The following is a 48,611-nucleotide window of genomic DNA, read 5'->3' as shown; positions in this document are numbered from 1 at the left end:
GGTTGCCCGGGGGGGGGCTGGCCACCCCGCCCTACGGAGCATTTTTGCCAATATCCACAGTCGTTAGGTTTGCGTTTACTCAAATTCTTACAGGAATATTATGCTCCTGCAAATGTTCCTTCACTTCGCCCACGGTCAATTCCCGATAATGGAACAGGCTGGCCGCCAGTGCGGCATCGCAGCCGGTTTTCTCGAACACCTCGGAGAAATGCTCGAGCGAGCCGCAGCCGCCGGACGCGATGACCGGAATGCCGACCACCTCCACGACCGCCTTGGTGAGCGGCAGGTCAAAGCCGGACTTGGTGCCGTCCTTGTCCATCGAGGTCAGCAGGATCTCACCCGCGCCGCGCTCGTAGACCTCTTTCGCCCACGCGACCGCGTCCTTGCCGGTCGGGGTGCGGCCGCCTGCAACGTAGACCTCAAAGCCGGACGGCATTTCGGCGTTCGCACGCGCGTCGATCGCAACCACAACGCACTGGCTGCCGTACTTCTCCGCAGCGGCGTTCACCAGATCGGGATTCTTGACCGCCGAGGAGTTGATGGAAATTTTATCTGCACCGGCGCGTAAAATCTCGCGGAAATCGTCCACGGTGCGGATGCCGCCGCCGACCGTGACCGGCACGAATACCTCGCGGCAGGTGCGGCGGACAACGTCGGCAATGGTGTCGCGGTTGTCGCTCGTGGCGGTGATATCGAGGAACACGATCTCGTCCGCGCCCTCCTGCGAGTAGAACTTCGCCAGCTCGACCGGGTCGCCCGCGTCGCGCAGTCCGACAAAGTTCACGCCCTTTACCACGCGCCCGTCCTTTACGTCCAGACAGGGGATGATGCGTTTTGCTAACAAGTTTTTCACTCCGTTCAAATCGAAGGTTCAATCGTAACCGTAGAGCGGTTACTTGGCCTGTTCGATGGCCTTTGCCAAATCAAGGGTGCCGGTATACACCGCCTTGCCTGCGATAGCACCGTCGATGCCGAGCTTTTTCAGGCCGGTGATATCCTCGAGGGTGGACACGCCGCCGGACGCGATGATCTCGCAGGAGACCGAGGCGCGCAGCGCCGCCAGCTGGTCAAAGTTCGGGCCGGCGAGCATGCCGTCCTTGTCAATGTCGGTGAAGATGATGTGGCGTACACCGATGGACTCCATGCGCTCCGCGAACGCGATGTAGTTCTCACCGCTGTCGCCCAGCCAGCCGTCCGTGCGGACGGTCTCGCTCTTGGCATCGATGCCGACAACGATCTTGTCGCTGTACTTTTTTACAGCCTCGGCTACGAATTCCGGGTCGCGGACAGCCGCCGAGCCGATGATCACGCGCGAAACGCCCAGTGCAAGCACGGTCTCCACATCCTGCATGGAGCGAATGCCGCCGCCAAGCTCCACGGTCGCGCCGGTCTCGCGGATGACCTGCTCCACCACGCCGTAGTTCGCGTGCGAGCCGTCCTTCGCGGCGTCAAGGTCAACCATGTGTACAAGGTCTGCACCGGCATCGAGAAACCGCTGTGCGGTCTCGACCGGGTTTTCTGCTACTTTATGTGCAGTGCCGTAGTCGCCTTTCTGCAGGCGCACGCACTGACCGTCTTTCAAATCAATTGCGGGGATAACTCTCATTTTCCCACCTCCGTCAGTTTTGCAAAGTTGCGAAGCATCGCAAGTCCCACTTCACCGCTCTTTTCCGGGTGAAACTGGCAGCCGAACAGGTTCCCTCGCGCCACCATGGCAGGCACGCGCGCGCCATAATCCGTCACGGCGGCAAGGTCGTTTTCGTCCGCCGGATGCGCCATGAAACTGTGCACGAAATACACATAGCTGCCGTTTTCCAGACCCTCGGTCATGGCATTCGGACGCAGAATGTCCAGCGCATTCCAGCCGATCTGCGGCAGCTTGAGACTCGTCTCAATGCGCTCAATGCGTCCCGGCAGCAGACCCAGACCCCTGCACGGACGCACCTCGTCCGATTCCTCGAACAGCATCTGCATACCGAGGCAGATGCCGAGGAACGGCTTTTCCTTTGCAGCCTTCAGCACCGCCTCCGTCAAACCGGAGTGCTCCAAAGCCGCCATCGCATCCGGAAACGCGCCGACACCGGGCAGGATAACGCCCGCCGCGTTCTCGATCACGTCCGCCGAAGCCGCGATTTTATTTTCATAACCCAGGTAATCGAGCGTGTTGTGTACGCTCATCAGATTGCCTGCGCCATAATCTACGATTGCAATATAACTCATGTTGTACCTCTCGGAATCTGTTCCGCAGGGCGGGATGACCTCATCCTGCCGTAACGGTTGGCACCATGTTTATGAAATTTAGAGAACACCCTTCGCACTCAAAACGCCGCCGCCGGTAACCGCAACGGCCTGCTTGAGCGCGCGTGCAAGCGCCTTGAACAGCGCCTCCGTGATATGGTGCGCGTTCTCGCCGTACTCGCACTTGAGGTGCAGCGTCAGTCCGGCGTGTACCGCCAGCGCACGCATGAACTCGACCGTCAGGCAGGTGTCGTACTGGCCGCACATCGGCTGCGGCATGGGGGCATCGAACACGAGATACGGGCGTCCGGAAATATCCAGCGCGCAGAAACCGAGCGCCTCGTCCATCGGCACGAACGCCTGACCGAAGCGTGCGATTCCGGCCTTATCACCGACACATTCTGCCAGTGCCTGACCGAGCGCAATGCCGCAGTCCTCGACCGAATGGTGCCCGTCCACCTCGAGGTCGCCCTTGCAGGTGAGCGTGAGGCCGAAGCCGGAATGCACGGCAAAGCTGTTTAGCATATGGTCGAAAAAGCCGATGCCGGTGTCAATCTTGCGGTCGCCGCCCTCGAGCGTCAGCTTGAGCGAAATGTCGGTTTCCTTGGTCTTTCGTTTGATTTCAGCGGTTCTCATCGTTGTTTTCCTCCGCAAAGCGCACCGCGATGGAGTTTGCGTGCGCGTCCAAGTGCTCGCTCTGCGCGAGCGCGATAATATCCTGTGCGTAGCTTTCGAGCGCGTCCCGCGTGTACTCGATCACGCTGGTTTTCTTCAAAAACGTGTCCGTAGACAGCGGCGAGAAGAAACGCGCCGTGCCCGAGGTCGGCAGAACGTGACACGGGCCTGCCATGTAGTCACCGAGCGGCTCCGGCGCATACTGACCGAGGAAGATCGCGCCTGCGTTGTGCAGGTGCGGCAGCAGCTCACGCGGAGCGGCGGTTACGACCTCCAGATGCTCGGGTGCGACCACATCAGCCATCCTGCAGGCGTCCTTCAAGTCGTCAAACACGATGGCGCAGCCGTAGTTCGCCACGCTCTCCTTGATGATGTCCCAGCGCGGGAGCTGCTTTGCCTGCCGCTCCATCTCGCACGAAATCGCCTGCGCCTGCGCCATAGAATCGGTCAGCAGGACGGCGGAAGCCAGCTTGTCGTGCTCGGCCTGACTGAGCAGGTCGGCGGCAACGTAAGTCGGGTTGGCGGTGTGATCGGCAATGACCAGCACCTCGGACGGACCGGCGATCATGTCGATATCGACCGTGCCGAACGCCAGCTTCTTGGCTGCTGCAACAAAGGCGTTGCCCGGGCCGACGATCTTGTCCACCTGCGGGATAAAGCCCGCGCCGTAGGTCAGCGCGGCAATCGCCTGCGTGCCGCCGATGGCGATGACCGTATCCACACCGGCGATTTTCGCCGCCGCAAGCACTTCGTTGGACATATTTTCGGTCGGCGGCGTTACCATGATAAGCTCGCCGACACCCGCCACCTTGGCCGGAATGGCGTTCATCAGCACACTCGACGGATACGCTGCCGTGCCGCCCGGCACATAAATGCCGACGCGCGAAAGTCCGCGCACGGTCTGACCGAGCGTTTCGCCCCCCGAGCGGTTCCACTCCCACGTCTTGACGAGCATCTGCTCGTGGTAGTCGCGGATGTTCGCCGCCGCCTTTTCCAGCGCCGCGATCAGCTTCGGGTCGCAGGCGTTGTACGCATCGTCCAGCACCTTCGGCTCGACAATGTACGGCGCCTTGCCGTCAAACCGCTCGGCGTACTCCACGACCGCATCCCAGCCGCGCTGCTGTACGTCCGCCATCACACCGCGGACAATCTGCTCAATATCGCCGCGCGCACCAGCCGCACGGGCCTTCATTTCGCGGATGACCTGCTGCTCTGCCTGTCCGTCCGCGAGGACTGTTTTCATAAACATTGTGGTATTCCCCTTTTGTGTCAACCGTTTTCGTCCACCGGCATTGTTATAAATATTCCGCAGGGCACCCCGCCCTATGGATATGATTTATGTTATATAGGTATTGGCTTACTTCTCCAAGCCACTTTCCAGTTCTGCAATAACCTTCTGAATCGCCGCCTTCTTCATCTTCGCACTGGCGAGGTTGACGATAACTCTTGCCGAGATGGGCGCTACATTCTCAACGACCTCGAGGCCGTTCTCCTTGAGCGTCGTGCCGGTCTCCACGATATCAACAATGCCGTCTGCCAGCTCGAGCAGCGGCGCCAGCTCGACCGAGCCTTCGATCTTGATGGTCTCAACGTCCATATTCTTCTTATTGAAAAAGGCCTTGGTGACCGCCGGATACTTGGTAGCGATAACCGGGGTCTTATAGCCGCCGTACACGTCCTTGCCCTTCTTGGTAGCGAGGGCAAAGCGGCACTTGCCGAAGCCGAGGTCTACCATTTCGTAGAAGCTGCCGCCCTTTTCCATGATGGTATCCTTGCCGACCACGCCCATGTCGCACACGCCGTGCTCAACGTAGGTGATTACGTCCGCGGCCTTGGAAAGCACGATCTCCACGCCGCTGTCCGGCAGGGTGAAGATGAGCTTGCGCGTTCCGGCCTCTAGCTCGGAGATATCGTAGCCTGCGGCCTTGAGCAGCGCGAGCGTTTTCTTCTCCAGACGGCCCTTGGTCAGTGCGATACGCACGGTATCCCGGCGGGTTGCGACCTCGGGACGGCTTGCGCCTGCAAGGCTGTCGGCAACGCTCTCCACGTCAATGCCGAAGCCGCCCGCGGGCATATCCTTGCCGAACTTGGCGCACAGCGCGTTGTAACGGCCGCCCGAGAGGATGGCCGCGCCCGCACCGCCGATGTAGCCGCGGAACATGATGCCGGTGTAGTAATCCATCTCGTGGACAAGGCCGAGGTCGATCATGATGCGGTCGCCGTAGCCTGCCTCATCCAGTGCCTGATACAGTCGGCGCAGATAAGCGGTCGCGCCGAGTACGCGCACGTTGCCGGTGAGCGACTCGACCTCGTCGAGCACCTCGATGCCGCCGAACAGATTCGGCATAGCGCTGAGCGCCTTTGCGGCAGGCTTGCCCTTGAACGGCTCGAGCGCATCACCGAGCGCGGCAAACGACTTGTTTTCGATCAGGCGGCGGATGCCCTCGGCGGACTGTGCATCCGCGCCAAGCTCATCCATCAGCGCCTTGTAGATCTCAGCGTGACCAAGCTCTACGCGGAAGTTGTCCGCGCCGGTCTTGCTGAGTGCGGCAAACGCAGCCGTGAGAATGTCCTTGTCGGCCTCCAGACCGTCCGCGCCGATAAATTCCGCGCCGACCTGCAGAAACTCGCCCTTGTGGCCGTGGTCGCCGGACACCGAACGGAACACCTTCTGGCTGTAATACAGGCGGACCGGCAGCGCCGCGTCATCCAGTCGGGTGGCTGCGATACGCGCGATCGGCGTGGTGTTATCCGGACGCGCCACGCAAATGCGGCCGGACTTGTCGATGATCTTCAGCATCTGATCCTGATCCAGCTCGGGGTTTGCCTGTGCAAATACATCAAAATACTCAACCGCCGGGGTGATGATCTCGCTGTAGCCGCGCTCCTCCAGCGCGTCGCGCACAGCGTTTTCCGTCTGCCGCAGCGCACGGCACGAGGAAAATAACAGGTCTCGGGTACCCTCCGGGGTGGAAATACGAAAACGGTTCATGGCTCCGCTGCTCCTTTATCGCTTTATCATGATGAAATCATACCATAGTTCCCTATATACTGTCAAGACCCTTTTTAGAGAGCGGAGCCTACACTGTGGGCAGCCTTTTCCGCTTCGAACTCCCGTTTTCGAGTGAAAAAGAAAGAGTGAAGAGCGGAGATGAAGCAGAGGCGGCTTTTTTCTCTCCGCCCTCCCGCTTCCTCCCATCTCTTCACTCTCAACTCCTCACTCTACTCTCTTTTTATAGTTCTCCACGATCGGCACCAGCTTTTCCAGAAAGCTCTCCTCGCCGAGGGTATTGAGCTTGAAGAACACGGCCTGACTGCCGCCCGAAGTGATGGCGGAGAGAAACAGGTCGCGGTCGTTGCCGACCAGAGTGACATTCATGCTGACGCGGTTGCCGCCCATGTAGCTGTAACGCTCGAACACGCGCACCGCGCAGCGGACCGTGCCGTTTGTCCAATCCGAGCCGTCCTCGTAGGACGCAGACATGCTGCCGTTCAGCACGCCGTCCGTTACAAGCTCCAGCAGCTCGTCAAAATTTCCCGTCAGATGCTTCTCGTACTTTGCCACAATCGTCACACCTTTCTAAAATAGCGTCATCTGCGTTGTTTTCGGCATGGAGCCAAGCGCGCCGATCTGCTCGAGCAGTTCGACGACCGCCTTGGACGCCTTCGGGCACCGGACGATCAGCTCTTCTGCCGAGAGGAACTTACCGTTTTTTCTCTCCTCCACGATGCTGAGCGCGGCCTGCTCACCGATGCCCGGCATGGACGTAAACGGCGGAATCAAACCGGTTTCCGTCACGAGAAAGCGCGTTGCGTCCGATTTATAAACATCCATCGGCTCGAACGTAAATCCGCGCCTGTAAAACTCGTGGCAGACCTCAAGGGTCGTCATCATATCCTTTTCCGCCGCTGAAATCGTCTTATCGCGCTCCTTGCCGCGCAGCTCGGTCATCTTGTCCAGGCAAACCTTATCGCCCTTGATCATACAGGACGCATCAAAGCCTTTCGCGCGGATGGAAAAGTACGCCGAATAGAACGCGAGCGGACGGTGCACCTTGAACCACGCGATACGGAACGCCATCATGACATACGCGACCGCGTGCGCCTTCGGGAACATATACTTGATCTTCTTGCACGAGTCGATGTACCACTCGGGCACATGCTGCTCGTTCATGGCGGCTTCCATTTCCTCGGTCAGTCCCTTGCCCTTTCGGACGGACTCCATCGTCTTGAACGACAGCTTGGGCTTGACGCCCTGCAGGATCAGGTAGTTCATGATATCGTCTCGGCAGCAGATACAGCCGGACAGCGGAATGCCCTTGCGGACCAGCTCTGCGGCATTGCCGAGCCAAACATCCGTACCGTGCGACAGACCGGAAATGGATACCAGCTCCGCGAACGTGGACGGGTGCGTCTCCTTGACCATGCCGCGCACGAACTTGGTGCCGAACTCGGGCACCGCCACACAGCCGAGGTCACCGAGGATCGGGTCGGTATCCGGGTTTTCGCCCGTGTACTTAAGCGCCTTGCACGAGTGGAACAGACTCATAGTCTCCGGGTCGTCGAGCGGAATCTCCTGCGCGTTTACGCCGGTGAGGTTCTCCAGATGCTTGATAATGGTCGGGTCATCGTGTCCCAGCTCGTCCAGCTTGAGCAGGTTCGCGTCAATGGAGTGATACTCGAAATGGGTGGTGATGATGTCGGAATCCGGATCGTCTGCCGGATGCTGAATCGGACAGACGTCGTAAATCTCAATCTCCTTGGGCACAACGACAACGCCGCCCGGGTGCTGACCCGAGGTACGGCGCACACCGGTGCAGCCCGCCGCCAGGCGGTTTTCCTCCGCGCGGGAGCACTCAACGCCGCGCTCCTCCATGTACTTTTTGACGTAGCCGAACGCGGTTTTTTCAGCAACCGTGCCGATGGTGCCCGCTCGGAACACATGGTCATGACCGAAGATCTCGCCGGTGTACCAGTGGATACGCGACTGATACTCGCCCGCAAAGTTCAGGTCGATATCCGGCACCTTGTCGCCCTCGAAACCGAGGAAGGTCTCGAACGGAATGTTGAAGCCCTGTTTGGTGAGCGGCTTGCCGCATTTCGGGCAGATCTTATCGGGCAGATCGACACCGCACGAGTATTCCTCGTGCCACTCGAGATATTTGTCGTCCGGGCACAGATAGTGCGGGGCGAGCGAATTTACCTCGGTGATATCCGACATGAACGCCGCGAGCGACGAGCCGACCGAACCACGCGAGCCGACCAGATAGCCGTCCGCAAGCGACTTGGTCACCAGCTTCTGCGCGATGATGTACATAACCGCATAGCCGTTGCCGATGATGGAGCCAAGCTCACGGTCAAGCCGCGCCTGCACCGGCTCGGGCAGCGGATCGCCGTAGATACGCTTAGCCTTTTCGTAGCACATGTTGCGCAGATCGTCCTCACAGCCGTCGATGTGCGGCGGGTAGTTTTCCCTCGGCACCGGACGAATCACGTCACACATGTCGGCAATCATGTTGGTGTTCTTCACGACCACCTCATACGCCCGGTCCTCCCCGAGATAGGAAAATTCCTTCAGCATTTCATCCGTGCTCTTAAAGTACAGCGGCGCCTGATTATCCGCATCGGAGAAGCCCTGACCCGCCATCAGAATACGGCGGAACGCCTCATCCTCGGGTTCGAGGAAGTGTACGTCACCGGTGGCGCAGCACGGTTTTCCCAATTCATCCGCCAGGCGGAGAATATCGCGGTTCCAGTCGCGCAGCTGCTCCTCGTCCTTCGCCATGCCCTTTGCGATCATGAAGTTGTTGTTGCCGATCGGCTGAATCTCCAGATAGTCGTAGAACGACGCCAGCCGCTTGATCTCCTCCCACGGCTCGCCCTTGGTCAATGCGCGGAATACCTCGCCCGCCTCACATGCCGAGCCGAAAATCAATCCCTCACGGTGGCGGATGAGTTCGCTGCGCGGCATAATGGGGCGCTTGTTGTAATATTCCAGAAAGCTCTTGGAAATCAGCTGATACAGGTTGCGCAGTCCCGCCTGGTTCTTCACCAGAATGATAAAGTGATAGCGCGGCAGGTTTTTCAGCTTGTTCTTGCGGTCGGTCGTCGCCGCCAGCACCGGATTGATATCCGCAGTCGTAACCGCGTGCATCTCCTCCCTGAGCCTTTTCAGCAGCTTGACGTAAATGCGGCCGAGCACGGCGGCATCCTCGCTCGCGCGGTGGTGCTCAAACGGGCCGACCTGCAGCTCCTTCGCCAGAATGTTCAGCTTGAACTTGTGCATGTGCGGCAGCATCAGGCGGCTCATCTCGAGGGTATCAATGCTTGTAAACTCCCGCTCGATACCCAGTCTCTGGCAGGCCGTCCGCAGGAAGCCCATATCGAAGCCTGCGTTGTGCGCCACAAGCGGGTACTGTCCCTCGCCTGCCCATGCGAGGAATTCCGGCACGGCTTTGTCGAGGTCGGGCGCGTCCGCTACCGTCTCGTCCGAAATGCCGGTCAGCTCGGTGATTTCCGCCGGAATCGGCTTGTGCGGGTTGACATAGGTCTGGAAGGAATCGCGAATCTCGCCCTCCACAACGCGCACAGCGGCAATCTCGGTAATTTCCTCGCTCGCCGGATTGAGTCCGGTGGTCTCAAGGTCGAACACGATGAACGTGCCGTCGAGCGGCTCGGCGCTCTTGCCGCGCACGACCGAAATACTGTTCTCGTCGTTGATGTAGTACGCCTCGATGCCGTAGATGATCTTCATGTCACCGATGATATCCTTCTGCTTGCCCTCCTGCGCGTGCAGCGCTTCGGGGAACGCCTGCGCCACACCGTGGTCGGTAATCGCCATCGCGCGGTGTCCCCACTTGGCGGCGCGGCACAGCAGAGACGCGGTGCTGCTCATGCCGTCCATCGCGCTCATGTTGGTGTGCAGATGCAGCTCCACGCGCTTCATGCCCTCGTAGGTGTCCTTTCGCTCCGGCTTTTTCGCCTTGACGATGCCGGTCGGCTCGAGCACCATCTCCTTGGCAAAGGTGTCGTACACCATCTTGCCCTGCACGGTGCAGTACAGACCCTTCTTGATTTTAGATGCCGTATCGCCCGACTTGTCCGCCGCAAGGAACTTGGAAACGCGCACGGAATTGGTGCGGTCGGTTATGTCAAACGCAATCTTGACGTAATCCTTGCCGGTTTTCTTGCTGTGGATGTCCTTGCTGTCGGTGAAGAACACCTCGCCCTGAATGGTGACCATGTCATAGGCGGCAATCGCCTCGTTGACCGAAATAATGGGGTCCTGAATCAGCTTGCCGAAGATGAGATCGTCCTCGCGCACCTTCTCGGCGCGCGGGCGCTGATAGCCGGTATGCTGCTGCGGCGCCGGACGCGGCTTTTTCGGCTTGGGCGTTTCCGCTGCGGCTGCCGCTGCTTGCTCCACAGCCTTGTGCAGAATTTCCTCGCGGCTCTCCTCCTGCTCGGGTGCGGGTGCAAAATCCTGTGCGTCCGCGCGGACTGCGTGCACCGGACAGCTTCTCCCCAACTCCCGCTGAATACGCGCCTCCAGATGCCGCAGTGCGTTTGCGAAATGCTTTTCGCTCACCTCGTCCATCGGGATTTGGAGCGCACCGTCCGCAAACTCCCACTTGGTGTGGTCGAGCAGACCCTTGGCTGACGGCATGCGGTACGCCATGTCGTCATACAGCGACTTGATGTACGCGTTCGACAGCTCACCCGGCATGTTGTAGCGCGGCTCGATCATCACGCGGTCAAGACCGTAGGTGTCCGCGATCTGCTTTTCCGCCTTGGCAATCACCTTGCGACTGACAACCTCGTGCAGACCGAGTTCCACGACCATCACCGTGTTATTATCCCCAAATGCCAGAGAACGCACCTCGCCTGCGGCAAGGTGCTTCTCCTCATTTACACATTTACAGTTTTGAAAAATATCAATCAGCTTTCCAGCCACGATTATTCTCCTTCATAATGTGCGATTTCGTCCATCAGTGCATCCACAAGCTGCTCCTGCGGCACCTTTTTGATGATCTCGCCGCGGCGGAAGATCAGGCCCACGCCGTCGCCGCCCGCAATGCCGAGATCGGCTTCACGCGCCTCGCCGGGACCGTTTACCACGCAGCCCATAACGGCTACCTTCATCTTCTTGCCATGAATGCTCTGGCAGCGCTGCTCAACCTCTTTGGCAATGTCGATGAGGTTGATGCGCGTGCGGCCGCAGGTCGGGCAGGAAACCACGTTGATGCCCTCTTCCGCTCTGCCGACAGCCTTGAGAATCGCCTTTGCCGCGTAGACCTCCTTGACCGGATCGTCCGTCAGGCTCACGCGGATGGTGTCGCCCACGCCGAGCGCCAGCAGGCCGCCGATGCCCGCCGCCGACTTGATCGTGCCCATGTACTCGGTGCCCGCCTCGGTAACGCCGAGATGGAGCGGATAGTCGGTCTTTTCGCTCGCCAGCAGGTACGCCTGCATGGTGTTCGGCACCGAGGACGACTTGATGGAAATGCAGATGTCGTCAAAATCGCAGTCGTTCAGCAGACCGACATGGTACAGCGCACTTTCCACCATGGCCTCGGGTGTCGGCCCGCCGAATTTCTCGAGGATGTGCTTCTCCACCGAGCCGGAGTTTACGCCGATGCGGATTGGCAGATGGCGTTCCTTTGCCGCCTTCACAACCGCCTGTACGCGGTCCGCGCCGCCGATGTTGCCCGGATTCAAGCGAATCTTGTCCACGCCGGACTCGATCGCCGCCAGCGCAAGACGGTAGTCAAAGTGGATGTCCGCCACCACCGGCAGCGGCGAGTTCGCGCAGATTTCGCGCAGCGCCTCCGCCGCCTGCATATCCGGCACGGCACAGCGAACAATGTCGCAGCCCGCGTCCGCCAGTGCGCGAATCTGCGCCAGAGTAGCCTGCGCGTCGCGCGTATCCGTGTTGGTCATGGACTGCACCGCAATGGGAGCGCCGCCGCCAACCAATACGTCCCTTATCTTGATTTGCTTTGTTATTTTCATAGCTCTAACCTCTCACAAATGGAAAATGGAGAATGAAGAATTGTGGTATCGCGCTTTGCACGATGATTGCATAACGGCGCTATGCACCGCACATTCATTTTCCATTTTCCATTCTCAATTCTCAATTACTGCGCATAAAAATGCGCAGTACGTCCTGCCCGGTCACATACACCATCAGCATAAGCAGCAGCATGAGTCCTGCCGCGTGCACATAGCCCTCATACCTGGGCGGCACGGGCTTGCGGCGGATGCCCTCGATGATGAGGAACACGAGCCGACCGCCGTCCAGTGCAGGCAGCGGCAGCAGGTTCATCACGCCGAGATTGATCGAGATAAATGCCACAAGCTGGAAGAACGAAATCATGCTGTACTTGGCGGTATCCGCCATGACCTCGGCCACACCGACCGGACCGGAAAGCTGATCCACGCCGACCTGTCCGCTGACGAGCATGCCCACGCTCGACCAGACGAGCCGCGCGTAGTTGACGGCGGTGCGCACGCTCATATTGAGGTGCATGCCAAGGCTGTCGGGCAGCTCCGCAAAGGTGATGCCGATGCGCTTGTTTCCGTTCGCGTCCGTGACCGCCGCTTCGAGCTTGACCGTTGGCAGCGTCACCTTTTCGCCGTTGCGGCGCACGGTAATTTCATGCGTGGTCGAACCGGTGCGCGCAAGCGCGGTATCGAAATCCGTCCGCACGAGGATGTGGTAGCCGTCGATTTTCAGAATTTCGTCGCCTGCCTCCAGACCGCCGTCTGCGGCGGCGGTGCTCGCCGGATTGACCTCGCTGATGGTGGAGACGATATAGCCGCCGTTCGGTCCGTTCGGACGCATGACCGCCAGCACGATAAGGAATCCCACGAGGAAATTCATCAGCGCGCCCGCGCACACGATGAGCATGCGGCGCGGCAGCTTCGCCTTGCCGAAGGCGTGCTCATTTTCACTTTCACCGTCCTCGCCCTCCATAACGCACGCGCCGCCGAACGGCAGCAGCTTGAGACAGTACAGCGTGCCGTGGTACTCGTGCTTGAGGAGGGTCGGACCCATGCCGATCCAGAATTCGTTGACCTGCACACCGCCGCGCTTGGCGGTGATGAAATGTCCGAACTCATGCACGATGACCAGCACACCGAAGGCGAGGATTGCCAGAATGATTTGCAGCAAAGCGTAGCTCCTTTCGGTCAGCCGAGCACGATCTCGCGCGCGGCTTTGTCCGCCGCCAGAACGTCGTCCAGCGTGATGTCCTTCTTGTACGGAATGGTATCGAGTGCGTATGCAACGCGCTCTGCGATGTCGGTAAAACCGATCTTACCATTCAAAAACAGACCGACTGCGGCCTCATTTGCACCGTTGAGCACAGCGCCGCGGTCGCCCTTGAGGGAGGCGGCGTGCTTGGCGAGGTTCAGCGCCGGAAACGCCTCATAGTCGGGTGCGTAGAACGTCAGCTTTGCGACCTCCGCGAGCGACATGCGCGGTACCTTGCACGGCACACGCTGCGGCCACGTCAGCGCCAGCTGGATCGGCAGACGCATATCCGGCAGACCAAGCTGCGCGATTACCGCTCCGTCCGCAAACTCCACCGCCGAGTGCACGATGCTCTCGCGGTGGACAACAATTTCAATGTCCTCCGGCGGCAGATCATACAGCCACATGGCTTCGATCAGCTCCAGACCCTTGTTCATCATGGTCGCAGAGTCAATCGTGATTTTTGCACCCATGCTCCAGTTCGGGTGTGCAAGCGCCTGCTCGCGCGTCATGCCGCGCATTTCCTCGAACTTTTTGCCGAAGAACGGACCGCCGGAGGCTGTCAGCAGGATTTTGTCGATCGGGTTGCCGTTTGCCGCCTGCACGCACTGAAAGATCGCCGAATGCTCGGAATCCACCGGCAGGATGCGCACGCCGTACTGCTTTGCAGCGCTCATCACCAGACCGCCCGCACACACGAGCGTCTCCTTGTTCGCCAACGCGATATCCTTGCCCGCCTTGATGGCCGCCATCGTCGGCAGCAGGCCGACCATGCCGACAACCGCCGTCACCACGATGTCCGCGCCGCTCTCGGCGGCACAGGCGATCAGACCGTCCATACCGGTCAGAACCTCAATATCCGTGTCCGCCAGCTTAATTTTCAGCTCCTTGGCTGCGTTTTCGTCCATCGCGCAGACCATTTTCGGATGCAGGGCACGCGCCTGCTCCTCCAATAAGTTTATGCGCCGGTTGGTCGTCAATGCGACGACTTCGGCGTCGATCGAAGGCAGAATATCGACCGTTTGCGTGCCGATCGAACCCGTTGAACCTAAAATCGCAATCTTCTTCATTATTTTTCTCCTGTTAAACGATTTGGGATAATGGATAATGGAAAATGGAAAATTGAAAATTATGGTGCCGTGCAAAGCGCGGAATCTAATCATCGCGCAAAGCGCGATACCACAATTCTCCATTCTCCATTCTCAATTTTCAATTACCAAATGACTCTAAAGAGCAATTCCGCGAACGGCGCTACGAACAGCACACTGTCGAAACGGTCCAGCACACCGCCATGTCCCGGAAAAATATGTCCGTAATCCTTAATGCCGGTCTGGCGCTTGATGACCGAGAACGACAGGTCGCCGATCTCTCCGAGCACCGCGCCGACTGCGCCGAGCACGACCGCCGACCAGAGCGGCATTTCAAGGCCGAGCGTCTGGTTCATAATCAAAGCCGCGATCAGCACGAGGACAGCACCGCCGACCACGCCGCCGACTGCGCCCTCTACCGTCTTTTTCGGGCTGACGACCGGCGCCAGCTTATGCTTGCCGAACAGCATGCCCGAGAACAGAGCGCAGGTGTCCGCGCCCCAGGCAGCAAGCAGCGGCAGCAGCACGATGAACGCGCCGTGATGGTAGTTCATCTGGAAAATACGCAACAGGCTGAGCAGCAGGTACGGCACGACAAGTCCGCCGAAAAACGCCCACGAGACCTGCGAAGCCTTCATGACGTCGTGATATTTCAGTTCGATGGCGAACGAGCCGAACAGGAGCACCAGCACCAGACCCTGCATCACGCTCTCGAGCCGCAGCGGCAGGATGCTGAAATGACCGACAGCCAGTCCCAGCGAGACGGCCATTGCGAGCAGCAGTTCCAAGTGGTTGCGCACCAGTTTTGTCGAGCCGAGCACCTCATAGGTGGCGAACACGCACAGCGCCGCCACGACAAGCTCCAGCACGATCGGCGGGAACACATACAGCGCCAGCAGCACAAAAATAAAGCCGAATACGCCAAACAATACTCTTGCTTTCATAGTTTTATCACCCTAATTGGATATTAAACGCCGCCAAAACGACGGTTTCTGTTGTTAAAATTGTCGATTGCCGCATCCAGATCGGTGGTTTTGAAATCCGGCCACAGCACATCGGTGAAGTAGTACTCCGAATAGGCGGACTGCCACAGCAGGAAGTTGGACGTGCGGATCTCGCCCGAAGGACGGATGATGAGGTCGGGATCGGGCATGTGCGCGGTGTACAGGTGCGCGGAAATGGTGTCCTCGGTGATATCCTCGGGTGCCAGTTCGCCGGCTTTCACCTGCTCCGCGATAGCACGGACGGCGTTTTTGATCTCGTCCCTGCCGCCGTAGTTGATGCACAGCGAAGCCGTTGCCGCGTCCGGACCAAGCCGATCGGCAATCGCATCCACCTCCGCGATCTGCGCGCGAATATCCTCCGGCAGAACGGTCAGATCGCCTAACACGCGCACGGCAACGCCGCGCTCGAACATGGTTTCCGCCGCCTCCTTCAGATAGGAGCGGAACAGGTTCATCAGCGCGTCCACCTCGTCCTGCGGACGCTTCCAGTTTTCGGTAGAGAATGCATAGACCGTGAAATACTGTACGCCAATGTCCTTGCAGTAGGTGGCGATGGTGCGGAACGTCTCCGCGCCGACCTTGTGACCGGCCTTGCGCGGCAGACCGCGTTTCTTGGCCCAGCGGCCGTTGCCGTCCATGATGACCGCAATATGACGCGGCACCGGACGGTTTTCAGGCGCGTTATCCTTCTTTTTTCGTGTGAACAGACCCAACCTGCTTCCTCCCTGTTTGTCCCTCTTGCGGCAGGTTTTCCTGCCAATTTCATGCAAAAGGGCGACGAATCCGCCGCCCCCAATAAACTCTTGCACACGCTGCTTGCAGCGCATAAAATCCCGATTTGCTTGCAAATCGTACCCACATGGCAGGATTTCATTCAGAAATCCGAGCCATTGGCTCGCCCGCAGGCGACCGCCGCTCTGCGGCGGCATCCAATCGCGGCACTCTGTGCCGCACAAAAAGGCCCAGTTTTGCCGGGTCTTTTTGTCCCCCGACCCAGCGCCCGTGGGGCGCGTCATTCGGGTATCGAAGTGCGGTTTCCCCGGAACCGCACTTCGTATATAGGGGGCTTGTGAAGCCCCCTATAAGCGCAGCGGAAGTTATACTTCCGCAAGCTCCTTAGACTTCTTAGCGACCATTGCATCAACTTCCTTGACGTACTTGTCAGTCAGCTTCTGCATCTTGTCCTCGCCGTCGTGCAGCTCGTCCTCGGTGATCTCGCTCTTCTTCTGCGCTGCCTTGAACTTGTCCAGTGCATCACGGCGGATGTTGCGGAGTGCAACCTTGGCCTCCTCACCGGTCTTGGAAACGCCCTTGATGAGCTCCTTGCGGCGCTCCTCGGTCAGCGGCGGGAAGTTCAGACGAATCTGCTTGCCGTCGTTCTGCGGGTTGATGCCGAGGTCGGAGACCCGGATCGCCTTCTCAATGGCCTTGAGCACCGAGCCGTCCCACGGCTGGATGGCCAGCGTGCGCGGGTCGGGCGTAGAGATTGCCGCAACCTGATTCAGCGGGGTCGGTGCACCGTAATACTCAACGGTGATCTTATCGAGAACCGCCGGGTTTGCGCGGCCTGCGCGGACTGCTGCCAGCTCCTTGGAGAGCACGTCCAGCGTTTTCTGCATTTTTGCCTCGTGGGACTTGATCTGTTCCTTCATTATTTTACCTCCTCAACGATCGTGCCGATCTTTTCGCCGTTAACAGCGCGGTGAATATTTTCGGGGTCGGAAAGCGCGAATACCAGAATCGGGATATGGTTATCCATGGACAGCGAGGTCGCGGTAGAATCCATAACGCCGAGGCCCTGATTGAGCACGTCCATGTAGCTCAGGTGGTCGTACTTCTTGGCATCCGGGTTGACAGCCGGATCGGAATCGTACACGCCGTCTACGTTCTTTGCCAGCAGGATAACGTCCGCGCCGATCTCCGCCGCACGCAGAACCGCTGCGGTGTCGGTCGAGAAGAACGGGCAGCCGGTGCCGCAGCCGAAGATAACGACACGGCCCTTTTCCAGATGACGGGTCGCGCGGGAACGGATGTACGGCTCAGCGATCTTGTTCATCTCGATAGCGGTCTGTACGCGAACGTCCACGCCGCGCTGCTCCAGAGCATCCTGCAGCGCCAGTGCGTTGATGGTGGTTGCCAGCATGCCCATGTGGTCCGCGCGGGTGCGCTCCATCTTGCCGCCGCCGTCCTTTACGCCGCGCCAGAAGTTGCCGCCGCCGACAACAATGCCGATCTCGCAGCCCTCTTCGTTGCATTTTTTGATCACATCGCATACCGGACCGATGACATCAAAGTTCAGGCCGAAATGCTTATCGCCCGCAAGGGCTTCGCCGCTGATCTTGATCAGTACGCGCTTATATTTCTGTGCTTCCATGCTCCACACTCCTTATTCTATTCCTGTTTACTATTCTACCCTATTTTCGGAGAATTTGCAACGATTTATATAGTGGCAAATGAATAAAGGGCGAAGCGGTTTGCGCCCTCCGGACGGTTGCAGGCTCCCCTGAAAGGGAAGCTGGCGCAGCTTGCTGCGACTGAGGGGTTTCGGCACCGGTTTTTCGGGGCATCCGAACCGCGCAGGCGGTTCACCGCTTCCGGGCGAAGCGTTTTGCCGTAGACTGCGGCGGAGATTGCCGCTACGCGCGGCATAACAGTGCCGCGCAACTCGTTTTCCGGCACAAACCGGCTGCAATCGCAGGATTTGGATAATCTGCACAGGTAAAAATGTTGCGCGTCACGGGTATGCCGCGCCTGCGTAGATTAAACCGTATGTGTAGCAGAAAGGTATCTGACATTGCGTATAGGTAAAGAAATGGGCAGACACATTGGTCTGCCCTACGGAACGGTAACCCGACTGCCGTTCCCCTTTTTCATGCTTACGCAGTCTACCATCTGCACCCAAGCCCTTGCGGGAAAAGGGGTGATTCACAAGAGGGTGGAAAACCGCAGGTTGTCTACCCTCTTGTGCGCCCGCCGCGCGCAGCGGCAACATTCCCGCACGCCGCAGCGTGCGAAATCCTCTGCCGTGGGTACGGCAAACCCCTCCACCGCCGTTCGGCGGTTCCCCTCTCCTTTCAGGGGAGGCTTCCGGTCGGTGCAAACGGTTCTTAACGACATATATCCTTTGGGGAACGCAAAAAACCGAGGGCAAATGCCCTCGGTTTCGTGTTTTATTGCGCGATATGCGAAGAATTACTTCTTCAGAACAACCTCGCCGCCCAGACCGGTGTGTGCAGTGATGTACTCACGGCCCATCTTAGCGTACTCGAACGGATTAGCCTTAGCCGGATCCTGCTCTGCCTCTACCATGATCCAGCCGGTGTAGCCAGCCTTGTCAAGCAGATCGAATACAGCGTCGAACTCTACGCAGCCGTCCGGATCGCCCGGTACGGTGAAAGCGCCTGCGCGAACTGCATCCAGGAAAGACCAGTGCTCAGCGCGAGCCTTCTCAACCAGCGGCATACGCATGTTCTTCAGATGAACGTGACCAACACGGTCAGCGAACTTCTCGAGCATCTTTACCGGATCCTCGCCAGCGAAGGTGAAGTGACCGGTATCGAAGCACAGGAATACATACTTCGGGTCGGTGTTCTCCATCAGGCGGGTAGTCTCCTCAACGGTCTGGCATACGGTGCCCATGTGATGATGGAAGCAGGTGCGGATGCCGTACTTCTCCATGGACAGCTTGCCCAGCTTGTTCAGGCCGGTGATGAAGCGATCCCACTCCTCGTCGGTCAGAACGCGCTTCTTGTCGTCCAGAATCGGGGTGTCCAGCTGGCCCTGGATAGAACCGGACTGCTCAGATACGTTGATTGCGGTAGCGCCAACGTAGGACAGGTAATCCAGCTCCTTGATGAACTCAGCCTCTACCTCTTCGTACGGCTTGTCAACCAGGAAAGAGGAGAACCACTTGGAAGCGATGGTCAGGTTGCGGGCGTCCAGCATGTGCTTGAGGACGGTCTTGTCCTCCGGGTACTTGTGGCCTACTTCGCAGCCGTCAAAACCAGCGAGCTTCATCTCAGAGATGCACTGCTGGAAGGTGTTCTCGTCGCCGAGATCCCACATATCATCATTGGACCAGCCGATCGGGCAGATACCCAGTCTTACTTTCTTCGGATCTAACATAGTTATTCCCTCCATAATCTTCTCTCTGCGTCTGCGCAGAACAAACGCATTTTTGTTATTCTTATTGTACCCTTATGCACTGTAAATGTCAAACGCATTTTTTCACAAAGCCGAGTTGTGCAATCCGCTGTTTTTGTCATTCCGCGAACTTGTGCGTGTGCGTGCACGCACTTTTGCGCAAAAACCGCGCGAGATTGTTCCCGCGCGGTTGATTATGTCTTATCTGTAACTTTTCGTCTGCTGCGCTCAGATACGGGCCACACCGGAATCGCGGGCGGCCTGTGCAACGGCATCGGCTACCGAACGGATAACCTTCTTATCGAACGCCATCGGCATGATATACTCCGCGTTCAGCTCCTCATCGGAAACGCAGGCCGCGATCGCCTTTGCCGCTGCCAGCTTCATCTCCTCGTTGATGTCGCTTGCGCGAACATCGAGTGCGCCGCGGAAAATGCCCGGGAACGCAAGCACGTTATTAATCTGGTTCGGGTAGTCCGAACGGCCGGTGCCGACAACGGCAGCGCCGCCCTTCTTTGCGTCCTCCGGCCAGATTTCGGGCACCGGATTTGCCATAGCGAATACCATCGGGTCCTTGGCCATGGTGGAGACCATCTCGGCAGTAAGCACCTGCGGAGCAGACATGCCGAAGAATACATCCGCACCCTTGACAGCATCGGCCAGCGTGCCGGTCATGTGCTCGCGGTTGGTGACCTTGGCCATCTCCTGCTGTGCCGGATTCAGGCGCTCGTCCCCCTCGCAGACGATGCCGAAGCGCTCGACCATCGTGATGTGCTTGACGCCAAGGAACATCAGGAACTTGGTAACGGCGATAGCAGCTGCGCCGCAGCCGTTGACAACCATCTTGATCTCATCGACCTTGCGGCCGGTCAGGCGGCAGGCGTTGAGCAGAGCCGCACCGCAGCAGACAGCGGTGCCGTGCTGATCGTCGTGGAATACCGGAATGTCGCAGACCTCTTTGAGTCGGCGCTCGATCTCAAAGCAGCGCGGAGCCGCGATATCCTCGAGGTTGATGCCGCCGAACGAGCCAGAGATCAGCTGAATGGTGCGGACGATCTCATCCACATCCTTGGAAGCCACACAGAGCGGGAACGCGTCCACGTCAGCGAACGCCTTGAACAGCGCGCACTTGCCCTCCATAACCGGCATGCCGGCAATCGGACCGATATCGCCCAGACCGAGCACCGCGGTGCCGTCCGTGATGACCGCAACCAGATTGTGGCGGCGCGTGTACTTGTAGCTGAGAGACGGATCGTCCTTGATCTTGAGGCACGGCTCGGCAACACCCGGCGTGTACGCGATCGACAGATCGTCCTTGCTGTTTACCTCACAGCGGGCCACGACCTCAATCTTGCCGCCCCATTTTTCGTGTGCCTGCAGTGCGCGTTCCTTAACGTCCATGTTCTGTTCCTCCGTTATCGTTCTTGTTCCGTTCGACGGAAAGAGTTTTCTATCTTACCTTATTATACAGAGTAGAAATGCGTTCGTAAAGGGGTAGTTTGTACAAAGAGCGGGAAGTAATTGAGAATGGAGAATGGAGGATGGGGAATGAACGTGATGATTCATCGTGTTTCCCTGTTTAGGATTCGTGCATATTTTAATGATACGGCGGGATGGGGTCATCCCGCCCTACAATATATCGTGTTATTATGGTACATCAATTAACCATTCGATAAATGTATCATGTAGGGCGGGGTGACCACACCCCGCCGTTTATCCCCCTATATATATTTATATTCATCGAACATACGCTAAACCGTCACGCTAATTTTCCATCCTCAATTCTCAATTATTGCACTGTTTTCTGACCAGCTTCGGCAAGAGAAACACTGCCGCGCAGCCGGAAAACACTGCCGACACGACATCCGACAGCGGCTCAGAAAACATAACGGCTGTTGCCCCGAAAATCGGCGGCAGGACGAACACGCTGACGAGGAAAATGCCCTTGCGGAGCATGGAAAACGTCAGTCCCCATTTGACCAGGCCCATGCCGGTCATGCCGTCCACGAACGGGTACTGGATGGTCAGTCCGAGCACGCCGAGCGAGTAGATGCGGATCATATACGCCGCCATATCAATATACGCCGGATCCTTGGTGAAGATTTTGACAAAAGCGCCCGAGATCGTCTGCGCGAGCAGGAACATGATGCCGCAGAACACGAAGCACAGCAGCACAATGCACCGGAACGCCTTCATGACACGTTTTTCATCGCATGCACCGTAGTTATAGCCGAGAATGGACTGCGTGCCTGCCGTGATGCCGCCGAGCGGCATGGTGATGACGAGCATGAAGCTCTGCATGATGGCGGCACACGCGATGAGCATATCGCTGTCCGCGCCGCCGTATCTGCGTAGCATGACGTTGATGGAGATGAGCAGCACGTTATCGAGCGCGATGATCAGCGCAGGCGAAAGACCGACCTGCACGATACGGCGCATCCAGCCGAAATTGACCGGCTGACGGGTAATGCGGACGGCGGCTCTGCCGCCCATCAGGAACCGCAGGATGTACGCCGTCGAGCACGCCTGCGACAGCACGGTCGCAAGAGCGGCTCCGCGCACGCCCATGTCCAGCGCAAAAATGAACACCGGGTCAAGTGCAATATTTACGGCCGCTCCGAGCATAACCGACCGCATTGCGGTACCCGAAAATCCCTGACTCATTGTAATTTGATTGAGTCCGTAGCTCAGCAATGCGAACACAGTGCCGGAAACGTAGGTCGTAAAGTACGCCTGCGCGTAGTCCCACAGAACCTCGCTGCAGCCGAAGGTGAACAGGATCTGCCGCTTGAAAATGAGCAGTGGCACGGTCGCCAGCACGCTCAGCGCCAGCAAAAGATAAAAGCTGTTCGTGATGATCTGACGGGCGCCGTCCATGTCGCGCCGCCCCATGCGGATGCTCATCAGCGGGCCGCCGCCGAAGCCGATGAGCGCACCGATGGCGGTAATCATGGTCACCACGGGCGCGCACACGCCGACACCGGCCAGCGCCGCATCACCCGCACCCGCAATGTGGCCGACGTACATGCGATCGACCACGCTGTATAGAATATTGACAAACTGTGCCAGCATGGCCGGTATCGCAAGCTGCAGAACCAGCTTGCCGACCGGCGCTGTGCCCAGTGGGCTGTCTGTTTGGGACATGGTTCTCTCCCCTTTCTGCTCCCTCTATTATAGTGAAATTCGCCGCGGGCGTAAAGAGAAAAATGCCCTGACGAGAGGTCAGGGCATTCGCTTTTAGAGATTATCGTTCTTTACAAATTTTACGGTGTACGCCTCCGCGTAGCTGCTGTTTTTGACTGCCGAGCTGTTTTCCGGGTCGGAAAACGCATCAATCGCCACTAAAATCTGTGTATTATCTGTGCGGAATGTACGCACGAGAAGAGGAATCTCTGCATCGATTGCCAGATCGTCAATCTTTTCCTCCTGCATCGCCACCGCCGAGGTCAGCTGCTCGGTCGGCAGACCGCACAGCTTGGACGAATCCGCATTCTGGATGGAACCGCCGAATTCATCCGACTGTATCACAATGATATATTCCGAATTAACATCATCGCTTTCCGGCTCAAACCGAATCGTTCCGCTGCTTTCTCCAACTTTTTCCGAATTGACCGTGAAAAGGCCGAACTCGTCCTTGTTCCACGCACTGCCGTCCCACGCATACCGCTGGATTTCAATTCCGTTTGCGTCCGCATGGTTGCCGGAAAATTCATACTGCACAGACTTGTCAATCTGTGATCCATTCGTTTTCTGCTCCACCGGCGTGATGGAAATCGTGTTGTCCGCCGGCTGTGTTTTTGCCTGTCCGCACCCGCTCAAAATCCCCACAAGAGCCAGCGCAAGTCCTGCTATGTACCGTTTTTTCATACGGTGCACCTCCTTTTATCAAGTTTTATCTTTACTTCTGAATAAAAATGACAGTGTACACTTCCGCGTAAACACCTTCCTGCACCGCTTTGCTGTTTTCCGGGGCATTGAACGCCGCAACCGTCACCGGACGCAAGGTATCACCCTTGCGGTACACCCGAATGAGGATTGGCGTTTCCACACCGACAGCCAAATCGTCAATCGGCTCTTCCATCGTGCCAACCGCCACGGAATTTTCACCAGCCACCATACCTTCTATCTCTTTCGGCTGTGCTGCCAGATGCGACCAGCCGCCATCCGGATAGTGCACCTCGATCGCGAAATTCGCATTGATGTCACCGTCACGCCGCAGCGCAATTTTACCCGGCTGACCGTTCAAATCCATCTGATACATTCCCGAAACCAGTCCGTCACGGCCTTTATACGGCGTCCACTGGCTGTCTTTCCAGATGTAATGATGAATCTCCATGCCATTGGCATCTGTGTGGTTGCCGGAAAATTCGTACAAAAAGAACGTGTTGGCGGTCGTACTCGTACCGGTCAGCCAAATCAGCTCCTCCTGCTCCTCGGACAGCTCCACCGGTGCAAGGTGCATGGTGTTGTCTGCCGCCTGCATTTGTCCGCACCCGCTCAAAATCCCCACAAGAGCCAGTGCCAGTCCTGCCGCGTACCGTTTTTTCATGCGGTACACCTCCTTTTATTGTTGTGCTTACAGTGTAGCAGATTTGGGTGATATTGTCTATTTCCAAACCATGCAAAATCTGCGCTTGCTTCTGTGCAAAGTAACGGCAAAAAAAGCGTCCCGACATACGTCGGAACGCTTTTCGATGCAATTTTACTTCGCGTATCTGCGAGAAAACTTAGCCGTTCTTGCGAGCGATAGCCTTCTTAGCAGCCTCTACGATGTGAGCAGCGGTCAGACCGTACTCCTCGCGCAGGAAGGACTCAGCGCCTACCTGACCGAAGCGATCCTCAACGCCTACCATCTCCATCGGAACCGGGTTGTTCTTGATAACAACGTTAGCAACAGCAGAACCCAGACCAACCTTAACCTGATGGTTCTCAGCGGTTACGATAGCGCCGCACTCAGCAGCGGAATCGAGGATGAGCTGCTCGTCGAGCGGCTTCCAGGTGAACATATCGATAACCTTGGCAGAGATACCCTCAGCAGCCAGCTGCTCCTGAGCCTTCAGTGCCTCGTCTACCATGATGCCGGAAGCGATGATAGCTACGTCCTTGCCTTCCTTCAGGGTAACGCCCTTGCCGATCTCGAAGTCAGAGCCATCGCCGTAAACGGTGGTGAAGCCCTTACGGATCATGCGCATGTAGGAGAACTTGCCGGATGCTGCCAGCTTCTTGGTCAGGCAGTTGATCTGAGCGTAGTCAACCGGGTCGATTACAACTGCTTCCGGTACGGACATGTACAGAGCGCAGTCCTCGAACGGCATGTGGGTACCGCCGTTGTATGCAGCGCATACGCCGGGGTCGGAACCGATAACGTGTACCGGCAGCTTAGCGTAAGCTGCGGACATGAATGCCTGGTCAAATGCACGGCGGGAAGCGAAGCAGCCGAAGGAGTGCATGAATACGGTGCGGCCGGTAGCAGCCAGACCTGCGGCAACGCCCATAGCGTTAGCCTCTGCGATACCTGCGTTTACGGTCTGCTCCGGGAAAGCCTTAGCCAGCTTGCCGGTATTGATGCAGTTCTCGAGGTCGCAGTCAACGTGCATAACCTTGCTGTCCTTCTCCATCAGGTCCAGCATAGCGGTAACAAAACCGTCACGGTTGTTACGAGAATCCTTCTCGTGCTTGCCAATCAAAGTAAAGCTCATGTTCAATACCCTCCCTTACTGTGCCTTGATCTCAGCGAGCTTCTTCTCAGCAGCAGCAATGGCTTCATCCCACTGCTCCTTAGTCGGCTGAGAGGAGTGCGCGCCAGTGCCTTCAGCAAAGGTGGCGCCCAGGCCCTTAACGGTGTTCAGGACGATGCAAGTCGGTACGCCCTTGGTGTCGTAAGCGAGCTGAACAGCGTCGTAGATCTGCTCTACGTCATTGCCGTCCTGCAGCTCGATCACGTTCCAGCCAAATGCTGCGAACTTAGCACCGATGCCCTTGCCGTGGCTCATAACCTTGTCAACAGCACCGTCGAGCTGGTACTTGTTGTCGTCTACGAAGCAAACGAGGTTGTCCAGCTTGTAGTGAGCTGCGAACTGAGCAGCCTCCCAAACCTGGCCCTCATCGCACTCGCCGTCGCCAACGAATACGAATACATGGCTGTCGCGGCCGTCGAGCTTGTTGCCCAGAGCAGCACCGGTAGCGGTGGACATGCCCTGACCGAGAGAACCGGTCGTCAGGTCAACACCGGGGGTCTTGGTGCGGTCGGTATGGGACGGGAAGTTGGTGTGCGGCTGATTGAGGGTATAAGCGTCCTCAACCGGGTAGAAACCCTTCAGACCGAGGGTAGCGTACATAGCCGGACCAGCGTGGCCCTTGGACAGTACGCACCAGTCACGATCTTCCCAATGCGGGTTCTTCGGATCAACCTTCATTACTTCGCCGTACAGAACTGCCAGCGCATCAATAACGGACATTGCACCCGGAACGTGGCCGAAGCCAAGCGAACCGACGGTCTTCAGGGTCTCCACACGGATTTCCTGAGCAAATACACGAAGCTCCTGCATCTTTTCTGCTTTCTGCATTGCATACACCTGCCTAATTCAAAATATAATTTTCTCTCCGCGGAACAGGTTCCAGCGTACAGCGGCACAATGCCACTGTTTTACGAATACAAGTGTATCACCAAACCGCCAAAATTTCAACCGAAATTCCTGCATTTGTTCGCAAAATTCCAATTTCATTCAAACGCCTTATGGAAAATATCTAATTTATTTCGAGTAAAATTAGGTAATTTGTTGGTTATCTGCTGGTTATATGTATTTATTTTGTTGGTAAACCTCTTGCAAACGGTGAAAAATATATTTTTAAAAGGGGTATCCCGCCCTGTTTCTGCTGTTTGTCTGCGTATCCCTCTCCCCGCAGACGGGTTACCGCTCCTCTCCCCGCTCACTGCCAGAAATTATTTTCAAAATGCGGTTTTACGGATTTTGCTCACTTTCTACCGTTCTTTACCGAGAGTTTTCATGTATTTCCGACCTTTTCCGCCAAATTCATGCTATATTCTCATTTTGGGGAGCGGTGGACATTTGGTTACAAATTTGATAAACTAAAGAAAACATTGTGGATACATTCGGATACTACTGGGCGGATATTATTATGTGGGAGCTGTGAATATGAAAGTCAGCCGTCTCAATTCGATAGAGCAATATGTCATCTCGCGCGAGACCGTCAGCATTGACGAGCTGTGCGAGGTTTTTGGCGTGTCCAAGAATACCATCCGCCGCGACCTGAACGAGCTTGAGCAGCGCGGCCACATCACCAAGGTATACGGCGGCGTGACCGCTACGGTGCCGTCCGGTGCCGTGCCGACGCCCATCCGTTCGGGTCTCAACCAGATCGACAAGTCTCTCATCGGCCGTCTGGCCGCCGAGGAGGTCGCGGATGGCGATACCATTTTTATCGACTCCGGCACGACCACCCTGTGTCTGCTGCGGTTTCTTGTGGCAAAAAAGCGAATTACGATCATCACACACTCGCTCGGCGCGCTGAGTGAGGCCTCCAAGTACGATAACCTTAATATTATCTCGCTCGGCGGCATTTACAGCCCGACTACGGATTCGTTTGTCGGCCTGTCCGCGATCGAAGCGCTGTCCACCATGCGTATCAACAAGGCGTTCATGGGCGCGACCGGCGTGTCGCTGACTGCAGGCATGACCAACACCACCTTCCTCGAAGCCGAGATCAAGCGTGCCGTTGTTCACCGCGCGGATAACATCTACGGCATGGTCGATTCGTCCAAGATCGGCAAGGAAGCGATCGTCACGTTCTGCCACCTCAAGGACCTGACCGCGTTCATCACCGACTGCGAACCGCCGAAGGAGTACGTTGATCTGTGCAATGCAGAAAACGTAAAACTGAGATATGAGTAACGTAAAGGGAGCAAATCACACGATTTGCTCCCTTTTTCATTTATTCAGGAACCAGACTCCGGCATTGAGATAAGCCGCGTACATCAGCCAGACCAGGTATGGCACGAGCAGCCATCCCGCCTGCTTGTCAATGCGGTAAAACGCTCTTGCGGTGACGAGCACGAGTGCCAGCAGCAGAATCAGCCACCAGAACGCCGTTCCGTACAGTCCAACGCGAAAAAACAGCAGCGGCCACACGAAATTCACTGCAAGCTGCGTGTAATACAGCGCAAGCGCGTTGCTTCGCTCCGGCGAACCGGACTGCCGCACGCGCAGGCTCGCCCAGCCCATGAGCACATAGAGAATCGTCCACGCAATGGGGAATATCCATGCCGGCGGCGCAAGCGGCGGCTGCACCAGCGCCGCATACTGCGACATGCTGCCCATCGTCAGCCATGCCGCAAGTCCGCCGACCACCAGAGGCAGTGTAAAGCTGAAAATCTTCAATCTCCGTCCCTCCCGTTCCTATTTATATGGAGCGAGAGGGATTTTATGCATTTACAGCTCTCTTTTCCGGTAAATGCCCACACCGATGCGCCAGCATACCGCGTACACGATGGCACCGACAATTACCAGTCCGCCGAAGAACGCCGCAAGCTGTCCGACCGGCCAGCTGTCCATGCCGCCGACCGCCTGCACAAGTTTATTGAATGCCGGATGCTTTTTGACGACGGTCAGCGCGATGATCGGCACCCACACTACGGCAATGAGGAAATACCGTCCGCGCTCCGGACCAAACCGTAAAACGAGTACAAATTCAATACCCATCAGCGCAAGGCCGACCGCCTCACAGGCCAGCATGCCCATCATATCCTCTGTCATTGCATCACCGCCGAAGGCATTCATGCCCGCAATGCATATCATGCCCAGTGCCGCAACCGTCAGATTGACCAGCAGGCTGATTGCAAATTTGCTGCTCACCACATCGCTCCGAGAGACCGGAAGCGACAGACTCAGCTTATCCCATCCGTAGGCATAATCGCTGCTCATGAGCGTTGCGGGCACCATAAGCGACAGCATACACAGCATAGCCGGCACAAACGACAGCCCTTTTCCGGAGACGATCGAGACCAGCGCAATTACAATTATTGCGATCATTATTGCCTTCATCGACCGGCGCAGATTCATCCAGTCCGCATACAGCATTGCTTTCATCTTGCGTCCTCCTCTCTCGTCAGAAACAGCATGATCTGTTCGATGTTGACCGGCTCGACCGACCAGTTTTCCGGTACGCCGTCGCGTCTTACCAAGGCCTCACAGCCGAATGCACCCACGCGCTTTGCCCGCACGGCGGACGGGTCGAGGGCGTCCAGCTGATTGGCGGTGCAGCGCAGTATACCGCAGGTGTCGAGCAGTTCATCTCTCGGCTCGCTCAGCAGCACCTCGCCCTTGTGGATGAAGGTGATCTCGTCCGCGATTTTGTCCAGATCGCTCGTGATGTGGCTGGACAGCAGGATCGCATGGTTTTCGTCCTGCATGAAGTCGTACAGCAGATCGAGCACCTCATCCCGCACGACCGGGTCAAGACCGCTCGTCGGCTCGTCAAGCAGCAGCAGCTCCGCGTCATGCGACAGCGCTGCCGCGATATTCAGCTTGGTTTTCATGCCCTTGGAGTAGTCCCTGATGGCCTTTTCTCGGTCAATGCCGAATTTTTCGATGTACGACGCAAACTGCTCCGCGTTCCAGTTTTTGTACGCTCTGCCGAGGAGCGTGCTCACCTGTGCGGCGCTCATCGCGCTCGGGAAACCGCCGTCCTCGAGCACCACGCCGATCTTTTCACGGACGGACGGATTCGAGCCGTGTTCCCCCAGCACGGTAATCTCGCCGCTGTCCGGCCGGATGAGGTCGAGCACCGCCTTGATGGTCGTTGTCTTTCCGGCGCCGTTTTCTCCTATTAAACCCATTACCGTGCCTCTCGGCAGGGTAAATCCCACATTGCGGAGCGCAAAACCGCCGTATTTCTTGCAGACGCCGTGCAGCTCCAGTGCATTCTCTCTCATAATCCTTCCTCCTCAAACAGTGTCTGTGCCAGCTCTGCGAACTCGTCCGCAGACAGTCCGGCCAGTCTTGCCGCCTGCACCGCGTCCGTCAGGTGGTCTTCCACCGTGCGAAGCTGCGCTTCCCGCAGACGTTCGCTGCTGACCGGTGCAACAAAGCTGCCGCGTCCGGTCTGGCTGGTGATAAGGCCCTCGCGCTCAAGCTCCTCATACGCACGCTTGGTCGTGATAACGCTGATGCGCAGCTCCTTCGCCAGCAGGCGCATAGACGGCAGCGCCTCCCCCGGCTGCAGCTCTCCGCCGAGGATTTTTGCCTTGATCTGACGTGTGATCTGCTCGTAGATCGGCGTGCTGTCCATGTTGGATACTATGATGTCCATGCCGTCCCTCCTTTTTTGTTGTATATACTCATTATATACAATATGAGCAATATGTCAAGGGATAGATTTCCACCAGACGCGATTTTTCACAAACGAAGCGGTTCGAGAGACGGCGGTTTTTCACACGCTCAACGCAAAGCACAATTCCCGCCGAAAAATTTTATAGTATTTTTATACAAACTGCCGAACAATTTTTCTTGCATTTCGACGAAAACCACGCTATACTGTAATTGTTCAAAGAAAGTGCTTAAAAACAGCACAAATGCTGCAAAACGCAGCTTTACTAATTGTCTATCTCTCTTTTTTCCTTTCTTTTTTACTCTTTTCTTCTTTGTGATCGGATCACACCTCCCGATCACAGCAAAGCAGGCTCGGTTTTATCCGAGCCTGTTTTGTTTTTGTCTGAAATTTCATTTCCCGTGTTGCAAACGGAGAATTGAAAACAGAAAATAAATGATGAATATAATGGTAAACCTCGTGAAAACGGCACCCGTTCTACATACTCCGTAGGGTTGAGTGCCCTCAGAGGGTGAATTGCCCAAAATGCAAGAGAGACCACTCCGGAGCGCCCGCCATTTGTCAATTCATTTGCAAACACCTAACCGTAAAGGCACCAAAAACACCGTTAACCGGGCGCGTTCGGTCGTGCTATGGGCGCACACTGTACTCCCATACGGTACACCCTGCACAAACCAGAAAGAAACTGCGTTCATTTTCCATTCTCAATTACACACAAAAAGAACCCGAAACCAAGGCTTAACAGTCGTAAGGAACTATAAGTCTTGCGGTTGGGGCAGAGGACGGTGTGACCGTGAAGGTCACGCCGTTTTTCTGCGTCCAAGGGTAGATTCTGCGATCATGGGTTCTGCCAGCACGGGGATCTCCACCTCGTCAACGAAATTAAAGATGATCTCCACCTTCTGTCTGCGCTTGCCGCCAGACTTATCCGGTGCGTGAATGACGATCTTCCTGATATACTCGTTGACAATCGTCTGCGTCAGCTCCGTGACATCCACATACTTTTTCGTCAGCGCAATGAAAGCGTCCAGATCATCGCCCATTGCCTGCCGCTGCTCGACCCATTCTTCCGTTGTTTCAATTTCGAGCTTTAACCGTTCCTGCTCCGCTTCATAATCAGCCGTCATTTTCTTATACCTCTCCTTGCCGATCTCACCGAGAGCGTAATCCTCATAGAGCCGGGACATGACCACATCAAGATTGGCAAGGCGTTTTCTTGCCTGCTCCACGCGCTTCTGATCTTCCCGGATGTCTCGTTCCTGATCGGCGCGGCGGTAATGCAACCACTCCTCCTGAAAGTCCTCCACATCGCTGCGAATATACGCATTGACCGCCTGAATCCGTTCCTGTACCAGTTCCCGCAGTACATCTTCCCGGATATAGTGGGCAGAACAGGTGCCTCGACCGCTTTTGTAGCTGGAGCATACATAGTGGTCTTGCTTGCCGTCAAAGCTTTTGCAGGTAGCAAAGTGCAGCTTATTCCCACAATCGGGACAGAACAGAAGCCCGGAGAACAACCCCTGCCGTTCCGCTTTCACGGGACGGCGTTTGTTTTTGCGCAGCTCCTGCACTCTGTCCCATTGTGCCTGAGACACAATAGCTTCCTGCGTATCCGGTACGATGAACATATCCTCCGGATTGTTGGGAATCCTCTTTTTCAGCTTGTAGGACTTGGAGTAGGTCTTGAAATTGCAGGTGCATCCGGTGTATTCCTGCCGTTCCAGAATCCCGATGATGGATTGATCGCTCCAGCCATACGGGTTCTTGGGCATCGGCTTTCCCTTACGGCTGGCATACAGCGCCTTGGTCGTGAGAACCTGATCCCTTTCAAGAATCCGCGAAATCTGCTCCGGGCCTTTGCCGTCAATGCAGAGGTCAAAGATGCGCTTGACAATCGGGGCGGCATCCTCATCCATAATCCACTTGTCCTTGTCGTTCGGGTCGCAGCGGTAGCCATAGGGCGGTTTGCCCAGATGCTTGCCGCTGGTGCCGCGCTGACGCAGGCTGGTACGGACTTTCTTGGAGGTATCTCTTGGATACCACTCGTTAAATAAGTTGCGGATTGCGGCAAAGCCCTCACCGTCCCCGCGCTGGCTGTCCACGCCGTCGTTGACGGCAATGAAGCGCACATCGTAGCTGGGGAAGATGATGTCGGTGTACTGGCCTACAGTCAGGTAATCACGACCAAAGCGAGATAGGTCTTTGCAAAGCCAGCAGCCTACCAATCCCTGCTTTACCAGTTCAAAGCCCTCCTGTACGCATCTCGCCATCCTGCGAATCCTCGTTGCTGAGGCGGCAGTAGAGTATCGTAATTTTTTTGCTGATCCGTCATAACGTCCTCCTTCACGTTCGGGTCAGCCGACAGAATCGGTATGCCTGGAATTATATTACTATAGTTTTGTGTCACTGTCATTAACAAGCCACCTCCCGGTCAGAAAAAATAAGCCGTTTTACCTTGGCGGTAAGCGGCTCGGTTCCGTCACAGACGGTTTCAATGGTGTACCACGTGTTTCCAATCTTGCGCTCCACGGTTTTGCAGAAGGGGCTTCTTCTGCTCCAATAGGCCTCACACCCCTGCAAAAAGGACTCCGGCGGGTCAAAGATCGGATCAAAGCAGCTTTCATGGTCAAAGGCCTTGCAAAGCTCAAAGACCAAATCGTCTTTCCCCTCCATCACGGCACGGTTGATTTTGTCAATGCTGATAATTTTTCCATATACGATTCCTTTCTCATAATTCTATTTCGTTTTTGCGGCTGCGCAGTTGTGTCTGCTGCCGCTCCTGCTCCAACCGCTCACGCTCTTTGCACCATGCGGTGATGGGTAGCTTGCCATCCTTGAAATACGGTTTCAGCTTGCGTTCCGCCATATAAAACGCCGCAGCGTATCGTCATGCTCCGACTTGTATTTTTGTCTGGATTTTTCAAAACGGATGCTTCCCAGCTTATCCGCAACCGGTTTTCCATCGACATAATACTGTGCCATGCGCAGCAGCTCGTCCAGTTCCTTGATGCAGGATTGCTTTTCCCCGGCAGACGCTTTCATTGCGCTGATGCTGTTCTGCATGGAATGCAGCGCGGCATCCAGATCATCGGTGGTAAAAGCTGCTTCTCCTGCAAAAAGCGGAATGCATCCGCATACCGCTGTAAGTTGGCTGTCTTGGCCTTTGTGCTGTATGCGCCTTTATTGCGGTTATTGTAATAGGTCATCAGCAGATCGTTCAGCATAGGCGGCTGCGGCTTGGAGAGTTCTTCCTTAACCGCTTTCAGCCATTCCAGCAAAGAGGCGATTTTATTTTTTGCTTTCCGCAGCATGGCGTTGGTTTTGCGAACCCAGCGGTTGAAGTCGACCTTGTCGGTACGGATGCCCTTCACTTCCATTGCGCGGACAGACGGCCCCTCATGGACGGTAGGAATCTGTTCAATGCCTTGACGGGCATAGCTGCGGTGGTCGATCCGGCAATCCAAACCTTTCTCCACAAACTTCGCGTTGCACAGATCAGCCCACGCCTGCCGCCAATACTCCAAGGTTTCGGGACTGCCCCAGTCGGTGGTCGGCACAGCGTTGAACATATAGTTGCCCGCCTCATCCAGAATACGCTCACCATGCTCGTCCAACACATATTCCCGCCGCTGCTTATTTCCCCACTTGCCGTCCGGCTCAATGGGGCGAATGGGACACATAACATGAAAGTGGGGATTGGAAATGCCGCCATTCTCCTTGTTGGGAGAGTGAACGGCAAAATCCACTACCATGCCCCGACTCACAAAATCGTCCAACAAAAATTGCCTTGCCAGAGCGATGTTCTCCTGCATGGAAAACTCGTTCTGCAAGGCAATATCAAAGCTGTAGGCAAGCTGCGCTTTCTTTCCGCGCTCGGCTTTTTCCACGGCGTTCCAGAGCGTTTCACGGTCTGCGTATTCCGGCGGGGCGTGGGATGGCAGCAGGATTTCCGAACAGATCACACCGCCCTTACGGGAGTAGTCGCTGTCCTCGCCGTAATACTCGCTGTGCAGCTTTTCTCCGGCACGGTAGGCGGCAGACGCCACGGCGGATTGTCCCGCGCTGCGTTTGATCTGCGTCACATGAAAATGGAATAACGTGATACTCAGCCCCCCTCTTTCTGTTCAGACCGGTTGTGTTCGTTGACCGCTGCCATGAGCAGACCTTTGACCACCGGCAGGTCAAAAACCTTTTCGGCCAAGGCATAAAACTCAGCACGTGTCAACAGCTTCGTCAGCGGAGCAATGCTTTCCATATCCGCGCTGCGGACGATCAGGTTGTGTGCGCGTTTGGTTCGGCAGGCGAGACCAGCCCCTTGTACGGAACAAAGTGACGCAAAACAGCCCGGACACGCAACTGTCCGGGTGATAGGCTCCGCAGGACGCACATACAGGGCTTGACCATGTATAGAAGTGCGCCCTTCGTCCCGGTGGGACTTTCGGGATGTTCCCGGATCGTCAGTTTTTCTTTCGCTGCCAGACGATTTCATACCTCAGCGCGTCGGCAAGCTGAACAGCCTCTGTGTAGCGTAGGGACTCCCGCTGGAGCTTGTTGGACAGGTTGGATACGCTGTCAGACCAGCCGTGCTCGTCGTGCAGCAGATCGACCACCTCCTGCATGGTCATTCCCTGACGGACGATGTACGACTTGATTTCGTTTCTCAGATTGGATTTCATCAATTTTTACCTCCATAATTTCGTGTAGCGGTTTTTCGTATCGGTAATTTTGGTATGCTTGTAGGTGAAAAATCTGCCGTGCCGCAAATCCGCTCAGATTTCCGCCCGTGATGCCCTGTTCGCAGCAGCACCCTATCGGCTTCATCGTTCTGGGCGAGGTCATGCGGAACGGTGGGATATACCACATCCCAGTGCAATGGCTTCACACTACGATAAACCACCGGACGGTGCATTGCGTTCGGCTTACAGTGAAAAATTCCATGAATTTCACAAGGATTGACTGCAATGTGCCTTTTTTGACATCCTACCAGCACTCTGTACATAGCGGAATTACGGCATTTTGCTGTGTACATACGTACCAATGGCGCAGGGCAGGTAGCATTTCACGGCATGGGCAGCTTTGTTCACGAGTGGGTGCGCGTCAGAAAATCGCTGAACGAGCGCTGCCTGATAGGTGTCAGCCCGTTTTCATCGCACCAGATTCCGTAAATGGCATACAGCTCCTTGGAGGTGACAGACATATCCGCCTTCAGCCGAATATAGCCGGTGGATTCCATAAAGTCGATGGCATTGTTGACGTCACGCTTGACGTACTCCCGATTGTTCAGCGTCCGGGGACTTTCCGTGAATCGGAAGCTGTTTGCCGCAAGCCGCTGCAAGCCCTCAAACGCCCAGAGAAAAATGCCCTCGACCTCTCGCTTCATCTTCTCGGCAATATCAGGATCGTCCACACGATTGGCAGGCTTCTCTTTTGTGGTCAGGATCAGTTGGCGGCGGTAAAAGCCGTTGCTGCGGTCGTAGAGGGATTGCAGATCGCCATTGGAGAATGCCAGCAGCCGGGCATACATCCACCCCTGATAGCTCTGGACGCTTTTGCGTTCCAGATCCATCTTATCCTGTGCGGTAACGATGGATTTGACATAGTTGGTCTGCTTCAGAGCCTCCATTTTCATATCGTCATCCACAAGAAGATGAATGTGCTCCAGATCGGCGCGGGCAAACCGGTTGTCGGAGATTTTTGCAATCCTGCCGTCCTTCATATTGCAGCCAAACAGCCGCGCCAGCACGGGACCGATTTGCGATCTTCCTTCGCCGCCCTCGCCCTTGAGGATCATCATGCGCTGCCCCTTGGTGCTGGGAACGAGGCAATAGCCGATATATTCCTGAAAGGTGGGAATGTCCTCTGGGTAAAGCAGGTCGGAGAGAAAACGCAGCCAGACAACCGGCTCCTCCGCCTGCGGATTGTAAGCAATGGGAAACCGGCTGCGCACGATTTCAGAACGTCCTGCGAGAAAGCTGCCATCGATGCGGAGCGTCCCGTTCTGCACATGAATCTCATCCGGCTTCGTCGGGAAACTCTCTGCATGAGCCGCCAACTTCATGATCTCCACGATATTGGAAATGGTGTGCGGAATGTTTTTTGCGGCACAGCACTCCAGTTCGGCATAGATTTTCTCTTTCAGCAGCAGCGGGTCTGTCAGCCGCCCATCCGGTGTGAAAAATGCGTTGTCCGTATAGATGAGCTTGTTCTTTGACAAAAACTCCCGGCAAAAAGCCGCCTCATTGACGTCCTTGCCATCGAACCATGCTGGGAAATCAAGCTCTGCATACTTCTTGTTCACGCGGCGTCCCTCCCATTGACTGTTTCCTTGAGCTTGTCCAGCCGACCATCTGCAAGCAGATAACGAACTACCTCGGCGCGTTCATAGGAATCACCCGCGCACAGAATATCCAAGTAATACTCCACCTCATCCAGCTTGTGGCAGGCTTCTGCAAATCGTTCATCCGGTACTTCTGCCGGTAATTGCGGCGCACAGTTTGCCTTCCAGTCCCGCAGCACACGGGCATAATCGGACAGAACAGAATAGCACAGCCGCTCATTTTCTCTGAGCTGCTGTGCTTCTGTTCGGATGCGCTTTGTGTGGAGCGCCGCTGCGCTGGGCGGCTTGTCCGGTGTGAGGTGAAAGTCTGCGGCCAGCTTCTGCGCTGCATCATACAGCGAGAGCCGGAACAGCTTGCTTACAAAATCAATCACATCTCCGTGCTCCCCGCAGGCGAAGCAATAATAGTCATCGTCCGCCGCATACAGGCTGGGATGCCGGTCATTGTGAAACGGGCAGAGCGCCATGCCGTAATGGTTGACCTCCACGCCGTACCGCTCCGCCGCCTCCCGGCAGCTTACGCCATATTTGACGTTCTGAAAACAATTCATGCGTTATCCTCCGTAAAATAGATTGGAGAGGCAGCTTTCACTCCTCTCTGCCTGTTTTATGTTCGGATTCGCAAAAAGCAGACGGATGGCATGACAAGTTCATTTCAAAAAAAACATGACAGGAGGGTGCAGCATGGCACAGGAGCTTATCAGCCACAAGGTTTTATCTCTGGATTTCTGGCAGGATACCGTAACCTATGCAGGAAGCGTCATGCCGACCGGCACGATTGGCTGTGCGGTACTGAATATCCCAGACGAAACGATTGCGCAGTTGGACGCGCCGTGCATGACCTTGAATCTGCTGCTGACCGGCATCGGGGCAAAGAATGTGGATAGGCAGCTTCTTCCGAAAGCGCAGGAGGCGGGACAGACCATCATTCATGCGCTGCATGATGTCCAACCGTTCTCCCGCTTGGACAGAAAGCAGTTTGAAGATTATCTCATGCAGGCATTTTCCGAGGAAGCATTTACCGAGCTGAACGAGTATTTGCAGCTCCCGATGGAGCAGCAGGCAGCCAGCAATATCACAGGAGCGCATCCCTTGGCGGCGCTGCTGGTGCGCGTTATTCCAGTGCTGGGGCATTTGAGCTATTCCCTGCACCAGTACAAGAAAACTATGACGGCGTTTGCAGAATTTCTGCAAGAGAATGCCGAAATACGAACGCCTGCGGGATACGCCGCTGCATTCGGGCAGTTTTTCAAGGAAAACGTGACTCTGGAGGAAAGCAATCCCTCATGGATGGCACTGACCAATGCGACAGTGCAGTATGTCCCTGCGATCCGTCTCGGAAATACGCAGGCGCAGCTTGTCAAGCGGATGCATTTTGTATCCTTCGTTGGGATGTTCCGCGCCGATCTTTTTGAAGGTTTATGCGTCGGACACGCGCCGAGGAAATGCGCGGTCTGTGGGAAATGGTTTCTGACCACTGACGCAAGATACGCCAAATACTGCGACGGTCTGGCTCCCGGAGACAAGCGCGGGCGTACCTGCCGTCAAGTCGGGAATCTCCGTGGACGGGAGCAGCGGGAGCTTGCCGCCGACCATCCCATCAAGAAAATCTATACGAAGCGGTTCAACACGATCACGCAGTATCTTGGCCGCGGCACACTGGACGAGCAGACCGCCGCCGCAATGAAAGCACTGGCAAAAAGCAAGCTGGAGAAAGCCCTGCAAGACATCGGCTATGCGCAGGGCGGCTATGCCGCCGAGATGGAGCAGGCGGCTCTGCTGGCGGAAGCGAAGGAAACGATGGAGCGGTAATGGAACGCCATAGCGGTGGGAGGTGCAGACATGGAGGATAACCGTAACAAACTGATACCGGCACAGCTTGCGGGCTACACATGGGAGCTGTCCGGTTATGCGTCCAAAGTGCCGTTCGCCAATGAGGACAGCCTGACCATGTGCGAAGTCCGGAACATCTTTCGGCTTGACCCGGAACCGCCGCAAATGGAGCTGGACGACTACATACGCGAAACTGTCCGTCACAAAGACCTTGCATACTTTTCCTTCTTCCTGCACCACTTTGAAAAGCGTCTGAACAGCGTGATTTACCGATTTCTCACCCACAACGGAATTGATCGCTACGATCCGGCGCGGTTTCTGGACTATAAGCTGGAACTCCTGCAAATGCTGCTGTTTTGCCTGCCGAGGTTCGACCCGGCGCAGGAAACAGAATTCCTGAAATACGCGAAGCATTATATTCAGGACGGGCTGCTGTTCTGCCGTATGATGGGAGAAGTCGGTTCCTTTGCCAGTCTTGCGGAGTACCGGCGTGTGCGTCAGATCGGCGCAATCTATAACAATTCGGGTAAGAGACGCGCAGAGGTCGTTTCCGAGTTTGCCATCCAAAGCGGATACAAGGACGAAAGCGTATCTGCGGATGAGCTGCTGACCATTGCCCAGCGCAACCGCAGCATTGTTTCCCTCTACCGCACGGAGCAGGACGAGAACGGCGAAGAAACCAGCGAGGATGTGACGCGCGACGATAGCTGGAACTATGCCGAAATCCTATGGAACGGAATACAGGCAAAGACGGTCACGGCGGCGTTTGAGCAGCTTTCCTACAAAGAGCAATGGTATCTGGGAAAGCGGAACGCCATCTGCATGACCTGCGGGCGCGTCAGCCCCTTGTCCACGCAGTCCACCTTTGAAGATTTAGCGGTGGATTTTGAAGGAACGACAGCCAGCGGTGCGAAGCGGTTCTACCAGCGTACATTAGACAAACTGCGACTGAAGCTGCTGGAAAGCGGTGTGATCCATACCGTGACGCTGAAACAGACCGAGCGCCGCAAGAAGAATAAAAAAATAGCCGCCGCTGTCTACCTGTATCAGGCAGACAACGACAGCGAATGGGGCAAGCTTCGGTTTGATTTTGAAAACGGCACGGCGGAGATCGTAAAGCTGGCGGATTGGGACACGGTGAAAAGCAATATCTTTGCAAAGACGGCGATACGGTTTGTGCAGGGTTTGCCGGAGACGAGACTGCTGAAATCTACAGTGGTTCCGTTTGAGATGGAACGGCTGGATCTGATTTGATCATGACGGAAAGCAAAACGACGCCGTTGACAACATCTTCGGATCGTGCTACAATTTGACTGAAATGAACAATATGGTCATAAATCCAAGGAGCGTGCGCAGTGGCTTTTACAGATGAACAGAATGAACAGATCCGCAAAGACCTGATCCGGGAGGCCCGGCGCTGCGGCATTACCATTGGGATGCGAAAAACCTCTGTGGAGCAGCTGACGGAGGCCGTTGGGATCTCCAAGGGATCATTTTACAAATTCTTTGATTCCAAAGAGCTGCTGTTTTTCGCTGTACTGGAGGACATTCATACCGAGTGCTTCGCGGCGGCGCAGAAGTCTTTGCAGGAAAATACAGCCTTATTGCCTGCCGACCGCGCGGCAGCGGCGATCCTGGCGGCCTGTCGGTGGCTCTCCAGGACAAAAGCTTTTGTGTTCATCGAAAATGACGCAGATTTTCTTCTGCACCGCCTGCCGGAGGAAGTGAAGACCGCTCACTACCACGATGACGAGACGCACATCCGTACCCTGCTGGAGATGGGCGGCTTGCAGCCCAAGGGCGGTATGGCGCTGGCTGCCGCCACAGTGCGGGGCTTGATTTTAACCGTCTCCCATCAGGAGCAGATTGGGGTGCTTTACCCGCAGGTGCTGGAAACGCTGGTGCGGGGCGCCTGCCGGGAGCTATTTGCATAAGCGGAAAAGCCGCAGTGATGCGGCTTTTTCAAAGGACTACGGTTAGCCTGCTCTAACCCATCTGTGCCATCCATGTGAGTTAGAGGAGTTTAACATCTCGTTGTGAGGGCGAAATCATGAGAAACAGTCAAAATTTCTGGGATAAAAACGCCGGGCGGTACGACCGCTTCATGCGAAAGGACGCCGCAGCTTATGAGCAGATGTACGAGCTGCTGCGCCCCGTGGTACGGCAAAAAAACGTTCTGGAGCTGGCGACCGGCACAGGGCTGATCGCCAAAAACATTGTAAACAGTGCCGCTCATATTGATGCCACAGACGCTTCGCCGGAGATGATCGCAGAAGCGAAGCGGGACAACCGATCCGCCAAGCTGCATTTCTCCGTGCAGGATATGTTCCACCTACCTTATGCCGACGAAAGCTTTGACGTGGTCATCGTGGCCAATGCGCTGCATATCGTGCCGGAGCCGGAGAAAGCCCTCTCTGAAATTCGTCGGGTGCTGAAAGAGGACGGGATACTGGTCGCACCGACCTTTACTCATGCCGGTAATGACTTTCGTGGAAAGGGCAAAGCATTTTTCATGAAGCTGGCGGGCTTCCCTCTCCACAGCAAGTGGACAAGCCACGAATACCTGGCATTTCTGCGGGAAAACGGCTGGACGGTGCGGAAAAGCACCGTGCTGAAAGCCTCGTTCCCGCTGACCTACGCAGAGTGCGTGAAATCGGAGGGATGAACCATGCAGATATTGGAACACGGGCAGGCGCAGGAGCGGACGCTGCTGTTTTTCCCCTGCACGGCAGAGCCTGTATGGGCCTTTGCCGACACGATCACGCTGCTTTCTCAGAGATGGCATGTTTTTCAGGTGGTGTATGACGGCCATCAGCCGGAGTATCCCGGGGATTTCACCTCAGTCGAGCAGACCGTGGACGAGGTGATCTCCTATTTGAAGAGCCACGGCGTCTCCCGTCTGGGTGGGGCCTATGGCTGCTCCATGGGCGGTGCCTGCCTGACCCGTATGCTGGCATTGGGGGAAATGCCCATCGACCGGGCCATCATCGACGGCGGGATCACGCCCTATCAGCTGCTCTACCCGGTGCGAAAGCTGCTGCTTTGGCGGGATATTGTGTCCTTTAAAATGGCGGCGAACAGCCGAAAAATTCTGGAAGCGGCCTTTCCGCCGGAACGGTTTACCACCGCAGGGCACGACCCCAAAAAGGAGTACGACGCCATGGAAGCCTATCTCAAAACTTTTTCCGTTCGGACGATCCGCAATGTATTCTGGTCTGCCAACAACTATGCGCTTCCGAAGCGCTCCGCTAAAATCGGTGCGAAAATCACCTACTGGTACGGCGACGATGAAAAGAAGGATCGCAGGCGGGATATCCGGTTCATCAAGCGCTATTTTCCTAAGGCGCGCATCCATGGCATCCCCAAGATGGCCCACGCGGAGCTGGTGATGGTGCACCCGGAAAAGTTCTGCCGGTATGCGGAAAAATTTCTGACTATACAAGCGGAGGAAATATGACATGAGAGAAAAGATCAAACTCTCCGGCGTGCCGGAGACTATGCTGCAAACCGTTTATGCAAGGGCGAAAGAGAGCAGCGGCAGAGGCGCTATCCATGATACAAAGGCGGAAGAAATCATCGGGAAGTTGGATTACGATTTTTCCCTTGCGGACAAGGATACAGCCATGCGCAGCGGCGTTATCGCCCGCACCATCGCGCTCGACCGGATGACGAAGGAATGGCTTGCGTCGCACCCCGGCGCGGTGGTGGTCAACATCGCCTGCGGGCTGGATACCCGGTGCTATCGGATGGCAGGTTATGCGCATTGGTATAACCTGGACCTTCCGGAGGCCATGGCCGTGCGTGAGAAGCTGCTGCCGGAAAGCGGCACGATTTCGCAGATTGCCATGTCTGCCATGGACGATTGGGGCAGCAAAATCAGCGAGCAGAATGTGCCGGTGCTGATCGTCATCGAGGGGCTGACTATGTACCTGTCAGAAGCGGATATGCAGCGCATTTTCACGGTGATTTCCCGCCGATTTGAGAAAGCCACAGTCTTTGTGGAAACCATGAATCCTGCGATGGCGCGGCACTTCAAGGAGAAATCCATTGACGCAAGCAATGCCAAATTCAACTGGGGAATCGAGAATGGGAAAGCACTTGCCGAACTGCTGCCGGGTTTTCGATTCATGGAGGAACACAGTCTGACGGAGGGCATGGCGGCATTCGCACCGATCTATAAACTGCTGGAAAAGCTGCCCGCCGTGCGGAATATTTCCAATAAGATCATTGTGGTGGAAAAGGAGTTGTAGAAGATGTCATTCTTTGAAAACACCCGCAAACCTGTGGGCCTCGGCGGGAAGCTCATGGTCGCCATGATGAATTTGGGTCACAGCCCTGTGGCGCGCTGGGGGCTTCAATTTCTGAATGCTGCGCCGGATGCCAAGGTGCTGGACTGCGGCTGCGGCGGCGGTGCGAACATGAAAAGGCTGCTGAAAAAATGCCCGCAGGGTATCGTGAAGGGTATCGACTATTCTCCCGTCAGCGTGGAGAAGACGAAAAAGGTCAACAAGACCGCCATTGCGGAGGGGCGCTGTGCCGTCCTACAAGGCAGTGTGGCGGATATAATCTTCGCAGATGACTGGTTCGATGCGATCACCGCTTTTGAGACAGTCTACTTCTGGCCGAATCTGCCGCAATGTTTTCGGGTGATTTATCGGGTGCTGAAGCCCGGCGGAACCTTTCTCATCTGCAACGAGAGCAGTGGCGACACGGACAAGGATGAGAAGTGGACGGAGATTATCGGCGGTATGACCATATACAGCGGCGATGAGCTGAAAACATTTCTGGAAAACGCTGAATTCTGCAATGTTCAAATCCATAAAAACAAAATTGGCTGGCTCTGCGTGACAGGACAGAAGCGAGAGGAATAAGGAATGCTGCTGCAAACGATTCTGGAAGGACTGGGACTGGGGGCGCTACTGGTCTTGGTGTGCGCCATCGGCATCCACAAGGGCGCTGTCGGCATGGTGCATCTGTATGACTCGAAGGTACAGGAACGGTGCGTTGCGCTGGGTCTGACCACAAAGGAAAAGATCAAGCAAAACTCGCTGCGCTTCAAGCTGATCTGCGTTCCGGGATATCTTGCTTATGTGCTGATTTGCGTGTATGCCATCAACGGTGCGCAGACATTTTGGGGCGGTTTCTGGCAGTGCTTTGTAATCCTGTCCGTGATGAATCTCATCGACCGGTTTGGCATTGACGGCTACTGGGTCGGACACACCAAGGCGTGGGTGATACCGGGGACAGAGGATCTGATGCCGTACATCTCGAAATCAGACAAGCAGAAGAAATGGCTGTTCGGAACACTGGGAATGGCCATGATTTCCCTGCTCCTTGCGGGACTCGGGCTGCTGCTGTAAGGAGGAAATACCGATGTCAAAGAAAGCCACCGAGTTTCAGAAAAAGGAAATGAGCAAGATGTACCGCGGCAAGGAAATATTCAAGCCGCTGAACACCGGCTGGGTGGATGAGCGCGTGGCCTGCGTGCGGGAGTGGGTGGCGAACATTTTCTTCTACCGCAAGGGCGATACCACCATCATGATCGATGCCGGGTATAACTATGACCAGCTGGCAGAAAAAATGGACTGGCTGGGCATCGACCCGCAGTCCGTCCGGCACATCCTCATCACTCATCAGGACACCGACCACGTGGGCGCGGTGGAGGCAGACAGCCCCGGTTTGTTCCGGAGCGCAAAGCTCTATATCGGCGAGATTGAAAACCGGTATCTCACCGGCGAGGTGCGGCGAAAAGTCATATACCATCTCTATAAATTGCCGCAGGTCACAATTAACAACGAAAAGGTGCTGCTGCATGACGGCGAGACTTTCGAGATTGACGGCATCAAAATTGAGTGCTTCTTTGTCCCCGGTCACACATGGGGTCATATGGTCTATCTCATTGACGACAAATATCTCTTCACCGGCGACACTATCTGGTTCGGCGCGGACGGCGGCTACAGTTTCATTTCCTCTCTGGCAGAAAGCAACAAACTGGCGGTAAAGTCGCTGGCGGCGCTGGAGCAGAAGCTGCAAAGCCGTGACCTGCATCCGCTGTTTCTCACCGGTCACACCGGCTGGACGGACAACTTCGAGTTCGCCTTTGCCCATAAGGACAAGCTTTGCTCACCGTTCCAAAAGCGGGTTCCCGACCCCACCGCGCCTTATGACGCTTATGATGAATCGGACGACACGGAAAAAATGGCAAAGAGTGGGTTCCTGAAGGGGATGGGGAGATGAAGGTTTATTCCTTCGGCGCAGAAAATGCCCCGGTCATCCTACTGCTTCCCGGCACCTGCTGCCACTGGAAGGGCAATTTGGGACGGGGCATTCCGCTGCTGTCGGACAGGTATCGCGTTCTCTGCGTCAGCTACGATGGTTTCGATGAAACGGAACATACCGAGTTTCCCACTATGCTGGAGGAAAAAGAGAAAATAGAATCTTACATTCAGAAACATTGCGGCGGACATATCCGGGCGAGCTATGGCTGCTCGCTGGGCGGCTCTTTTGTGGGGCTGCTGGCGGCGCGGCAGAATATTCATATGGATTACGGAATTCTCGGCAGCTCTGATCTTGACCAAGCATCTCCCATTGCGGCAAAGCTGCAAACAAATCTGCTCCTGCCGCTGATTTATCCGTTTATTCGGGACGGACGGTTCAAGAGTCGATTACTGCAAAAACGCCTCACGCAGCGAAAGTCGGAAATGGGCGGTTATGTGCAAGCGTTCATGGAGATGCTCGGCGGCGCACGACCTTATGTGACCGTGCAGAGCTGCAAGAATCAGTTCTATTCCGACCTTGTCACCCCGCTGCCGGACAAGATCAACGTTCCGGGAACAGAGATTCATATTTTCTATGCGCTCAAAATGGGTGAGAAATACCGCGAGCGCTATGAACGGCACTTTGCAAACCCAGCCATTCACGAGCAGGACTTGCAGCACGAGGAGCTGCTGGCCTGTTATCCGGAGCGCTGGGTGCAGTTGGTGAAGGATATCATGGAGGGAAAGCGATGAAGCATCAGCACTTTGATGTGGAGACCGCCGGCTTTTACGGCGCGTACTGGGCGTGTGCCGACGGATCGGACTGCGCGGTCATTGCGATGATTGGTGACGATCCGGAGGATCGGCTTGCGCGTTCAGCTGTGAAATGGCTCTGCGGGCGGGGCGTAAATGTGCTCACCATGTCGCCTGCGAAAAAGGATTACGGCCATCATAATTATCCGCTGGAGCGTGTGGAGACGGCCGTTTCGTGGCTGAAAGCCAACGGCAACCATAAAATTGGCATTGCCGGTGCATCGACTACGGGAACGCTCGCGCTGACAGCGGCTGCCATGTTCCCGGATGTTACCCTAACCATTGCCATGACGCCCAGCGATTTTGTGTGGCAGGGTTTCATGCAGGGCAAAAGGGACGGCTGCAAGGAATGGCCGGTCGAGGGCGAGTCGCTGTTCTCCTACCGGGGCAAGCCGCTGCCCTATATGCCGTTTTGCTATCAGCATCCCGACTATTGGCACTGCGTCGCCGCAGAGAGCAAGCGCACTGGCGATATGGTTAACTCCCGCAAGCTGTTTGACGATTCCGAGGTGATGCATCCGATCGAGCCGGAGGAATATATTCCTGTTGAAAACATCCGGGGAAAGCTGCTGCTGATCGGCGCGGAGGACGATGCGCTGTGGGATACCGCAAAGTATATCCGCCGTATGGAAAAGCGCCTTGCGGAAAAGTCGCATGAATGCGAGATTGAAACAATGGTTTATGCTCACGGCACCCACTTTGTCTTTCCGGAGGGGATGCTGAAAATCATGCTGCCGGTTGGCTCCGGTCTGTTTGTAAAGTTGGCGTTTCAGGCAGCAAAGAAATATTCCAAGGAGTGCAGCCAGACCCGGAAAGACATCGAGAAGCGGATGAACCGGACTCTGGCAGAATGGAAAGGAGCGAAGTGAGATGCGTTGGATGGGAATGCCCATAGCCATATGGGCAGTGTTTGCGAAGTCCTTTCAAGCGCAGCTGACGGCGGTACTGGGCTATGACCCGGACACCGCACGTAAAATCACGGAAAAGGCCAAGCCGAAGTACCGTGAGATCATCGCAAAGCTGCCCGAATTTGAAAAAGGTGATCGGTTCAGCATGAACATCATTGGCTGCGCCATGCTGGGGGCGTTTGTCCTCTCCATGCCGCGCCGTCCCGATGTGGAAAGCCTTACCGACTACTATGAGAAAGCGCAGATGACGCCGCTGATGAAATGGTTCTGCCGCCAAAGCGGCAAGTCGAAGTTCACGCCCAAGGATATTGCCGCCATGAAAGCCACCGCCGCCCGGAAGGCGGCTGACCGCAACCCCTACTCGTGGAACATGGACTTTTACGAGTATCCCGACGGCAGCGGTTATGAGGGGCGCTTCACGAAATGCGGCATCTGCACGCTGATGCAGGAGCTGGGGCTTTATGACCTGACACCCGCCATGTGTCATTTGGACTACGCCATGAGCGAGGCCGGCGGCATGACGGACTTTGTGCGGCAGTATACCCTTGCCTCCGGCGGACCCTACTGCGACTGCGGATATCAAAAGAAACGAGTGTGAGGTGGCGGAGTATTGAAATATTTTGAGTTCGGACAGGAGTGCCCGGAGCTGATGGTGATGCCCCACGGCGGCGTATGCTATCGCGGCGCACTGCCGGTGGCGGAGGAAATGGCAAAGACCTATAGCAGGCGCTGGAGGCAGAGTGTGGGAATTACTTGCAGGGTGGGGAGAAACCATGAACTATAAAATCGAGAAAAACACTGTACAGGAAACGCTGATCATCCCACTCTATGCACGGAAAATGTGCGCAGAGGTATATCCAAGCCTCTATCGGGACGAAACGGCACTGCGGCTGGTGAATGCGGTGGACTATAATTTTTCGGCGCTTCAGAAGAAATCCCACAGACTCATGCAGCGGTTTGGCTTTTTAGAGGTTGCCATGCGGCAGAACGACCTTGCCTTCGAGGTGCGGGAGTATCTGAAAAGTCATCCCAATGCGGCGGTGGTGAATCTCGGCTGCGGGTTGGACAGCACAGGTCGGGCTTGCGATAACGGTAAGTGCAAGCTCTACAATCTGGACTTTCCTGACGTCATCGCTGTGCGCAACGAGCTGCTCCCGGCCAGGGATCGGGAGGAAAACATCCCCTGCGACCTCAACGATACATCGTGGTTTGAGAGAATCGACGCCTCCGGCGGTGCGGTCTTCTTTGCTGCGGGAGTGTTCTACTATTTCTTAAAGGAGCAGGTAAAAACACTGGTACGTGCTATGGCAGACGCTTTTCCGGGCGCTGTACTGGCGTTCGATGCCGCCAATGAGAAGGCAGTAAAGCTGATGCTGAAAACATGGCTGAAGGATGCGGAAATCAAGGATGTCGGCGCGTACTTCGCCGTTTCGGACGCCAAGCGCGAGATCGGTGCATGGGACAGTCGCCTGCATATCGCCAGCCGGGGCTATATGCTGGGCTACCACGACCTGAAAGACCCGTCCGTCAGCGGATTTTTCCGCTTTCTTGCAAGGGTCGGTGACGGAGTGATGAATATGCAGATCGTGAAGATTGGATTTGAACAAACAATATAGGAAACAAAACGGAATAGTTTGAAAGCACAAATCATGTTAGAATATCCAGCAGTTAGAGAACACTAACCAAAGAACTTCAGGAGGTACCGTATGAAAAAGAAATTTGCCGCTTTTGTGCCTTGCTTATCATCTGGAATTTCGCCATGCGGAAGAAAGGACGTGATTTAATTGAAAAAACAATCCGATCTTTCCCGGCTGATGGATTACGCCGGGAACCACCGATATTTCACCTACGCTTCGTGGGTGCTGTCTGCGGCCAGTGCGCTGGTGGCACTGGTGCCTTTTGTATACATCTGGAAGATTCTGCGAGATGTGCTGAACGCGGCGCCAAACTATGCGCAGGCGGTGAACATTCCTCATTACGGCTGGATGGCAGTGTTATTCGCAGTGCTGTCTTACCTTATTTACATTGCGGCGCTGATGTGCTCCCATCTGTCGGCGTTCCGGGTGGCGACAAATCTGCGGCTGGCAGTGTCGGAGCATCTGGCAGTGCTGCCGCTGGGCTTTGCTGAGACCTTCGGCAGCGGTAAACTGCGCAAGATCATCCACGAGAGCACCGGAGCCGCCGAGACCTATCTTGCCCACCAGCTGCCCGACCAGTACAATGCCATCGCCACCCCGGTGGGGCTGCTGGTGCTGCTGTTGGCGTTCGACTGGAGGTTGGGGCTGCTGAGCCTTGCGCCGGTGGTGCTGGCTTTCCTCATTATGGCGACCATGACCGGCAAGCGGATGGTTGAAAAAATGCGGCAGTACGGCAACGCCTTGGAGGCCATGTCCAACGAGGCAGTGGAATACGTCCGGGGCATTCCGGTGGTCAAGACCTTCGGGCAGAGTGTGTTTTCCTTCAAAAAATTCAAGACCACCATTGATGAGTACGAAAAGTGGGTCATCTCCTACACCAAAGACCTGCGCCTGCCCATGATGTTCTACACCGCCGCCGTCAACGGCGTGTTCGCCTTTCTGATTGCAGGCGGGCTGCTGTTCACGGCTCACGGTGTCACGCCGGAATTTCTGCTGAACCTGCTGTTCTATATCATCATCACGCCGGTGATCTCCCTGACTTTGACCCGCATAATGTACATGAGCGAGAACAAGAT

The 48,611-nt window shown here is 56.1% G+C and carries 48 protein-coding genes and 1 pseudogene; 15 read left to right on the top strand and 34 right to left on the bottom strand.

Translation table 11 applies throughout. The features are described from left to right. Nucleotides 1–79: 79 nt before the first annotated feature. The 22 genes from hisF to ACWVX6_RS07535 all read right to left on the bottom strand — a co-directional run bounded on the left by hisF (nucleotide 80) and on the right by ACWVX6_RS07535 (nucleotide 25,969). The gene (gene hisF, locus ACWVX6_RS07640; protein WP_455152819.1) at nucleotides 80–844 is read right to left on the bottom strand and encodes an imidazole glycerol phosphate synthase subunit HisF; all 765 of its coding nucleotides are present in this window, start codon (nucleotides 842–844) and stop codon (nucleotides 80–82) included. Nucleotides 845–892: 48 nt separating this feature from the next. Further along, complete coding sequence (gene hisA / locus ACWVX6_RS07635; RefSeq protein WP_455152818.1) at nucleotides 893–1,606, bottom strand: 1-(5-phosphoribosyl)-5-[(5-phosphoribosylamino)methylideneamino]imidazole-4-carboxamide isomerase; 714 nt, start codon at nucleotides 1,604–1,606, stop codon at nucleotides 893–895. Beyond that, on the bottom strand, nucleotides 1,603–2,220 hold the full coding sequence (hisH, locus tag ACWVX6_RS07630; protein WP_116704958.1) for an imidazole glycerol phosphate synthase subunit HisH: 618 nt from the start codon (nucleotides 2,218–2,220) through the stop codon (nucleotides 1,603–1,605). Before hisH ends, hisA begins: the two co-directional genes overlap by 4 nt. A gap of 78 nt (nucleotides 2,221–2,298) precedes the next feature. Continuing rightward, nucleotides 2,299–2,874, bottom strand: a complete 576-nt coding sequence (gene hisB, locus ACWVX6_RS07625; protein ID WP_118480434.1) for an imidazoleglycerol-phosphate dehydratase HisB — start codon at nucleotides 2,872–2,874, stop codon at nucleotides 2,299–2,301. After that, nucleotides 2,861–4,162, bottom strand: a complete 1,302-nt coding sequence (gene hisD / locus ACWVX6_RS07620) for a histidinol dehydrogenase (RefSeq protein ID WP_455152817.1) — start codon at nucleotides 4,160–4,162, stop codon at nucleotides 2,861–2,863. The genes hisB and hisD overlap by 14 nt, the downstream gene beginning before the upstream one ends. A 108-nt stretch (nucleotides 4,163–4,270) precedes the next feature. Next, on the bottom strand, nucleotides 4,271–5,905 hold the full coding sequence (hisZ, locus tag ACWVX6_RS07615; protein ID WP_455152816.1) for an ATP phosphoribosyltransferase regulatory subunit: 1,635 nt from the start codon (nucleotides 5,903–5,905) through the stop codon (nucleotides 4,271–4,273). 225 nt (nucleotides 5,906–6,130) lie between these two features. Next, complete coding sequence (locus ACWVX6_RS07610; RefSeq protein ID WP_455152815.1) at nucleotides 6,131–6,478, bottom strand: DUF6054 family protein; 348 nt, start codon at nucleotides 6,476–6,478, stop codon at nucleotides 6,131–6,133. 15 nt (nucleotides 6,479–6,493) lie between these two features. Next, nucleotides 6,494–10,867 (bottom strand): PolC-type DNA polymerase III, encoded by a 4,374-nt coding sequence (locus tag ACWVX6_RS07605; RefSeq protein ID WP_455152814.1) that lies wholly within the window; start codon nucleotides 10,865–10,867, stop codon nucleotides 6,494–6,496. Between the two features lie 2 nt (nucleotides 10,868–10,869). After that, the gene (ispG, locus tag ACWVX6_RS07600; protein ID WP_455152813.1) at nucleotides 10,870–11,925 is read right to left on the bottom strand and encodes a flavodoxin-dependent (E)-4-hydroxy-3-methylbut-2-enyl-diphosphate synthase; all 1,056 of its coding nucleotides are present in this window, start codon (nucleotides 11,923–11,925) and stop codon (nucleotides 10,870–10,872) included. A gap of 121 nt (nucleotides 11,926–12,046) precedes the next feature. Next, nucleotides 12,047–13,087 (bottom strand): RIP metalloprotease RseP, encoded by a 1,041-nt coding sequence (gene rseP / locus ACWVX6_RS07595; protein WP_455152812.1) that lies wholly within the window; start codon nucleotides 13,085–13,087, stop codon nucleotides 12,047–12,049. A gap of 17 nt (nucleotides 13,088–13,104) precedes the next feature. Further along, entirely contained in the window at nucleotides 13,105–14,241 is a 1,137-nt protein-coding gene (locus ACWVX6_RS07590; protein WP_442867815.1) for a 1-deoxy-D-xylulose-5-phosphate reductoisomerase, read from the bottom strand. A 140-nt stretch (nucleotides 14,242–14,381) separates the two neighbouring features. Next, entirely contained in the window at nucleotides 14,382–15,200 is an 819-nt protein-coding gene (locus ACWVX6_RS07585) for a phosphatidate cytidylyltransferase (RefSeq protein ID WP_455152811.1), read from the bottom strand. Nucleotides 15,201–15,223: 23 nt separating this feature from the next. Next, entirely contained in the window at nucleotides 15,224–15,973 is a 750-nt protein-coding gene (locus ACWVX6_RS07580; RefSeq protein ID WP_455152810.1) for an isoprenyl transferase, read from the bottom strand. Between the two features lie 384 nt (nucleotides 15,974–16,357). Further along, the gene (gene frr, locus ACWVX6_RS07575) at nucleotides 16,358–16,912 is read right to left on the bottom strand and encodes a ribosome recycling factor (protein ID WP_455152809.1); all 555 of its coding nucleotides are present in this window, start codon (nucleotides 16,910–16,912) and stop codon (nucleotides 16,358–16,360) included. Continuing rightward, complete coding sequence (pyrH, locus tag ACWVX6_RS07570; protein ID WP_110436479.1) at nucleotides 16,912–17,634, bottom strand: UMP kinase; 723 nt, start codon at nucleotides 17,632–17,634, stop codon at nucleotides 16,912–16,914. The genes frr and pyrH overlap by 1 nt, the downstream gene beginning before the upstream one ends. An 818-nt stretch (nucleotides 17,635–18,452) precedes the next feature. Next, nucleotides 18,453–19,385, bottom strand: coding sequence for a myo-inosose-2 dehydratase (gene iolE, locus ACWVX6_RS07565; protein WP_270417716.1), 933 nt, complete (start codon nucleotides 19,383–19,385; stop codon nucleotides 18,453–18,455). 246 nt (nucleotides 19,386–19,631) lie between these two features. Next, complete coding sequence (locus tag ACWVX6_RS07560; protein ID WP_110436477.1) at nucleotides 19,632–20,804, bottom strand: NAD(P)-dependent malic enzyme; 1,173 nt, start codon at nucleotides 20,802–20,804, stop codon at nucleotides 19,632–19,634. Nucleotides 20,805–21,188: 384 nt separating this feature from the next. After that, nucleotides 21,189–22,547, bottom strand: a complete 1,359-nt coding sequence (locus tag ACWVX6_RS07555; RefSeq protein WP_455152808.1) for an MATE family efflux transporter — start codon at nucleotides 22,545–22,547, stop codon at nucleotides 21,189–21,191. Between the two features lie 93 nt (nucleotides 22,548–22,640). Beyond that, on the bottom strand, nucleotides 22,641–23,270 hold the full coding sequence (locus ACWVX6_RS07550; RefSeq protein WP_455152807.1) for a hypothetical protein: 630 nt from the start codon (nucleotides 23,268–23,270) through the stop codon (nucleotides 22,641–22,643). A 31-nt stretch (nucleotides 23,271–23,301) separates the two neighbouring features. Continuing rightward, the gene (locus tag ACWVX6_RS07545; protein ID WP_455152806.1) at nucleotides 23,302–23,952 is read right to left on the bottom strand and encodes a hypothetical protein; all 651 of its coding nucleotides are present in this window, start codon (nucleotides 23,950–23,952) and stop codon (nucleotides 23,302–23,304) included. Between the two features lie 178 nt (nucleotides 23,953–24,130). Then, nucleotides 24,131–25,102 carry a transketolase family protein gene (locus tag ACWVX6_RS07540; protein WP_117491067.1) on the bottom strand — a complete coding sequence of 324 codons (972 nt, stop codon included), beginning with the start codon at nucleotides 25,100–25,102 and terminating at the stop codon, nucleotides 24,131–24,133. A gap of 15 nt (nucleotides 25,103–25,117) precedes the next feature. After that, the gene (locus tag ACWVX6_RS07535) at nucleotides 25,118–25,969 is read right to left on the bottom strand and encodes a transketolase (RefSeq protein WP_110436472.1); all 852 of its coding nucleotides are present in this window, start codon (nucleotides 25,967–25,969) and stop codon (nucleotides 25,118–25,120) included. Between the two features lie 591 nt (nucleotides 25,970–26,560). On the opposite strand from ACWVX6_RS07535, the gene ACWVX6_RS07530 reads away from it, so the two are divergent. Further along, nucleotides 26,561–27,316, top strand: coding sequence for a DeoR/GlpR family DNA-binding transcription regulator (locus tag ACWVX6_RS07530; protein WP_117491063.1), 756 nt, complete (start codon nucleotides 26,561–26,563; stop codon nucleotides 27,314–27,316). 36 nt (nucleotides 27,317–27,352) lie between these two features. Here ACWVX6_RS07530 and ACWVX6_RS07525 read toward each other — a convergent pair whose 3' ends face one another. The 12 genes and pseudogenes from ACWVX6_RS07525 to ACWVX6_RS07470 form a co-directional block, all read right to left on the bottom strand. Continuing rightward, nucleotides 27,353–27,802 (bottom strand): TspO/MBR family protein, encoded by a 450-nt coding sequence (locus ACWVX6_RS07525; RefSeq protein ID WP_455152805.1) that lies wholly within the window; start codon nucleotides 27,800–27,802, stop codon nucleotides 27,353–27,355. A gap of 51 nt (nucleotides 27,803–27,853) precedes the next feature. Continuing rightward, a complete protein-coding gene (locus ACWVX6_RS07520; protein ID WP_455152804.1) occupies nucleotides 27,854–28,510 on the bottom strand; it encodes an ABC-2 transporter permease in 657 nt (218 codons plus the stop codon). After that, nucleotides 28,507–29,355, bottom strand: coding sequence for an ABC transporter ATP-binding protein (locus ACWVX6_RS07515; RefSeq protein ID WP_455152803.1), 849 nt, complete (start codon nucleotides 29,353–29,355; stop codon nucleotides 28,507–28,509). Before ACWVX6_RS07515 ends, ACWVX6_RS07520 begins: the two co-directional genes overlap by 4 nt. Next, the gene (locus ACWVX6_RS07510) at nucleotides 29,352–29,732 is read right to left on the bottom strand and encodes a GntR family transcriptional regulator (RefSeq protein WP_418914249.1); all 381 of its coding nucleotides are present in this window, start codon (nucleotides 29,730–29,732) and stop codon (nucleotides 29,352–29,354) included. The genes ACWVX6_RS07515 and ACWVX6_RS07510 overlap by 4 nt, the downstream gene beginning before the upstream one ends. Before the next feature lie 818 nt (nucleotides 29,733–30,550). Continuing rightward, entirely contained in the window at nucleotides 30,551–32,020 is a 1,470-nt protein-coding gene (locus tag ACWVX6_RS07505) for a DUF4368 domain-containing protein (protein ID WP_455152802.1), read from the bottom strand. Between the two features lie 142 nt (nucleotides 32,021–32,162). Continuing rightward, nucleotides 32,163–32,405: a hypothetical protein gene (locus ACWVX6_RS07500; protein WP_455152801.1), complete on the bottom strand. Its 243-nt coding sequence runs from the start codon at nucleotides 32,403–32,405 to the stop codon at nucleotides 32,163–32,165. Between the two features lie 192 nt (nucleotides 32,406–32,597). Further along, nucleotides 32,598–32,792, bottom strand: coding sequence for a hypothetical protein (locus ACWVX6_RS07495; RefSeq protein WP_455152800.1), 195 nt, complete (start codon nucleotides 32,790–32,792; stop codon nucleotides 32,598–32,600). 100 nt (nucleotides 32,793–32,892) lie between these two features. Then, nucleotides 32,893–33,853, bottom strand: a pseudogene (gene mobQ / locus ACWVX6_RS07490) (MobQ family relaxase); the annotation flags it as partial. A gap of 2 nt (nucleotides 33,854–33,855) precedes the next feature. Beyond that, on the bottom strand, nucleotides 33,856–34,239 hold the full coding sequence (locus ACWVX6_RS07485) for a DUF3847 domain-containing protein (RefSeq protein ID WP_256372129.1): 384 nt from the start codon (nucleotides 34,237–34,239) through the stop codon (nucleotides 33,856–33,858). Then, on the bottom strand, nucleotides 34,208–34,426 hold the full coding sequence (locus ACWVX6_RS07480; protein WP_118760408.1) for a DUF6471 domain-containing protein: 219 nt from the start codon (nucleotides 34,424–34,426) through the stop codon (nucleotides 34,208–34,210). The genes ACWVX6_RS07485 and ACWVX6_RS07480 overlap by 32 nt, the downstream gene beginning before the upstream one ends. 404 nt (nucleotides 34,427–34,830) lie before the next feature. Beyond that, on the bottom strand, nucleotides 34,831–36,048 hold the full coding sequence (locus ACWVX6_RS07475) for a DNA primase family protein (RefSeq protein WP_118760407.1): 1,218 nt from the start codon (nucleotides 36,046–36,048) through the stop codon (nucleotides 34,831–34,833). Then, on the bottom strand, nucleotides 36,045–36,638 hold the full coding sequence (locus tag ACWVX6_RS07470) for a CHC2 zinc finger domain-containing protein (RefSeq protein WP_118760406.1): 594 nt from the start codon (nucleotides 36,636–36,638) through the stop codon (nucleotides 36,045–36,047). Before ACWVX6_RS07470 ends, ACWVX6_RS07475 begins: the two co-directional genes overlap by 4 nt. A 133-nt stretch (nucleotides 36,639–36,771) precedes the next feature. On the opposite strand from ACWVX6_RS07470, the gene ACWVX6_RS07465 reads away from it, so the two are divergent. The 14 genes from ACWVX6_RS07465 to ACWVX6_RS07400 all read left to right on the top strand — a co-directional run. Beyond that, nucleotides 36,772–37,899, top strand: coding sequence for a DUF6076 domain-containing protein (locus ACWVX6_RS07465; RefSeq protein ID WP_118760405.1), 1,128 nt, complete (start codon nucleotides 36,772–36,774; stop codon nucleotides 37,897–37,899). Nucleotides 37,900–37,929: 30 nt separating this feature from the next. Beyond that, nucleotides 37,930–39,174 (top strand): hypothetical protein, encoded by a 1,245-nt coding sequence (locus ACWVX6_RS07460; RefSeq protein ID WP_202183494.1) that lies wholly within the window; start codon nucleotides 37,930–37,932, stop codon nucleotides 39,172–39,174. A gap of 101 nt (nucleotides 39,175–39,275) precedes the next feature. After that, on the top strand, nucleotides 39,276–39,854 hold the full coding sequence (locus ACWVX6_RS07455; protein WP_118760404.1) for a TetR/AcrR family transcriptional regulator: 579 nt from the start codon (nucleotides 39,276–39,278) through the stop codon (nucleotides 39,852–39,854). A 116-nt stretch (nucleotides 39,855–39,970) separates the two neighbouring features. Next, complete coding sequence (locus ACWVX6_RS07450) at nucleotides 39,971–40,585, top strand: class I SAM-dependent methyltransferase (protein ID WP_118760403.1); 615 nt, start codon at nucleotides 39,971–39,973, stop codon at nucleotides 40,583–40,585. A gap of 3 nt (nucleotides 40,586–40,588) precedes the next feature. After that, nucleotides 40,589–41,377 (top strand): alpha/beta fold hydrolase, encoded by a 789-nt coding sequence (locus tag ACWVX6_RS07445; RefSeq protein ID WP_118760402.1) that lies wholly within the window; start codon nucleotides 40,589–40,591, stop codon nucleotides 41,375–41,377. A gap of 1 nt (nucleotide 41,378) precedes the next feature. Beyond that, the gene (locus tag ACWVX6_RS07440) at nucleotides 41,379–42,170 is read left to right on the top strand and encodes a class I SAM-dependent methyltransferase (RefSeq protein WP_118760401.1); all 792 of its coding nucleotides are present in this window, start codon (nucleotides 41,379–41,381) and stop codon (nucleotides 42,168–42,170) included. A gap of 3 nt (nucleotides 42,171–42,173) precedes the next feature. Further along, the gene (locus tag ACWVX6_RS07435; RefSeq protein WP_118760400.1) at nucleotides 42,174–42,791 is read left to right on the top strand and encodes a class I SAM-dependent methyltransferase; all 618 of its coding nucleotides are present in this window, start codon (nucleotides 42,174–42,176) and stop codon (nucleotides 42,789–42,791) included. Nucleotides 42,792–42,794: 3 nt separating this feature from the next. Next, nucleotides 42,795–43,280, top strand: coding sequence for a hypothetical protein (locus ACWVX6_RS07430; protein WP_455152799.1), 486 nt, complete (start codon nucleotides 42,795–42,797; stop codon nucleotides 43,278–43,280). A 13-nt stretch (nucleotides 43,281–43,293) separates the two neighbouring features. Continuing rightward, nucleotides 43,294–44,157 carry an MBL fold metallo-hydrolase gene (locus ACWVX6_RS07425; protein WP_455152798.1) on the top strand — a complete coding sequence of 288 codons (864 nt, stop codon included), beginning with the start codon at nucleotides 43,294–43,296 and terminating at the stop codon, nucleotides 44,155–44,157. Next, nucleotides 44,154–44,930, top strand: coding sequence for an alpha/beta fold hydrolase (locus ACWVX6_RS07420; RefSeq protein ID WP_455152797.1), 777 nt, complete (start codon nucleotides 44,154–44,156; stop codon nucleotides 44,928–44,930). Before ACWVX6_RS07425 ends, ACWVX6_RS07420 begins: the two co-directional genes overlap by 4 nt. Beyond that, nucleotides 44,927–45,859: an acyl-CoA thioester hydrolase/BAAT C-terminal domain-containing protein gene (locus ACWVX6_RS07415; RefSeq protein ID WP_455152796.1), complete on the top strand. Its 933-nt coding sequence runs from the start codon at nucleotides 44,927–44,929 to the stop codon at nucleotides 45,857–45,859. Before ACWVX6_RS07420 ends, ACWVX6_RS07415 begins: the two co-directional genes overlap by 4 nt. 1 nt (nucleotide 45,860) lies before the next feature. Then, nucleotides 45,861–46,496: an L-2-amino-thiazoline-4-carboxylic acid hydrolase gene (locus ACWVX6_RS07410; protein ID WP_455152795.1), complete on the top strand. Its 636-nt coding sequence runs from the start codon at nucleotides 45,861–45,863 to the stop codon at nucleotides 46,494–46,496. 175 nt (nucleotides 46,497–46,671) lie between these two features. Then, the gene (locus ACWVX6_RS07405) at nucleotides 46,672–47,514 is read left to right on the top strand and encodes a class I SAM-dependent methyltransferase (protein WP_455152794.1); all 843 of its coding nucleotides are present in this window, start codon (nucleotides 46,672–46,674) and stop codon (nucleotides 47,512–47,514) included. A gap of 168 nt (nucleotides 47,515–47,682) precedes the next feature. Further along, on the top strand, nucleotides 47,683–48,611 hold a 929-nt coding region (locus ACWVX6_RS07400; RefSeq protein ID WP_455152793.1), incomplete at its 3' end, for an ABC transporter transmembrane domain-containing protein.

This window comes from Butyricicoccus sp., from assembly GCF_977037065.1.
This window is presented reverse-complemented; position numbering and strand designations above follow the sequence as displayed.

Coding starts and splice junctions, on each gene's coding strand:
- ACWVX6_RS07540 (WP_117491067.1), bottom strand. CDS start 25,102: ATGAGCTTTACTTTGATTGGCAAGCACGAGAAGGATTCTCGTAACAAC.
- ACWVX6_RS07465 (WP_118760405.1), top strand. CDS start 36,772: ATGGCACAGGAGCTTATCAGCCACAAGGTTTTATCTCTGGATTTCTGG.
- ACWVX6_RS07470 (WP_118760406.1), bottom strand. CDS start 36,638: ATGAATTGTTTTCAGAACGTCAAATATGGCGTAAGCTGCCGGGAGGCG.
- ispG (WP_455152813.1), bottom strand. CDS start 11,925: ATGAAAATAACAAAGCAAATCAAGATAAGGGACGTATTGGTTGGCGGC.
- ACWVX6_RS07560 (WP_110436477.1), bottom strand. CDS start 20,804: ATGGACGTTAAGGAACGCGCACTGCAGGCACACGAAAAATGGGGCGGC.
- ACWVX6_RS07485 (WP_256372129.1), bottom strand. CDS start 34,239: ATGAAATCGTCTGGCAGCGAAAGAAAAACTGACGATCCGGGAACATCC.
- ACWVX6_RS07445 (WP_118760402.1), top strand. CDS start 40,589: ATGCAGATATTGGAACACGGGCAGGCGCAGGAGCGGACGCTGCTGTTT.
- hisA (WP_455152818.1), bottom strand. CDS start 1,606: ATGAGAGTTATCCCCGCAATTGATTTGAAAGACGGTCAGTGCGTGCGC.
- ACWVX6_RS07505 (WP_455152802.1), bottom strand. CDS start 32,020: ATGGCGAGATGCGTACAGGAGGGCTTTGAACTGGTAAAGCAGGGATTG.
- hisZ (WP_455152816.1), bottom strand. CDS start 5,905: ATGAACCGTTTTCGTATTTCCACCCCGGAGGGTACCCGAGACCTGTTA.
- ACWVX6_RS07460 (WP_202183494.1), top strand. CDS start 37,930: ATGGAGGATAACCGTAACAAACTGATACCGGCACAGCTTGCGGGCTAC.
- ACWVX6_RS07430 (WP_455152799.1), top strand. CDS start 42,795: ATGCTGCTGCAAACGATTCTGGAAGGACTGGGACTGGGGGCGCTACTG.
- hisB (WP_118480434.1), bottom strand. CDS start 2,874: ATGAGAACCGCTGAAATCAAACGAAAGACCAAGGAAACCGACATTTCG.
- ACWVX6_RS07440 (WP_118760401.1), top strand. CDS start 41,379: ATGAGAGAAAAGATCAAACTCTCCGGCGTGCCGGAGACTATGCTGCAA.
- ACWVX6_RS07520 (WP_455152804.1), bottom strand. CDS start 28,510: ATGAAAGCAATGCTGTATGCGGACTGGATGAATCTGCGCCGGTCGATG.
- ACWVX6_RS07510 (WP_418914249.1), bottom strand. CDS start 29,732: ATGGACATCATAGTATCCAACATGGACAGCACGCCGATCTACGAGCAG.
- ACWVX6_RS07535 (WP_110436472.1), bottom strand. CDS start 25,969: ATGCAGAAAGCAGAAAAGATGCAGGAGCTTCGTGTATTTGCTCAGGAA.
- ACWVX6_RS07410 (WP_455152795.1), top strand. CDS start 45,861: ATGCGTTGGATGGGAATGCCCATAGCCATATGGGCAGTGTTTGCGAAG.
- iolE (WP_270417716.1), bottom strand. CDS start 19,385: ATGTTAGATCCGAAGAAAGTAAGACTGGGTATCTGCCCGATCGGCTGG.
- ACWVX6_RS07480 (WP_118760408.1), bottom strand. CDS start 34,426: ATGAAATCCAATCTGAGAAACGAAATCAAGTCGTACATCGTCCGTCAG.
- ACWVX6_RS07405 (WP_455152794.1), top strand. CDS start 46,672: ATGAACTATAAAATCGAGAAAAACACTGTACAGGAAACGCTGATCATC.
- ACWVX6_RS07545 (WP_455152806.1), bottom strand. CDS start 23,952: ATGAAAAAACGGTACGCGGCAGGACTGGCACTGGCTCTTGTGGGGATT.
- frr (WP_455152809.1), bottom strand. CDS start 16,912: ATGAAGGAACAGATCAAGTCCCACGAGGCAAAAATGCAGAAAACGCTG.
- ACWVX6_RS07530 (WP_117491063.1), top strand. CDS start 26,561: ATGAAAGTCAGCCGTCTCAATTCGATAGAGCAATATGTCATCTCGCGC.
- ACWVX6_RS07435 (WP_118760400.1), top strand. CDS start 42,174: ATGTCATTCTTTGAAAACACCCGCAAACCTGTGGGCCTCGGCGGGAAG.
- ACWVX6_RS07415 (WP_455152796.1), top strand. CDS start 44,927: ATGAAGCATCAGCACTTTGATGTGGAGACCGCCGGCTTTTACGGCGCG.
- ACWVX6_RS07550 (WP_455152807.1), bottom strand. CDS start 23,270: ATGAAAAAACGGTACATAGCAGGACTTGCGCTGGCTCTTGTGGGGATT.
- ACWVX6_RS07420 (WP_455152797.1), top strand. CDS start 44,154: ATGAAGGTTTATTCCTTCGGCGCAGAAAATGCCCCGGTCATCCTACTG.
- ACWVX6_RS07515 (WP_455152803.1), bottom strand. CDS start 29,355: ATGAGAGAGAATGCACTGGAGCTGCACGGCGTCTGCAAGAAATACGGC.
- ACWVX6_RS07450 (WP_118760403.1), top strand. CDS start 39,971: ATGAGAAACAGTCAAAATTTCTGGGATAAAAACGCCGGGCGGTACGAC.
- hisH (WP_116704958.1), bottom strand. CDS start 2,220: ATGAGTTATATTGCAATCGTAGATTATGGCGCAGGCAATCTGATGAGC.
- ACWVX6_RS07585 (WP_455152811.1), bottom strand. CDS start 15,200: ATGAAAGCAAGAGTATTGTTTGGCGTATTCGGCTTTATTTTTGTGCTG.
- ACWVX6_RS07495 (WP_455152800.1), bottom strand. CDS start 32,792: ATGAAAGCGTCTGCCGGGGAAAAGCAATCCTGCATCAAGGAACTGGAC.
- pyrH (WP_110436479.1), bottom strand. CDS start 17,634: ATGGAAGCACAGAAATATAAGCGCGTACTGATCAAGATCAGCGGCGAA.
- hisD (WP_455152817.1), bottom strand. CDS start 4,162: ATGTTTATGAAAACAGTCCTCGCGGACGGACAGGCAGAGCAGCAGGTC.
- ACWVX6_RS07555 (WP_455152808.1), bottom strand. CDS start 22,547: ATGTCCCAAACAGACAGCCCACTGGGCACAGCGCCGGTCGGCAAGCTG.
- ACWVX6_RS07425 (WP_455152798.1), top strand. CDS start 43,294: ATGTCAAAGAAAGCCACCGAGTTTCAGAAAAAGGAAATGAGCAAGATG.